This is a genomic window from Deltaproteobacteria bacterium, from assembly GCA_017302835.1.
Taxonomy (GTDB): Bacteria; Bdellovibrionota; Bdellovibrionia; order Bdellovibrionales; family Bdellovibrionaceae; genus UBA2316.
Genome location: JAFLCC010000008.1, coordinates 57,672 through 115,342, shown reverse-complemented (window position 1 = coordinate 115,342; position 57,671 = coordinate 57,672). Strand labels below are relative to the sequence as shown.

Genomic DNA, 57,671 nt, shown 5'->3' with positions numbered 1-57,671 from the left:
CCACCAAAATTGCAACTATGGCCTCATAAATTTTAGGCTCTTTGAATTGACTATAAAATATTTTTTCATAATCATTAAACAGGTACCCTTCCTTTTGCAAAAAAATCTTTTCCATATTCTGTTCATAGGATTTATTGGCTGCAATTAAAGTCCAATATTTGGGCACCCCACCAAAAGTTAAATAATACTTTAGGATTTCTTCTTTACTTCTTTTTGGCAAAAAAAGCGCACACTCCTTTAAACTTAGTGGACCCAAATTTATTTCCAAATCAATTCGTCCGTATAACGCTTTAGATTTAATTACTTTTTTAACCATGTACGACGAGATGGAACCACATAAAACAAAAATAACTTTACACTTTGACCACTCTTGGTCCCAATATTTTTTAAATAAAGAAACAAGAATAGTTTTCTGTGCTGCTAACCACTGGAACTCATCTATCAGGATTACTGTCTTCTTTTTTCTATTCTTTAAGACTTCTGTCAATTTATCAAAAATATCAACCCATTCTATATTTTTAACTTTTCCCAAGAGAACATCACCTGTTTGATTTGCTAAATCTTTGGTGAACTGTCGAATTTGAATATCAGTTTGTTCGCGTTCTAATCCTTCGAATTTCAGAAAATTTTCACCTTTAAAAGCGTTCTCAATTAAAAAACTTTTTCCAATTCGTCGACGCCCATAAACACAAACAATTTTTGCTTTTTCAGTAATTAATAAATCCCTTAAAATATTTAATTCTTTTTTTCGACCAACAATCTGAGAATCCATTTCGCCTCTTTATCCGCCATTTGAGTCAGTTTAACTCAAATGGCGGATAATTGTCAATTTATATTGATTATCCGCTATTTGAGTTTGATATCTCGTAATGGCTGATAATGGCGGATTCTTCTTTTAAGAAAGAGATACAAACTCAATGAGGAAATGATGATTCCTAAACTTAACCACCCTGAAATTGAAAGTATATAAATAGGACCTCTAAAATCATCCCGGTAAAATTCCAAAATAAATCTTCCTAGACCATGTCCCAAAAGCCAGACACAAAAGAGCAGGCCTGCGAATTTCTTTTCAGGCTTCATCATATTATTTTCAATCTTGATCAATATAATAAATAAAATAAAATCCCAAAAAAAGGCATATAGCTGGGTTGGATGCCTTCCATCAACCGCCCAAGGAAAGGGACATGTTTTCCCATAGCAACAACCAGCCAAAAAACACCCAATTCTTCCTATGGAATAGTTGAACGCTAAAATAGGAGAATAGAAATCTAGAAGTCGAGGTAGAAGTTCCTTCTTTTTACATAACAAAGTATACAAAATTCCTGAAATGAGAGCTCCTATAAATCCACCAAGAAATACAAATCCACCATTCCAAAATTGAAACATTTCAACGGGTCTAGAAAAATAAAATTGTCTATTCTCAAATAAAATATGAAAAAGTCTTGCAGATAAAAATCCAGAAATGATCAGGATAAAGGTTAGATCTAGGACAAAGTTCCTAGGTAAATTGCTTTTAATACTTTTTTTAAAAACCCAAAAAAGCGTTACGGTTATTAAGATCACAAGAATCAAAAAATATGATTGCAGCTTCACTAGGCCCAAATTTAAATAAGGATACATGCTTATAACTAATCATGTTTTTCGATAAATTAATATCTGAACTAGACTTTTGCCTTCATTTTCATGATTTTTGGAAAAGAGCTCGATCAATGAGGCTTATTGAATACATAATTAATATTATGAAATTGCATCCTGTTGATATTTCAAAAGAGTTAAGAGGTTTCTCTTTTTTTTCCTCATTTAATGACGAAATGTTGCTGCAAATTTCAACAATGACAATGGAAGAAAACTTTCAAGCTGGGAACTACATACTTCGCGAAGGCGAGATCAACTCAAAACTCTACTTTTTAAGGAGCGGAGCTGCTGAAATCATTCTTGCCAATGAGGTCGTCGCCATTTTACAGACTCCCGGAGATGTTATGGGAGAGATGAGTGTTGTTTTAAAAATTCCTGTAACTTCCTCCATCCGTGCTAAGAATAATATTAGCTGTTTCGTCATCGATTCTCACTATTTTAATCATGTTCCTCAAAAAGATTTTGAAAAATTCAATGCCCTTCTTTATCGCGTCTATTCGACGGTTTTAGCCGATAGGTTGATGAAAACAAACGAAAAAGCCAGATTATTTGAGGTTGCCAACCGAGAGCTTTTTCAGGCGCAGGCAAATCTGGAGAAGACCACTGGGAAAAATGTATTATTAGTAGATCAAGACCGAAAGCAACTGGTCCTTGCAAAAATGGCCGTGGGCAGCTCTGGTGTTAAGATGGATGTCACTTCTGATCTTGAGACCGCCAAGAATCTTATCAAAATGAACAAGTATGATGCCATCATTTTTGACGAAAGCTGCAAGGACATAATCAGCGACCTGGAAAAATTAAAGAATCGCTCTAAGTTAGTTTTAATACTTTCAAAAAAAGTAGAAGACAATATACCTACACTTAAAAGTTTATCACAGATTGACAATGTGATTACGAGGGACCCTGAAGATAAGCAATTGACAATTAAAACTCTTTTAACAACTCTGAGTAAATTATTGAATGATGATATTTTTGGGATTGAAAAATATTTATCTTGGGGTGTTGACATTCAATCTAAGAAGATTGCAACAAGTTCCGAACGGCTCAACCTAAAAAATGAGATGACAGAATATTTTAAGCATTTAGGTATTCGCACTACCATTCTAGAAAAATTATTTTTAGTTACCGAAGAGCTTCTTATGAATGCCATATATGATGCTCCTGCAGATAAAAATGGCAAATCTCTATTCAATCACTTATCACGCAAGGTAGAGGTCGTTTTAGATAGTCATCAACAGTCTCAGCTTTCCTACGCCTGTGATGGAATCTATTTAGCTGTTGCGGTGACAGACCCTTTTGGAAGCTTAACCAAAAAAATTATCACTGACTATTTAGATAGTTGTTATAATGGTCAGGCTGGAACTTTAAATGAAGGTAAAGGCGGCGCCGGAAGAGGGCTACACCAAATTATTCAAAATTCAGATTTGACAATATTTAACGTAAAGCCAGGGAAGAAAACAGAAGTTATTTCACTCTTTTTTACTGAATTAAATAAAAAAGAATCCACACCCTCTTTTCATTATTTCTTTGGAAAATAGATTTTTACGGCACCGATACTAACCCGCTATTTCAATTTCTGAAGGCGGGCTTGATTTCTTTTTCTCTAAGGTCATCACCAATATTAATATACCAACACCGCAAACAATAGCCGAATCAGCTATATTAAAAGCTGGGTAAGAATATTTGTTAAAAATATGGAAATCTAAAAAATCAATAACATACCTATACTTTAACCTATCGATATAATTGCCAAGGGCGCCTCCGCAAATTAAAGATAAAGCTGAAATCTGTAAAAAATCATTGTCTTTAACTGATCTTAAAATAGTCATGATAATAATGATGGCAATCGGAGGCATCGAAAGAAAAAAGATTTCTCTAAAGGTAGGATGAGACTCAGCTAGAAAACCAAAAGCAGCACCATAGTTTCTTACATAAGTAAGATTAAAAAAATCTTTGATGACAATAACTGATTCGCTTAACTGAAATCGAGAATGAATATAAATCTTGGTGACTTGATCTAAGACAATGATAATGCAAGAAATAAGTAATAGTAGTATGTATTTTTTTTTCATATTAAAGCCTCTGTGCATTTAGGACAAATTCCAGGATACTGGTTGTTTTGACCAATTTGAGTACTATAAGTCCAACATCTAACACATTTCTCACCATCTGCTTTTGAAGCAGATACTTGAAACGTATCTTTCATTAAAATTACCTCTGAAACAATTAAAAATTCTCGCAAACCAGAAAAATCTTTTAAAATCTCAAACAAAGGTCCTTCCGATTTGATGCTAACTTTAGCTTCTAAAGAAGATCCAATAATTTTTTGAGCTCGAAGCCCCTCTAAAACTTTCTGCACTTCGATTCTCACTTCTATCAGATTTTTGAATTTGTCTTTAATGGCTTCATTTTTCCATTCAGAATTCTTTTCGGGTAAATTTTTAAGAAAAATACTCTCGGTATTTTTAAACGCATAATGAGAATAAGCTTCCTCCGCTAAAAAAGATAAAATAGGCGCCATTAAAGACATTAAGTTTTCACATACATAAAATAAAACTGTTTGTGAAGATCTTCTGGGAACTCCATTTTCTTTCCAAGTATAAAGTCGATCTTTTAACACATCCAAATATATTGAAGAAAGGGTGACCGTACAAAAAGTATTTAACGCATGATAAATCTTATAAAAATCATAATTATCATAGGCATTTTCAATTTTTTCTATCAGCTCATAAAGCTCATTTAAAGCCCAGAGGTCAATCTCTGTCATTTTATCCAAGGAAACTTTATCTTTTGCCGGATTAAAATCTGAGATCGATCCGAGTAAATACCTCATGGTATTTCGAATACGACGATAGGTTTCTGTCACCCGTGTGAGTTCATCCTTTCCACAGGATAGATCTTGTCCATAGTCCTCATAAGAAGACCACAGACGAATGATTTCGGCTCCACTTTTACTTGCAACTTCATTGGGATCGACAACATTTCCAAGAGACTTACTCATTTTTCGGCCTTGGGAATCCATCACAAAACCATGGGTTAATAATGTCTTAAATGGTGGCTCACCTTGAGTGGCCATAGAAGATAACATCGAGGTATTAAACCAGCCACGGTGTTGATCACTGCCCTCTAGGTAAATATCTGCAGGAAAGCTCATTCCAGGTCTCTTTTTTTGAACGGCGGCATGACAAATTCCTGAATCAAACCACACATCCAAAATATCTTTTCCATGCTTAAACCCTTGGCTCCCATAAGCGGCCTTTATTTTTTCATTTGTTGATTCGCATGGAAATTTTTTATTACCAAGAAACTCAATCGCTGGAGTTGAATTAAATCCTTCTATTCCTTTTTTTTCTATGACATCGGCGACTTTCATCATGACTTCAAAATCAGCCAATGGCTCGCCCGTAGCGACACAATAAAAAATAGGAATTGGAACTCCCCAAATTCGTTGCCGACTTAAACACCAATCAGGACGACTTTCCATCATGGCGCTAAATCTTGCTTGCCCCCAAGCAGGAACAAATTTAATGGTTTTCATTTTCTCTAATGTTTTTTTCCTAATCTCACTTCCCTCGATATCAATACCTAAAAACCATTGGGGAGTTGTTCGAAAAATCAAGGGTGTTTTTGATCTCCAGCAATGAGGATAAGAATGCTCAATCTCTTGAAGTTTAATTAAATGACCAGATTGTTTTAATTTTTCAACAATCAAAGGATTGGCTTTAAAAATATTCATGCCCTTCCACTCTGGCACTTCTTCTGTGAAACAACCAGCATCGTCAACAGGACATAAGACGGGCAACTGGTATTTTGCATTCACCTTAAAATCATCCGCGCCATGTCCTGGAGCCGTGTGAACACATCCTGTTCCCGCATCTAAGCTAACGTGAAGACCCAACATCACTTGGGATTTTCTTAAGATCCAAGGATGATCTGCATTTATATACTCTAACTCCGAGCCTTTATGCACCGAAGTTTCTGTAAGAAGGATCGAAGTTTCTTTTTCAAAAAATTCCTTTAATCCTTTGGCTATAACGAAATTTTCTTCACCTGACGAATTAACATCATAAGAATTAATACCTGCAGAGTAGACCCCATATTCAAAATCAGGATGCAAGCAAATACCCACATTCGCAGGAAGAGTCCAAGGAGTTGTTGTCCAGATAACAAAATAAGTATTTCCCTTAGGCGAGCCCAGTTTTTTTAAAGACTCCACATCTGTCACCTGAAATTTAACATAAATGGAAGGAGATTTATGTTGGTGGTATTCCACTTCCGCATCGGCAAGAGCCGTCTTTAGTGTCCAATTCCAATAAACGGGTTTTGATCCTCGATAAATAACTCCTTTTTTAAATGCTCGTGCAAATTCACGAATTTCTTCGGCCTCATAATCATGATCCATGGTTAAATAAGGATTTTCCCAATCAGCAAGCACACCTAATCTTTTAAACTGATCTCTTTGGTGCTTTACCCACTTAGAGGCTTCGGCTCGACAAAGCTCAAGAATTTCATGATCATTTTTTATTTGTTTTTTTTCATTTAACTCTTTCATGACTTTATGTTCGATAGGAAGCCCATGACAATCCCAACCAGGAATAAATGGAGCTCGAAAACCTTTTAATGATTTATATTTAATAATGATATCTTTTAAAGTTTTATTTAAAGCATGACCGATATGAATAGACCCATTGGCATAGGGCGGCCCATCAGGAAGAATAAAGGGAGTGTTGTTTTTATTTTTCTCTTGAATCTTTTGATAAATTTTCTTCTCTTCCCAGTCTTTAATTATCGCTGGCTCTTTAAGGTGTAAATCACCCTTCATTGGAAAAGTTGTTTGCGGTAATTTAATGGTTGATTTATAGTCAGGTATATTTTGTGTCATACTTCTTAAAGTATTTAACTTTTGTCTTTTTATCAAACAGACCACAAGCTTAGCGCAATCCGTCACTAAGAACCTTTTTCAAATAGGCTCCTAAAATAATTTTTTAGTTTTATTATAGCCCGCTTGAATTAAAAGCTTTAAGGATTCCAAATCAGAACTAAGATTTAACTGAGTTTTAACTTCTGAAATTAACATCAAAGACTTTGCATCTAAATTTTCAAGCAAAGAACAATCCCCTTTTTTTAAAACTTCATGATGAGTTTTAGATAGCTTCTCTGGATTGTTTTCTGCAGAATTACTTTCTTGAGAACGATTTTCTATGGGTCGATTTTCTAGAGAACGACTATCCAATGAATTTCCGTTCAAAGGCAGAGTGAAATCAAAATTTGTTGAAAGCCCCGCCAATTTATCTCCACCTAAAGTATTACCACCTAACTTATCACTTTCAAGAGATGGGCTTTTAAGTTTGTCATTAAATATATTTTGCTTCTGGAGATTTTGGTTCTGGATTTTTTCTTCAATGACCTCTTTATCAAACTCGCCCATCATACCAGCCAATTGTTTGAGCTCATGCTTAAAGTTTTGAATAGACGGACGTTCCAGAACACTGTCCCCATCCCGAGTGGCCTTTAAAAACAAACTTACTAAAATATCAGGCGTTGTAGCCATTTCCTTGATTGAAGATTCTTGATTTTGCAACCAAGAATATGCCTTCAAAAGAGAGTCTTTTGTGTAAGCCTGTGGGGGTAGCGGATTCATTGCCATGGGATTTAGAAACTAAGAACCAAAAGACTTTCAGTCAATAAAACTTATTAGACTTTTTAAATTAATATTGGCATTAATCATCAATAATTATTTTTTTTAAACTAATTTAAGAATTTTTCAATAAATTTCCCTTGTCTAATGACTCAAGAAATAAATTTGTCATTGACATTAGAAAATTTTGATATTTCCAGTGTTATTCCCGTTCTTTATTGGTCAAAATAGTCCTTTGCATTGATACCATATTTTTCAATTTTTCTGAGAAGAGTTTTTTTAGGTATATTCGCATGCAGGGCCGTTTGATTTATTCTGCCTTTAAAAGTTTTGAGAGCCTTAATGATAAATTCCTTTTCAAAGGCTTCTTTTTGAACATTAAAATCCAAGTCTCCGTTAAAAGTAACCTTCATACCTGAATCATCAAATTCAGAATCTCCATCAGTATCTAAATCAGAATTCGCATCCTCAGTTTCTATATCACTTCCTGAATCAATAAATACAGGACCAAGTTGTGAAGACTGGCTTAGCGTATCTAGGTCAAATAGATTCACTCCCACTGCGGCCAATAAGCTTTCAGGTAAAGAAGACATTGAAATGATCGTTCCAGTCTCTAATACAAAAGAATGTTCGATTACATTCTCAAGTTCGCGGATATTTCCAGGCCAAGAGTAACGCTTTAATATATTCATGGCATCGGCAGTCACACCGGTTATTTTCTTTTTATGGACCTCATTGAATTTTTTTACAAAAATTTGAATCAACCTTTCGATATCGGCTTTGCGATCACATAATGCTGGTAAAAATATAGGAACCACATTCAGCCTGTAAAATAAATCTTCTCTGAAAGAGCCTATCTTAATCATTTCCTCAAGTGGCCGATTTGTAGCCGCAATAATTCTGACATTGGATTGAATTTCTCGATTAGAACCCACTGGTGTAAATAATTTTTCCTGCAAAACTCGTAGTATTTTTACCTGCATCAGTTGAGGCATATCTCCAATCTCATCTAAAAATAAAGTTCCACCATCTGCATATTGAAATTTCCCAATTTTTCTTTCACTAGCTCCTGTAAAAGATCCTTTTTCATGTCCAAAAAGTTCTGATTCAAATAAGTTTTCAGGTATAGCTGAGCAATTTATAGCAACAAATTTCTCATCTTTTCTCACAGAATTAAAGTGAATGGCCTTCGCTACTAATTCTTTGCCTGTACCACTAGCTCCCCTAATTAAAACCGGAGTATCCACTTTGGCCAACTTGTGTATAATATTAAACACTTTTTGCATTTGCGTGGTATTACCAATTATTTTTCTCCCAGCTTCGACCAACACGGGTGAGCTAGCTGCAATATTTGATATCATAGAGTGTGCTTGCATCGCTTTTTCAATTAAAGCTAATATTTCTTCACTAGAGACCGGTTTAGAGAGGTAGTTATAAGCGCCATCTTTAACTGCGTTAACAGCGTCATGCAATGTCGCATGGGCTGTTAACATGAGCACTATAATCCCTGGATCAAACTCTTTTATCTGCTTCAGTGTTTCAAGACCATTGAGCCGAGGCATATCTACGTCCAAAATCACGATGTCGAATTTGGATCCTGGAGATTTAATTTTTTCCATGGCATTGATACCATCGAAAGCTTCATAAACATCAAATTTTTCATAACCAGAAAAGGCAGATTTGATTGATAGTCTTAATCCCGCGTCATCATCAACGACTAAAATCTTAAACATTGTAGACTCCTTTTCAGCTCCATTTTAAATTTGAGGTAATTCTACTATAAAATCTGTTCCTTTACCATAGGTAGATTCAACAAAAATTTTACCATTATGCAGTTCTGTAAAATATTTAGCCAGATACAAGCCCAATCCTGACCCTTTTACTGGCGAACTCTTGGCATTAGCACTTCTATAAAACTTCATAAACAAGTTAGGCAAATCTTGGACCGCGATACCACCCCCTTGATCTGAAATCTTTACGACCACATATCCAGAATTTTCTGAAGTGCTAATAGTAATCGTCGTCTCATCAGGTGAGTACTTAATGGCATTCTCTATTAAATTGGAAAACACTTGTTTGATAAGTTCGGGATCGATTTTTATAGGAAATAAAGGCTCCAGCTCTGTCAGTATACGAATTTTTTTTACTTTAGCTAAAAACTCGTGTTTTTTTATGACCTCTGAGATCAGCGCATTGGGATCTTTAGATTGCAAATGAAGGTCGACCCCTTGGGATTCAATCTTCGCATAATTTAAGATAGAATTTATAAACCTCAATAAATCATCGCTGGAAGTCCTGATCGTATCCAAGGCGTCTCTTTGATTATTTGTCACAGCATGAGCATCGTTTAAAATAACATCCGTCATTCCCTTAATGCGGGCAATTGGCGTTTTTAAATCATGGGACATCATCGAAATAAAATTAGTCTTTAACTCTTCCACTTGATGTAATAGTTTATTTTTTTGGTAATATTCCCAGCTACGCCTATTTTCAATAATCAAACGGTAAGGAATAAAGAAATAATAGCAAAGAAAAATGGCCAACAATTGGTGCGCCATAGAAATCCAATACCCAAAAGGCCAAAACAGAAAATAGGCAAATATTAAATAGAATCCAAACAATAAGACGATGATAAACAAACCCATAGCTGGACTTACCGTAAACACTATATAAACGGTGATTATCGAAATTAAAATTGTCGAAAAGATATTAATATATTGAGGTGCCTTGGTAATCGCATTATTCAATATTAAGGTGTCTATCATGTTTGCGTGCATTTCCGTTGTGGTCATGGCAATTGTCGATCTTGAATAGGGAGTCATTAAGTAATCTTTTTCAGATAGTTCCAAATTATGACCAATCAACACTATCTTGTCTTTAAAAACGGAAGGCGACACTAAACTTTTAGCCACCTCATGAAAGGAGATTTTTGGATAGGTTCCCGTAGGTCGGAAACGGATATACACCTGATCTGTTTCCAAAAAAGAAAACAATCCTTTTATTTTATTTTTATCAGAAACATCTGGATTGATTTGACTGGCAAGAAAAGGATGTATCATCATTTGATCTTGATAGTTAATCATCATCCGACGAGTCACCCCATCTTTTGCAAAATTAGCCGTATCAGAGCTTTTCGGACCTGAAAAAAGTTTTATTTTTTCATAAGGTTCAGCAAGTTTTAATTTCCCTTCTTCCCCGCGCATCTCAAGAAAATTTGTGATCACAAAAAATTGATTAAATTTTTCTAAAGATTTCGCAAAACTTTTTTTACTTTGATCTGAACCCAAGATTTCATCAATACCGATGTCATAGACTACCGCTTTGGGTTTGTATTCGTAAAGCAAGTCCATGACCTTCTTATGATGTTCTGCTTTTGGAATTCCTTTAAAATACTCGACGCTTTCAGGCGTCACTTCAACGATTTGAATAGCGCCAGTAGGATTGCTGGACGGACTCCATCGAACTCTCATGTCATACAAATAAGATTCAAAAAAATCTAACTTAATTTGCACTATAAAAAGGGCCAGACCTGTAGCTAAAGCCACCCTAAACAAGATCACTGATAAAAACTTAATTTTTTCCCATTGTGATTCTCTTGGAATTGGAGATGGTGGTAAAGCCATCTGAACCTATCTTATTGGCAAACAACCCTCGCCGCCCTTAACATTTAAAGTTTTGGACTTTGAGTGTCTCTGATCTTTAAGAGGTTTAACCTGATGGATATGTCTAACAGATATAACATCAGATAAAACATCAGAATTTAAGCTCTTCTCTTTTTGTTTTGATTCTGGTTCTGCTAATTGTTCCATTATTCGTTCTATCATAGATTTTCCCTGCTTTTCAGAAAGATTTCTATCTTTGTCTCTTTCTCGGTCTCTACATAGCGATTCCTACAAAGTGATCCTAGCATTATTCCACCTTCAAGTCATTAAATCTCTGCTCTTTGAAAAATAATATATAGCTAATGCTGAAACATACCTTGTTCTTTCACAAAAAAGATCATTTTTTACGACTTCTTTGTCAGAATACGTAGATTTGTGAATGTAAGAACACCCTCCACCGCAAAGATATTTTGCCCAGCACTGATGGCACTGGTTCCGGTCTATCAAGCTATTTGAATAGTTTTCAATTAACTTTTCTTGATTGATTTGCAAATCTTGCCCTATCTGATCTTGTTTTTGACCTATCGTCCAAGGACAGTTGTATATTCTATTTCTGGCGTCGATCACTGCAAGTGTTTTTCCTAAACCACAATGATTTTCTAATCTTTTTTGATTATCTAAAAGATCAAAATAATGATCAAAAATATAAATTTTTCTAAGTTCTTTTTCAGATCCCTTTTCCCAAGCTAACTCTGCCACTTGCTCCATTTGTTCCATGTATTCATGATTGCTAGTTGGATTGTTTTCAGAAACCGAAAACATAAAATCATAAAAATCAAAAGGAAACTCTGAAAAATATTTATAGGCCTTCACAACTTCAAGATTTTTTTCAGAAAAAACCGCATGAACTCCTAAAACACCCAATTCTGACTTTATCATAAATAATCTATCCAAATTTGAAACCATTTGCATTGATGTCGAATGAGAGTTTTTTTGAGGCCGCAATTTATCATTTATTTCTGGGGGCCCATCCATACTTATCACTAGAGTGGGTTTATGCTTCTTTAAAAGGGACACTATGGATTCATTTAAAAGCGTTCCATTTGTCGTTATTTTCATCGTTAAATTTAGCGCTTTGGCTTCGGCGTATTGACTTGCATACTCCGCAATAAGTGAAATCCCTTCAGGATAAAGCAATGGTTCTCCACCTAAAAAACTAATATGAAAACGCTCCCCCTTTTCTAATTTGTCTAAAAAAAATTTCAACTGAGGCAGCGTTTTTTCGATGCTTATATTTTTAACTGGATCACCATAAGATCCATCTCCACCAGCGGCACAATAGAGACAGTGCAAATTACATATCTGGGTGACATTGATATTCACGCTTTTAATTTTATTATTCTTGGGGTGAGCTGGTAAAACCTCTTTACGGCGACTCCAAGCAACAAGCTCATCGTAGTTTTTTTTCTCTAACTCAGAGAACAGCTCATCAGAAATCTGAGCGACTTCCAAATTATCCTCGTGAAAAGCAAGAGCCGTATCAGCCTTCCCTTTCATTTTAAAAGCAACAATATTGTTATACCTTTTAAGCTCTAGTTTCATAATAAACGGTGCCCAAACGAACCAGGCCTCTCTTTCGCAAAGTTTTGCTGCAATTTCTGATCCATCAGATTGGGCCAAACGGACTCCAAAACATGAATATTATTAGCTAGTTAGTCAAAGGCCGAGAATATCATTTTGGATATTTTGACTCCAATGACAATTTTTACAAAATCGGACTTATAATGTGGAATCATTTTACCGATAAGAAATCACAAATGAGGCGACATTCCATCAAACTTTCATTAATTCATATTTCTATTTTTTTGTGCATGATTTCTTGCCAAAAAAATTTAGTTTTAGGTCCTGAATCTAAAACAGATCTCGCCACTCAAGCTCAAGAAGGTTGCGGCTATATTCAAAATGAATTTGGTGAACGGGTTTCTTGGAAATCCAATTTGCCAATAAAACTCTTCCTTGATTCCTCTATTCCGGGGGACATGATACCCATTATTTCCTCCGCCAGTGAAAAATGGGAAAAGGCATCTGGAAAAAAACTTTTTGAATTTCAACAATCAAATCAATCCACTTCTTTAAAACCCAGCAGTGATAAAGTAAACTCTGTTTACTGGTCAAAAGACTGGAGCGAGAATCATAAATCTCAACAAGCACTCACTATTTTGACCTATTTGGGACCTCTTATTACCGAAGCAGATATCAAAATAAATGCAAAAGATTATGAGTTTTATACCACAACTCCACAAAACTCAGTCCAAGTAAATTTTGAAAGCCTAATAATTCACGAACTGGGGCACGTCTTAGGTCTTAAACACATGAGCATCAAACCTACCGTCATGTGGCCAACCCTGGCGGCTGCCTTTTTAAGATTAGAAATTTCACCAATAGATTTAAAATCTTTGAAATGTGAGTACTAAATGAAGCTCAGAAAAAAAATCCTTATTGCCATCCTTCTGTTTACTTTTAATGTTTTATTTTATTACCTCCACAAATACAGCCAACGGCACCCCGCAGCCATCACCACAAGTCTTCAAGAAAATGAGTCTTATCCCTATTACAGCCCTGAAGATATGATAAACAACGCAAAGAAAATAAAAAGAAATCTCTTATCTGAATTTAATTGGAGAAATGAAAATCAAACTCTCTCTTTTGAATTTCCAAATTTGATTTTTAGACAAATCGACGGAAATAACATGACCCTCTGCCAAACTTTTCCTTATGCTGAAATTCAATTACAAGCCATCAAAATAGCCCTCAGCGGTGAACCGCCAATAATCCTGGCCCAAACAACCTGTGATAATTTGACCCTGAATTTAAATCAAATTTTTGAAAAATCCCCCACCGATAAAAATTTTATCGATCAAAACACACGCTATGAACTCAGAAATTTTGACGATTTCTGGCCACAACACTGGATCATAAAATCCATCAAATTTTACAACAAATCCCTAGACGGAATCAACCTCAACAACTACGAATTTTACTCTTATTTAGGCTACAATTTAGAATTCTCTAAAACAAACTAGAGGTTAATTTATCAGGTAAGGTACTAACGGCTATTTAGTCATTTGTGGTGGCGGGCTAGGACCACCACCAGAACTGTTTTCACCTCGGGGATTTGCTATTACATTAATTGCATCTACTTTTTCCTTTAAATTTGATATTTGTGGGCAACTTGAAACCTTCTGACAAATTGAATCCTTATTTTCACCGATATTCTTTTTTATGAATTCCTTTAACCTCCTAATTTCTTTTTCTAACGCCGCGACTCTTTGCTCTAAAGTCGATTGTGAATTTGCGCCTGAATCCGAATTTACTGCAGGTTGATTTACTGAATTTGGGTTGGCATAATATTTCATAGCGTCGGTAGTATCTACTATCTCTATTGGCACGTAGTTGCCTTCTCTAGACCCTGTATTTTCTGTTACAAACTTATCATATTTAAATTTTATATTTGATTGAGATTTAACTGCAAAATTCAGTAATTGTTTTTGCTCATTCGTATATTGTTCAGTTGATTTTCCGCCGCAAGCAGTAAACTGAAGATCAAGACTTTTATTTCTCGAGGCCTCACATTTTTTAATTTTAGTGAAAAACGAATTGATTTGTTTATTTTTAGTATTCAATTCTTCCGCTAAATTATTATATTCTTCTTGCTTTTTTTTATTCTCGGTCTCCAATTTCTCAGACGCCACCTTTTGTTCCTCTATTTTTTGCCGCTCCTCTCTCTGTCTTCTTGCATTTTCGCCCGTTCCAATGTAATTTGAAATTGAGTTTTTAGGTCCGGTATTCTGAGCTAATGAAGGTTTTGAAAAAACGATAACGAATAAAATAAGTACTAGCACCTTCAACATAACTCCCCTTTTCTAACATTTTTCTACATTTAATTTAATATTTTTTTAAATCAATTTACAAAAACACCATCAAACCTTTTTTCATTTTATATGAATTTCGTTCCAGTTTAAAATTTAATTTCTATTCAGTTTTTACATCTAGCCATTGGGTTGAATTAAATTTCGCTCCCCCAAGTCCTTGGTCTAAGAATTTTATCTGATTTAATTTGTTTATCTAGTTTGGAAAATAATTGTTGCTGTTGATAATTTGTCATGGAATCCTGTCTGGGATGTCATTAAGTGTTAAGTTTTGGGGAGTTAGAGGATCTTTACCATCTTCCTTGTCACCGCAAGGATGGTCGAACCATATTGAAAAAGTGGTGAAAGAGCTTGCGCCTGGTGCAAAAAATGATCTAACCAAATTGAATCAACTGATTTCTTCTTCTGATATTCCCAATGTGGGTGGTTATGGAACGGGCACTACGTGCGTTGAGGTTAGCTCCTTAAAAACTCAATTAATTATTGATGGTGGAACGGGAATCAGAACCTTAAGTGAGAAAATAATGAGTGGAACCTATGTTCCTGTGAAAGGTCCCTTTCACATTTATATGACTCACTTCCATTGGGACCATGTTATGGGCCTACCTTTTTTTACTCCTCATTTCGTTTCTGGGACGCAAATTCATTATTATGGTGTCCAAAAAGATATTGAGGCTTTGATTCGCGGTGTTTTTAAAAAACCTTATTTTCCGGTTCCCTTTGAGCAACTTGTTTCTAAAATTCATTTCCATATCTTAGAACCAAGAAAGCCCTTTAAAATAAATGATATGACAATCACACCCTATTTATTAGATCATCCCGATGCCTGTTGGGGGTTAAGAGTCGAAAGCCAGGGGAAAGTCTATTCGCATTGTGTAGATACCGAAGGAACTCGGGTCAGTCGCGAAGATTTGGGCGATGATTTACCTCTTTATCAAAAGTCTGACTTAATGTATTTTGATGCTCAATACACTTTTCCTGAATTAGCAGAAAAAGCAAACTGGGGTCACAGTGCCGCCCAAATTGGTATCGATATCGCTTTTAGAGAAGATATTAAGAAAGTACTGTTTGCCCATCATGATCCGGGAGCAACCATCCAACAGGTACAGGATATAAAAAGACAGACAAGCGAGTATTATCAGTGGCGAATTGATCATGCGAGGGAATGTAATGACACCATTCCAGAGTTCTTTTGGGATTTTGCCTATGAAGGTCAAGAAATTAAAATTTAATGATGCTTTTTCTTAAATGGCTCCTGTTTATATTTCTAACAAACACTTACTGCTTTTCATCAGCCGTGCTGAATTTAGATTATATTTTACTCACGGATAAGAATACCGTTGAAACAACCACGTCCTCTGCATCTACAAAATCACTTTATAGTTTTAATCTGGGATTTAGTATCGATAATAAAAAATCACTTTATTTTGGCTGGGGATTGTATAACGTTCTTACCAAAAGTGAGCTGAGCCAACAAGAAGCTAACTATACAACTCAAGATATGGGTCCCTATTTTAGATATGAATTTGGGAAATCCCAACTTGTTTATGCGGCTCTGACTTATGGGATTCAAACAAAAACTGCATTCAATACGGGAAGCGCGGATGAAGATTGGCTGGGCACCAATTACTTGTTACAATTGGGAGTAAAACCAGAAATTTCCGACAGCTTTACTGCAAACTTCAGTTTAAATTACTTTACTGCGGCGGCCAAAAAAAAAGTAGTTTCATCTATTCAAACCGATGTTTCCTACACGAAAACCCTTATGTGTCCCAGCATTGGTCTTACCTATAAATGGTAAGACCTTGTGTTTAACTAAATTAGACAGTTTCCGTCACTGTCTTAAGAAAGAACAGGCCAAATCCTACTGGAATAGATCTAACTGGCATATTTCATGAACATCCTTCTATTTGAAAGTCCTTCTTAAACCAGAAGAACGCGAGGTGAGTTATGAAACAAATAGTATTATCTCTAATAGGTTTAGTTATTGCCACCGTGTATCTTGTATCTTGTGGCAATAATAAATCCAGCAATGATCCAACACCGTATTACAATCCAGGTGCAGCTGTTTATGCTAACAACAATGGCTGTCCCACAGGCACTTATTTTTCAGGTGGATTTTGTTACAATAATAGCGGACAACAGTGGAATGGCTACGGAGTAGGATTTGCTTCAAGTATTAACTTTGTCTCTGACAACTTTAGTTATAGAAATGTAAATATCACAAACACAACTGTATTTAAGTCATTTATTAAGAAATCTATGGGAACTTGTGACCGGGCGGAAAATAGCGGAGGTATTTACTCTTGTGATAGCTGGGTTAAAGGGCAATTTCAATTAAATATTCAAATTGATAAAACCCAATCACAAAGGCTTAAAGCAACTTTTTCGGCTTATCCTTCAACAAATAACTATTATTGGTATGGATATTCTTTGCCTTCTTCAACTGACTTTTTTTATGGCTTATTTGGATTCCCTGTTGGTTATGATGTTGGCGTTGTGAGAAATCCACTTCCTTTAGATATGGTCGTCTCGGTTATTAATGACAGTAAAGGTTTTGAAGCAAGAGCCTATGGGGATCAATGGACACAAGCTAATAGGAGTTTAATTCAGCTGCAAGTTGCAAATGGCAAGCTGGAAGATGCTGCTTTTGATTACCAACTTGGCTTTGAAGGACAGATTTTTGCCACAGGAAGACTCGTAAAGTATTAATTATTAATTTTTTGGTTTCTTATAGAAAAAGTCATTGCTTCAAATTAAAAATTTATATTAATTTAAAAAAATGATGACTGACAAAGAAGTATTGTGTCCTCGATGCAAAAAGAAAACAAAGTATTCGACAGAAAACATCTATCGTCCCTTCTGCTCTGAAAGGTGCAAGGTTATTGACTTAGGTGACTGGGCAAGTGAAAACTTTCGCATCCCTGTTTCTAAAAATTCTGAAGACCAAATGAATGAAACTGAAGATACTTCTGACTTTCAAGAAGAGTGATTTATGAAGTTTCCAACTTATTTTTAGACAGATCCTTAGGGTTCATTTCAAAACTAATTGAAAATAATTTAAAAAATATTACTTATTTCTATTGACGTACTCTAAATTTTGATTTGAGATTGTGAATATGAATCGCGTATTTCACGCGAAAAATAACAAATCATAAGGAGAATGTGATATGAATAAAGCGCAATTAATCGAAAAGATTGCTGAAGAAACTAAAACTTCAAAAGCTCAAACTGAAAATATGTTAGATGCAGCTATTGAAACAATTAAAAAAGCTGTTAAAAAAGGTGACGATGTAAAATTAGTTGGTTTTGGTACTTTTACTAAAGCTAAAAGAAAAGCTAGAGTTGGAAGAAATCCTCAAACTGGTAAAGCCATTAAAATCCCAGCTTCTAACGCTCCAAAATTCCGTCCTGGTGCTGAATTTAAAGCTCTTGTAAAGTAATCTATTTTAGTTTTGCAAAAAAAACCGGCGCCATGCCGGTTTTTTTTTGACCAAACCTCATCCTTTATAATACTCTGCTCTAAATGTTCATTTCTTAAGTGTTTAATTTAAGCAAATGAACTCAAAACCTTATTTAAAAAGAAGTATTATGGCAAATCATCAAAATACAATGAAAAGAATTGGTGTCTATACGAGTGGTGGGGATGCTCCTGGAATGAACGCAGGAACCAGGGCTGTTGTGCGGGTCGCCGCCTCTATGGGAATTGAAACCTATGCGATTTATCAAGGCTATATTGGTATGCTTGATAAAACAATAAAACCCATACAGGTAAGAGACGTTGCAAATATTATTCAACGTGGCGGTACTATTTTAAAAACGGGAAGATGTACTGACTTCCATAAACCAGAAATAAGAAAACAAGCTGCAGAGAATGTTAAAGCCTTTAATTTAGATGGAATTGTTTGCATTGGTGGAGACGGTTCCTTTCGCGGCGCCCATGCCCTTTGGGAAGAACACAAAATTCCCATCGTAGGAATTCCAGGTACAATTGATAATGATATTTATGGAACAGATCTTACGATTGGCTTCGATACTGCGGTAAACACAGCACTTTCTTGTATAGATAAAATCAGAGACACCGCCGATAGCCATAACAGATTGTTTATTATTGAAGTCATGGGCAGAAATACGGGATTTATTGCTTGTCATGTGGGACTTGCCGGTGGCGCTGAAGATATTTTTACCCCTGATATTAATTCAACAACGGAGAAAGCCGTTGAAAGAATTTTAGACTCCATTAAAAAAGGGAAAAGAAGCAGCATTTTAATAACAGCTGAAGGTCAAAAACCGGGAAGAGCTTATGATTTAGCTGATTCCATCAGAAAAAAATCAGGCATTGATGCTAAAGTTTGTATTTTGGGTCATATTCAAAGGGGTGGGTCTCCAACTTCCGTGGACAGGGTATTAGCCTCCAGATTAGGAGCTGCGGCTGTTGATACTTTATGCAAAGGTATTTGTGATGTGATGATTGGAACGGATGGTCCCAACTTAGTTCAAATTCCTTTAGAAGTCGCGACAACTAAAGAAAAGAAAAGCCCTGCTGAATTAGTTCAGTTAAGTCAAATCCTCGCCATTTAAAGGAGCCTTTATGTTTAAGTTTATCTTCTTGGTTTTGTTTGTTTCTGTTTTTTCCTTTGCAAAATCAAGAGTCGGCGAGTGGGCTGCCTATAGTTTTATTGAAAAAACGCAGACTTCTGAAATCAATGGTGAGTTCATTAAAGAAGTTGTTGAGTCCATTGACCAAAAGTCTCCAACAGGTGAAGTGATCACGATGCTAAAAGTAAGTGAAAAGAAAATCGCTCGTGGTAAAAATGTGGAAGAAAAGTTTTATTGGAGTGAAAGCACCAACTACTTTAATAAAATTGAGCTTAATCTTTATGTGCAGTTATGCCGCTTTAAAGCAAGCCTTGGAAATTATGAAAAAATAAAAATAAAAGCAGGTACTTTTTCTTCTTGCAAGATCAAAGACCAAAACAACTGGATCGGCACTGTTCCCTTTAGTACTCTTCTTTATATGACCCAAGATGAAACAACCTTTAGAAGATTTGAGCTCATTGATTACGGTTGGAAGAAGAAAAAATAAAGATGGTTACTTTAACTATTCAATATAGTGGAAATAAAAATTGCATCCTAACTCACGAGCCCTCATTGGCAACTTTGGAAACAGATGCGCCTAAGGATAATCATGGTAAAGGTGAAAGCTTTTCGCCAACAGATCTTGTCGCGGCATCACTTATTTCATGCATGCTAACAACAATGGCTATCAAAGGTGAGCCCTTAGGTTATCACTTTAATGGCTGCTATGGAAAAGTGACAAAAGAAATGAATGCAGATCCTCGAAGAATTAAAAAATTATCAACAGAGTTACATTTAAAAAAGGATTTTGATTCTGAACAAAAGAATTTTTTAGAAAATGTAGCCATGGGATGCCCAGTAAAATTATCTCTTCATCCAGAGGTTATTGTCTCGGCCACATTTATTTATGATTTAGAGTAAACACATCATTTCAAACATCACATCGACAGCCACAAGAGACGTGATCTCTGAAGGATCTGATGCAGGTAAAACTTCTACGATGTCCCCACCGACTAAGTTTTTAATCTTTAAATGTCTTAATATTCTCTGGACTTCATAGCTTGTAAGTCCTCCGGGCACGGGCGTTCCCGTTCCTGGAGCATAAGAGGGGTCTAAACAATCAATATCAAAACTTATATACACAGGTATATCTGAATTAAAAACTGGAAGCTCCGTCAGAAAATCATTAAGCTTTTTATCCCTGATATCATCAATGGTTTTGACATTGATTTGATGTTTTTTGATAAAGTCCAAGTCTGTTGAATCCGCTAAAGGTCCCCGAATACCCAGTTGAATCATATTTTTTGAATCAACCAATCCTTCCTCAATAGCGTGTCTGGCAAAAGAACCATGATGATACTCACAACCCCAAGCAGCAGGATAGGTATCTAAATGGGCATCAAAATGAATCAGTGCTAACTTACTTTGATAATGCTTTTTCAAAGCACGCAATATGGGCAAGGTAATTGAGTGATCTCCACCAACAGCAATAAATTTTTTATGATTTGAAACTAATTGGGCGATAAATTTTTCAATTTTTTCGTAGGTTTGTTCAAGTGAAATGGGTACCGTTGAACAATCTCCAATATCAGCAAAATTTTTATTTTTAAAAATGTGAAGGCCCCTGGACCAATGATACCCTCGCCCTAAACTTGACACTTCTCGAATTTGAGACGGAGCAAATCTTGCCCCTGGACGATAGGAAACGCCACCATCAAATGGAATTCCAAAAAGAGCGACATCAAAATCTGAATTCAATTCAACATGAGGTAATCGAAAAAATGTTTTAATAGCAGAATACCTTGGAAATTCCCGACCACTCAAAGGAAGAAACTTATTTGAAACCATTGCCTCATCATATAAGCAGAAAGCCAATTGTCAATACAGGCATTATTTTTTTATTGAAACACTCAATCCATCTGAAGAATCAATGATGAAACTATCATAAACCTTTGGATCAAAAATTCTTTGATTAAACGCTTTCATGACCTCAATTTGTTTTTTCGAAAATTTAGGATTCTCTTCACCCCATACGCTTCCATTTAAAAAAACATTATCGGCGATGACTAAGCCTCCAGGAATCAATAAATTCTCTGCTATTTGTAAATAATCTAAGTATGCTGATTTATTGGCATCTATAAAAAAACCATCTATTTTATGGTTTAGTGAAAGTAATTTTAGATTTTCTAAGGCATCACCCGGAAAAATTTTAAATGTCTTCTGGGAATTTGACTTTAGTTTCAAAAGTAATGATAAGTTTTGTTCCAAAAAAAGTTTCCACTTTGGATTCTTTTCGAAACAATAAAGTTTCCCCCCAGAAAGTAGAGCATTAAGGATAAAAATAGCAGAAAATCCTGTTAAACTTCCAATCTCAACAAAATTTTTGCACTTAAATTGTTTTATGATTTGATGAACACAATTAGCTTCGAAAAAACTTAAAGATATAAGTTCCTTTCCTATTTCTTTAGATTCGAGTCTTGCTTTATTGGCAATCTGTAAAAATTCAGGTTCAGCCGTTGCCCCAATTAACGAACTTAAATAATCTTGTTTGATACTGGAATTTATATTGTCCCTCATCAAAACTAATCTACTCCCATTTCAACTTTAGTCTAGCAGTACGTTCGATATTTTCAATATGCAAACCCTTGTTTAGGGCACTTAATAGCCTTAGTCGATTTTTTTCTCAATTTTAAAATATTTTTGCCGAGCAATTTACTATGAAGCAAGCAGGAAATATTTGGGTATTTTATGATGGAAATACCAAAACGCAAAGTAAACCACTAAGCTTAACGCAAGCTCAAGCCTTGATACTAAACCTCCTAAAGCTGAAGAGTAAAAATATTTTTGTTTGGACTCCCGGCAAAACCGAATGGACCGAACTAAATCAGTTTTTAAAATCCAAGCAAAAATTTTTTGCCCTACCTCCTACATTTAATTCGGAGGATTTAGTCGTCACTGATGTGGAAAAAACTGTTGTCGATGCGGTGACATCCGTTGATGATAAAACTATTGTTATTACCAATCAGCCAAATTTAGATGATACCGCCATTGCTTTTCAAGAAGCCAAGAACACTTTCACTGAGGCCCACATAGATGACACGCAAAAAAAAGTGGATTATGGCTATTTCTTTCCAGATTTCAAAGCTGAGCAAATAGATCTACGAGTAAACCATTTAGTAAAAATTATTTCTCCAGGACCATCATCAAAAAATTCAAATGTCGCTTCCGTTGAAAGCGACAGACGAGACCGAATGAGATTTAATTTCAAACTGGAAGTTCATCTTATTTCTAAAACAGGAAAAACATTTAAAAGCGAATCAGATAATATTTCCTTGGGTGGGATTAAGCTTATGGATAAAATTCCTAAAGAATATATCTCTATGGATTTTAGCCTCATCATTATTAACAAACTAGAAAAGGATAGCAAAAAAGCAAGAATCCATTTCAAAACAAAGTGTGTTGGTGATATCTTAGATCCCTGCCGCCTGGTGTTTGTTAACCCAGATAAAAAGAACAAAGAACTGTTAGAAAATATGATTGATAGTTATATCAAACAATCTAAAATTGCCTAGATAAGCTTCAGGCTCATTTGCAAATTAATTCTTCTAAAGGGTCACCTAGCTGGTTCACTCTTCCGTGATTTTTAGTAAAGTCTTGACCGTTTTCTTTAATTTATCAATCTCAAAAGGTTTTTTAATATAATCATGAGCACCTACTTGAAATGCCTTTTTCATATCCTCCTGAGAAGACTGACCCGATACAAAAACTAAGGGAATTTTTTTTAAATCTTTATGCTCTTTAAGAAGCTCTGCCAGCTCAAATCCGTTAATCCACGGCAAACCAATATCCAATAAAATTAGATCAACAGCCGAATCATCCAGAACCTCTGATAACTCGTTAGCATGAGCCGCCATTTTAACAATATAGCCCTCTGGTTCCAAAATTCTTTTCATTGAGGCTCGCATCGTTTCATCATCTTCAATAACGAGAATAATTTTTGGATCTGTTTTTTTCTTAGTCTCTCTAAATTGATCCAATGAAACAACTTCTTGAGAAGCAATCCTCGTTTTGGTAATTTTCTCAATCTTTTCAATTAAATCTTTAGTATTTATTTTCTTAGTCATTTTCACTCCTGACTTTCGAGCCATCGTTCAGAATCAATAGCCGCCATGCAACCTGATCCAGCGGCGGTAATGGCCTGACGGTACACGTGATCTTGCACATCGCCAGCAGCAAAAATACCTGGAATATTGGTATAGCTAGAACCATTTTGAGTTTTTAAATACCCTGTTTCGTTCATATCTAAAATATTTTTAAATAAATCGGTATTAGGCTTGTGCCCGATAGCTATAAATAATCCTTCAACGCTTAATTCATTTTTAGTATGAGACTTCAAATTATTAAGTATCAACTTAGTCACTTTTTTACCGTCGCCAACCACTTCAGTGACTTCAGAATCCCAAATAACTTTAATTTTAGGATTTTTTAAAGCCCTATCTACCATTATTTTTGAAGCTCTGAAGGAGTTCTTCCTATGGATTATAAAAACTTGTGAAGCAAATCGTGTTAAAAAGTTTGCTTCCTCCATGGCCGTGTCTCCACCACCCACAACTGCCACGGGGACATTTCTAAAAAAAGCCCCATCACAAGTCGCGCAGGCAGAAACTCCCTTAGAAAGATATTGTTTTTCAGAAGCTAGTCCCAAATATTTCGCACTTGCACCTGTTGAAATAATAATTGATTTAGATTCATAAACTTCGTCCCGAATCCAAACTTTAAAAGGTCGTTGACTAAAATCGACTTTAGTTACGTTTTTAGTAATAAATCTAGTGCCAAATCGAGAGGCTTGCTTTCTCATCACTTCAATCAGTTCAGGTCCTGTCACGCCATGCTCAAAGCCAGGATAATTTTCTACCTCTGTGGTGATCATGAGCTGACCACCCGACTCTTCGCCTTCAATCATTAATGGTTTGAGGTTAGCTCTTGCAGAATAAATTGCTGAGGTTAATCCTGCGGGACCTGATCCGATGATAATAATATTTTCTATTGCCATGGAAACAACCATATTTTATTTCAGAATTAGACGCAAATGAGATTTAACAATTCTTGAGCCACTTGACTAGGCTCGCTAATATTTTCTGTTTTTCTGGGCCAAGCTTTTTTAGGCAACATATTTGTGTTCATGTAACCTGGACTAAATAAAAGAATCTCAAACGGAGGGTTTTCTAAATTAACCGAAGTGATCAACCCTTTGAGGGCATGCTTGGCTGCAGCATACATGGAAGCCTGGGGATCTGGTTTGTTTTCAGCAACAGATGACCCAATAAAAACAAGTTGTTTTATTCCATGATGATTTTTTAAAAAATAATTTAATAAAAAGGCAGGAAAAGAAAATGTTACATTCAAAGTCCATAAATGATCTTTCCAATCAAATTTGGCATAGGGACCATAGGTTCCACCAGCTGCAAAATAAAAAATACGCTGAGGTTTAGTTGCTAATATTTCCTCACAATAGCACTCGAAAAGATCTGTGTTAGAAAAATCAAAGTTATTGATTGTCCTTGAAGCTAAGAATAAATGAACCCCTTTGTGAGTCGCAGCAACTTGTTTTGAAAATTCAAAACCAAGACCTCGACTGGCACCCAAGACACTCCAATTTTCTTCTTCGATTATCACCAAAATCTCCCCATGGTCTTGATAAATTAAGACTCTTAAAACGCGAATTTAAAAGGATCATATAATTGCTGCTTTTTCAAAAAATAAAATATATTTTGTCTTATGGCAAAAATATTTTTTAATCCTAGCAAAACTGATCTTTGTAAAAAAACATTAAGTCTCTCTGTCGATGATAGTTTAATGAAGGTCCTATTGCTAGCAGGGATTCCTGTTGCCTCTTCTTGTCATGGAGAGGGCATCTGCGGCAAATGTAAAATAACCATTACCAAAGGGATTCATCATATTTTACCCGAATCAGAGCTGGAAATTAATCTAAAGAAAAAGAATTTCTTAAATGAAAATGAACGCTTCGCCTGTTTGATAAAAATTACCGACGATGTTGAAATCGATACTTCCTATTGGTAATTTTTTTTTTAAAGCTTTCCCGCTAGAATAAAAATGTCGTCAGGCAGATGATATTCTACGTGGTACAGACAACAATTAGGAATAGCAATCGACTCCTTAGGTGCATTGATACAAGAATGGACCAGACGAACCACGCTGCCCCCGTGAGTTGAAACTGCAATTTTATGATACTGACTATTTTCTTTTATAAAATCTTTAAGGTGAGTTTGAATTCGAATCAAATGCTCCTGTTTGGTTTCTCCATTGGGGAAAGACATGGATAAATCTTTTCCTTCAACTGAACGCCATTGATCTAGCATCTCTGATCCAAATTTTTCAATGATATCCTGTTGAGACAGCCCTTCCACATCGCCAAGATGTGTTTCCCTTAATTTCTCGCTGTAGAGGTAAGTCAAAGAATGCCCATCCAATCCAATTTTTGCTGTTTCAACAGCCCTCTGAAGATCAGAAGACAAACAAACCTCTGGCTGCAAAAATTGAAATTTTTCAAATAGTTCTTGTGCCTGGTCCTTTCCCTTCTGGTTTAGTGGGATATCCGTGTGGCCCTGAAATTTCTTCTGTGCATTCCAATCCGTTTCACCATGACGGAATACATACAAATCAATTTTTTTTTTCATTTTAGCCCTTTTTTTAAAAGAACATAATTAATTTTAATCCCCTGTTTCAAAAAAATAGATTCAAAACCAGTGATAAAGTTTTCCTTTGCTTTTTCGCTTTGATGCAAATCATAGGTAGAAAATTCAATTTCATATTTTGATTTTTTTATTTCTTCCATAGCCCATTGAAAATAGATCAAGGAATCCGTTTTAAACTCAAGTGAAGAGCCTGGTTTTTGCAGATTGAATATCTTATCCAAGAAGTCCTTTTGAATGATTCTATTTTTTGGTTTTTTGGGAGTCACCCAGGGATCTGGAAAATGAATAAAAACATTATCTAATTCATTCTCAACAAAAAGTTCTTCGATATTAAATCCATGGAATCGACAGATGGCTACATTCACGCATCCAGACCGTCTGGCTCTGCGAATAGTTTGAATCAATGGTTTATATTTCAGTTCCATTCCCAGCAACAGTCGATTGGGATTTTTGACCGCCTGTTGATCGAAAAAAAAACCCGTACCTGTTCCTATCTCTAAATCTAAAGGCGTCTTTTCATCCGAATGAAAAACCTGACCTCTCCATTTTCCTTTATTTAACGGCGCCCTTTCTTCATTAAAAGCAACCTCCTTAAATTCATTGTCCAAAGCCAAAGTGTACTGATTTTGAAGGGGCAGGTTTCTAGTTAAATTGAGAATGGGGCGGGCTAATGGCATAGAATTAATTCACCCCTTTTATCATTTCTTTCGCAGAGAAATCAGACAGGCTTTGAAAGTCACTTACTCTGATGGGGCACATTTCAATATTACAAAATCTACAGTAATCGGCCTTACATGGATCTAAATGAAACGCAAATTCTCCGTCATAGGGATAATCCATAACCACATTCTTTTCAAATTCATGGGTGATTTTGTGAGTCAGAGCCACATTCCAAAATTCAGGAACAATGAGATGAGCATCAATGTGATGAAAGTTTCCTGATCGAATCGATCTTAAGTTGTGTATATTGATAATTCCTGGTTGTAAGTTTTTTTGAATCGCATAGGAAAGCTCATTTAAAGAATGATCATCCAATTCGTCTGTTAAGCCCGAAATAGATCTTCTGATAATTTTTATTCCTTCAACCACTAAATGAAAAGAAATAATAAAAGAAAGTAACGGATCTAACCAAAATAATTCAGTAACTTTAACCAAAATAAGTCCTACCACAACACCAGAAGTGGTGATCACATCACTCATGATGTGAGACGAACTCGCCAGCAGTGTTTCTGATTTTTCATTTTTCCCAATTTTTCTTAAATACAAAGACACCGCTAAATTGACCAAACTAGCAATCACAACAAAAAATATACCTTGATTTAAATCCGTAATCTTGGACTCAGCAACGAAGGATCGGTAGCTCTCTATCATGATTGTTATGGCAGCAAATAAAATCAATCCCCCTTCGAAGGCCGCCGAAAAAAACTCGGCTTTGCCATGACCATAGGGATGATTTTCATCTTTTGGTTGCGCCACATACTTAATAACCCAAAGAGCTGTCGCCGCCGTTAAAATATTAATTAAGGTCTCAAGGGCATCCGAAAATATAGCCGTTGATCCTGAAACTTTGTAACCCGTAATTTTTAAAGCAATCACTAAAAAACTTGCAAACAAACTTATTTTGGCAGCTTTTATTTTTAACTGGTTTGATCTCATGACTTCAGGATTTATTTGCATTGGCTATTCTTAAATTTGATTAAGATTATTAGCAACTAAAAATTAAGGTTCACTATCCTGCTTTTCGCTTTTTTTTGCCGGCTCTAGCCATTTTTTTATTCTCTGGCAAGGCTGGATATAAAGAAGATTCTTTCGAAAATTCGGTGACTCCAGGGATGTGAAAATAACATACCTTGTTTCTTCCTGTTTCCTTTGCTTCGTACAATGCATGATCAGCACGTCTGACTAACTCAATGGGAGTTATGTTTTCTTTGGGATCAGTCATTCCGAAACCAACAGATATTGTTAACTGAATGCTGTCCTCACCACTCCTAAAAACGGTGCCTTCAACGGATTTACGTAGCCTATCACAAAAGAAATAAGCACCTTCAAAGGTCACTTCAGTTAAGACAATCAGAAATTCGTCCCCACCATACCTTGCCGGAATATCAATATTTCTGGTATTTGCCCGTACAATTTTTCCCACCTCAGTGATCACAAAACTGCCGAACAAATGATCATGCCCATCATTCACTTCTTTAAAATTATCCAAGTCTAACATAATCACACAAACTTGTCTTTCAAATCGCCGGGCTCTTTGCATTTCAAAATCCAACTTGTGATACAAAGATCTCATATTAAACAATCCAGTAAGATCATCGGTATCTGCAAGTTCTTTCAATTTGGCATTAGCAATAAGAAGCTGTTCCTGCAAATCCCTTATCCTCAAATGGGTTCTGATCCTTGCCAGCAGCTCCAGTGGAACAAAAGGCTTAACAATATAATCATCCCCCCCGCTATCTAGTCCCAGAATGATGGCTTCCGTTGTGGCTTCATCGCTTAAAATTAATAAAGACGCTAGTGGCTGAATCTCCCTAATTTTACTTAGGGACTTATATCTCATATCCTTTTCTTTGAAATCCAAAATGATGATGATGGGCATCCAAGAATCAATTACCTTGAGTCCTTCCTCTAAATTAAAAACACCGATAGCATTATAACCTTCCCACTTGAGAGGCTCTAAAATAATATCAATACTTTGAGGATCATCATCTATAACAAGTATTCTTCTTGATTTAGAAGATTTAATTTCTTCAACGGACATGCCTCCATTATATTATTTTAACACAAAGAATAAAGATCCAGCCGTTGGATTCTTACAGATTCTATGCTTCTGTCGAGCCCCTGCCTAGACACAAACCGTGGGCTTAGGACACGTGCAAAATTAAACTTGATAGCGGCATGGTTTTAAAATATGTCTAGTTTACATTTTTCATGGGAGAATCAATGCAAAACTGGACAGCGGAAAAAAGTGCTGAACTTTATGGGATTAACAACTGGGGCGGAGGTTATTTTCGCGTCAATCAAAGTGGGAATGTCATTGTCACTCCCGCTGGGAACGAAAGCTCATCTGTGGATCTTCAAGAACTCACCCAAGATTTGCTCGACCGTGGGATCCGTGTTCCCATCATGATTCGCTTTCCTGATATCATTAAATCTCGAGTTCACTTACTTCATAATTGCTTTAAAACAGCAATTACCGACCATGGCTACCAAGCTGAATACCGAGGAGTCTATCCCATAAAAGTAAATCAACAAAGGCACCTGGTTCAAGAGCTAGTTCATTTTGGAAAGAATGTGGGGCTTGGATTAGAGTGTGGATCTAAACCTGAATTACTAGTTGTTTTATCCATGATGATTGATCCAAACGCCTTGATTATTTGCAATGGTTTTAAGGATGTGGAGTATATTGAAACCGCTATTCTGTCGCAAAAATTAGGAAAAAACACGATCATCGTCGTAGATAGAAAAGAAGAACTTCAGCTTATCGTCAACGTCGCCAAAAAATTTAATGCTCGTCCAAAAATTGGTTTTAGAGCCAAACTAAATACTCAAGGTGCAGGGAAATGGGTTGATTCCTCGGGCGCCAGATCCAAGTTTGGGTTAACTTCCATGGAAATGGTGGATGGCGTAGAACTTCTCAAAAAAGAAAACATGGTAGATTGTTTAGAATTACTTCACTACCATATTGGCTCCCAAGTCCCATCCATTCAAAGCATTAAATCTTCACTCAAGGAAGGGGCACGATTTTTTACCGAGCTCTATTCTTTTGGAGCTCCCGGATTAAAATACATCGACGTGGGCGGAGGTCTAGGCGTGGATTACGATGGGACAGGGCATTCTGACTCTTCGATAAATTACTCCGAACAAGAATATGCTAATGATGTGGTTTCAACGCTGCAAGCACTTTGTGATGAGAAAAATATTCCTCACCCACACATTGTCACGGAATCAGGACGGGCTCTCGTGGCCCATCACTCTGTCTTAATTTTCAACATTCTGGGAGTTAATCATTTGCATCGGGATGCCCCGCCAAGATTGGTGATTAAAAAAGATCCAACGATCATGCACGATTTACAATACATTTATGAAAAGGTAAACAAAGACAACATCAATGAATGCTTCAATGACTTGACCCAGGCCAAACAAGAAACCCTGCAATTATTTACCTATGGCGTTTTGAACTTAGAACAACGAGCTTGGTGTGAATCCATGTATTTCTCGATTGCAACGAAAATGCTTCATATCGCGAAGAACAATACCGATTTAGATGATATTCAAAGTACCTTGCGACAAGAACTTTGTGATACCTACTATTGTAATTTTTCGGTGTTTCAATCCGTTCCCGACTCTTGGGCTGTTGGTCAGTTATTTCCAGTAATGCCCATTCACCGACTTAATGAAGAACCCCTACATGAAGCCACACTGGCTGACTTAACTTGTGACTCGGATGGAAAAATTGAAAAATTCATCGACTCCAAAACTGGTGAATATAAAAAGACCCTACAAATTCATGAGTTCAAAGAAAATGAACAATATTACTTAGGCGTTTTCCTTACCGGAGCCTACCAAGAAATTCTTGGTGATTTGCATAATCTTTTTGGCGATACCGACGCTGTCCATGTTTCCATTAGCGAAGCTGGCTATACCATAGACCACTATGTTCCCGGTGATTCCGTTACTGAAGTGCTGTCTTATGTTCAATATGATCGAAATAAAATGATTGATAACGTCAGGCAAGCTTCTGAAGAGTTTATCCAAAAAGGTAATATCACCAAACAAGAGGCCAAGCTCTTAATCAAACATTACGAAGAAGGTCTTTCTGGATATACGTACCTTGAGGATCCTGAATGAAGATGGCAATACGGATCAGTATTAAAGATTACTGAAATTTTTCATAAAGATTATTGAAAACAGCAAGAACATCAGCCTGATATGATTCCTTGTTGTTTTTCAATTCTCTATTAACAATACTATTAGAAAGTTTAATTAATTTTTGACCCATAATTGAATTTCCATTATGCACAGTTTTCGCTAAAACGTCGTAACAAATTAAAAGTTCATGCTTAAAAAAACCAGTCCACTTTTTTCCTGAAATACTATTAATACTTCTGGTATATTCATTTTTTGGATTGTTCTCTCCCCAATTAATATTTTTTGGAATTGACTCTAAAATTAATAAAGCTTCATCAAGCTTTATTTCCGAAGCAGATCCTACAAGATTATAAATTGCGTCTAACTTTGCCTTATCATTTGCGGTAGAACTTATGATATTTGTAATTTTATTAATTAAATTTCTTTCATGTTTTAAATCCAATTCAATATTAGATTTCTCTTCAACAGTTTTTCTTATTGCTTCTGGAGCCCCTTTAGCTATCAAGTCATTGATTCTTTCTTTCATTTCAGGTATGTCAGTTCTAATTTTAATAAGTGCCAAAGTGAGCGATTTTGATTCCATGGTAAGAATTGAATTTGTATTAGATATTATTTGATCTAATTGCCTTATATAGGTGTTTAGTAGAAGGGTAGAATCTGAATTCGACGGATCATATATTTCAAGATTTTCGCCAATATGATTATTCAATTCTATGAGTTCAGCACGCTTGTTTTTTAAGGTAACAAGTAATTTTGTTAAAGTTTCAATATTTTGACTTGATTCTCTTACTGCGGACTCTAAATTGACCGAGCACTTTTCAAACTTTGTGCGACATTGCGCAACTTCTTCTGCCGCTCTATTTAGTTTTTCTAATCTTGCATTTTGTCTCGTAAATAATCTGGAAATCATTGAGGGGGCAAGTAACTGTTCAATAATTTTTATCTTTGTCTCTAAAGTAGAAAAATGAGTTTCAAACAATCTACTTTGCGACTTAAAAGCAGAATCAGTTCCTTTTTGATTCATGACCTCTAATTGGAGATCATAAGATTTCATTGATGAATCTAACTCTTGTTTCATAAAATCATCTATTAGAATTGCAAAAAAACCACCCGTGCGCGTATTCAAAAAACTTTTGAACCTGACGACGATACTTTCTTTTTGTACAGTTTGCACACCCAAATAAGCAGGTTGTAAGCTAAGATTAGAATTGTTTTCATAACTTTTAAGACATTCGAATGTGGTATAGCTATTAATTGAGGCATATCCATTTAACGTTATAAAAGTAACTAGCATTAAAATATATTGAAAGATCTGATAAAACGAAAGCACCATAATGACTCCAAATTCAATGATTACTTGCCCTAGGAAGCTTACATTATCGGGTATTTAAATTTTTTCCACTGTAGATATTTAAACAAAGTGACCAAAAACAGCTTTGCATGGTGATGTCTTTTAGCCGTAATTCAATACGATGATATTACGGGAAATTTTCAATCGCTAAAGTGGAATCACTTCGATATCTTGGTTTAAATGGTCTTTTAGTATTCCTTCAATTGCCAATAGGGTTCCTGTTGTTGAACTTGGACAAGTGCCACAGGCTCCTTCGTAGTGAACATAGAGTTTGTTGTTTTCAAAATTGACTACTGTTAGGTCTCCCCCATCACCCTGCAAACCTGGTCTGATGGTTTCATCTAAAATTTCTTCAATTCTTTTTAACTCTGGAGAAAGATTTTCCCTGGACATTTTTTTTTCGTCTTTAATAGTCTGATTTGGGTTGTGAACTGGCATCCTTGTTTGGATCACACTGGAAATAGCGGGTTGAATTTCCTGAAAATCAGCATCGAAGGTTAATGTAATTGTAATAACGTTTTGAAAAAAATGAACTTGCTTTACATTTTCGATCTCAAATAAACTTTTAGCTAGAAGGTTATTTTCAGCCTCGTTCATGCTAGAATAGGTAGCCTTACCATCGGTTAATACGGCTTTATCAAGAATAAATTTCCATGCATTTGGATTAGGAGTTTCCTGAATTCGAATTAAAACTTCTGAAGAGCTCATAATAATAGTTCCTTTGACTTTTTGATTCCAGCTATAAGTTTCATGACGTCTTCTTCATCATTGTAGATTGAAAAAGAGGCTCGAACTGTACCTTGTAAATTTAAATATTTCATCAATGGCTGGGTACAATGATGACCCGCCCTGACAGCAATAGCTTGTTGATCCAATATTTGAGCTACATCCGAATGGTGGGCCCCTTTGATATTGAAGGAGACTATGGCTCCTTTATTTAAAGAATCTCCATAAACAATGACCTCCGGAATTTTTTTAACTTCACTCATAAACAGCTTTAACAATAGATCTTCATGAGTTTCGATTTCTTGAAAGGGGATATTTTTTAAAAAATGGATGGCCTCACTTAATCCAAGGACTCCTTCAATGTGAGGTGTGCCCGCTTCAAATTTAAAAGGAAGTTGATTAAATAATGTCCTCTCTTCACTGACATCTGAAATCATCGCCCCACCGCCTTGATAAGGAGGCATCTCATTTAGAATTTCTTTTTTGCCAAATAAAACCCCAATACCTGTTGGCGCAAATAATTTATGACCAGAGAAAACGAAGAAATCACAATTAAGTTTTTGCACATTGACTTTTTTTTGAGAAACTAGTTGAGCCCCATCCACAAGAGTTTTGCTTCCATTCAAACGAGCTAATGTGACATACGTTTCGAGGTCTGGAAAAAGACCCAGAGTATTTGAACAGGCAGTCAGTGAAACTAACTTCACTCTGGGGTTTAATAACTTCTTATACTCTTCCAGATTTAAATTACCCTGGTCGTCCAAGTGAATAAATCTGAGCGTTACCTTTTTCTTAGTCTTTAACATATGCCAAGGGACAATATTGGCATGGTGTTCAAGTATGGAGATAATAATTTCATCCCCCTCGTTCAAACTTTCCCCAAAAGAAGTCGCCACTAAATTAATAGCTTCTGTAGTTCCCCGAACAAAAATAATTTCTTCTGTACTTTTTGCATTTAAAAATTGAGCTACATTTTCTCTGGCAGCTTCGAATTGATCGGTAGCCTTTTGACTTAAATAATGTGCCCCACGATGAACATTGGAATTTTCGAGAGAATAATAATTTCTCACTTTTTCAATGACTGAAATTGGTTTTAATGTCGTGGCCGCACTATCTAAATAAACTAGGGGTTTATCATAAATTTTTTGTTTCAATGCTGGAAATAAATTTTTTATCTCTGAAATATTCATATGTTATTGCAAATTCCTTAAAATAGGTCGTCGAGACGTCCTCATGTATTTTTCTTGAAGTGACTTTTTTAAATACATTTTGAGTTGACCCTGTTCGATTTCCTCGATTACTTCCAATAAAAAACCGATACTTAATAGCTCTTTTGCTTTTTCTGTTGAAATCGATCGGCTCTGTAAATAAAATAATTCTTCCTTGTTTAGTTGACCCACCGTTGATCCATGGGAAGCTTTCACATCATCTGAATAAATCATCAAAATGGGTTTACTATTTGATTCGGCTTTATCGGATAACAGTACATTATGATTTAGTTGTGATGAAGTAATTCCTTCAATATCTGAATCAATATAAACAGTTCCACTAAAAACAGAATGAGCTGAATCGTCAATAATACTCTTATATAATTGAACGGCAGAAGAATGGCTGGCTTGAAAATGAATCTGTGTTTGATGGTCACAGTGTTCTGTTTTTTGAAGAAGAGAAACTCCCAGAACTTTGGCATCTGAATTTTGAGCATTTAAATTGACTTTCAATTCGTGCCTAGAAAGAAGGGAACTTAAATTAATATCCAAATAAACCAGCATAGCATCTTGGGCTAAATCAATGGATACCTGATCCATATGATAAGATTGAAAGCTCTGCTTGGTTTCGTTGATCAATTCCAATTGAGCCTTTGCAGCTAATTTGACAGAAAGTTGGCCATTAGAAAAATATTTCACATTGGATGGCCCTTGATGGGTGTACAAAATACTCGCCTTTGATTGTTCCTGTATAATAATTTCCAACTGCGGGTTGCTGTTTAAACTCAATTCATCTTTTGAAAAAGTATAATTGATAATTTGAACTGGCTCCTCTAATTTTTGATTATTTTTTATAATAATTTTACTTTGCTGAACCAAGAAAAGCTGACGGATATTTTTTAAAGATTCTGAAAAAGTAAAACTCGACTGAGCCGGTTCTACTTTTTCTTTTAAATTTATATTTTCAGTTTCTTTAATAGGATCATTAAAACCAAAGGGAGAAATGCTCTCAACTTGCATTTTATTTTCATCAAAATGACTGAGTGACTTAAGAAAAATACCGTTTACAAAAACAAGGCTCTGAACATTTGGCAATTGAATTGCTTTAATCTCTGAACTTAATTTTTCGCTCAATTCATCTTCTTTTGGTAATTCAAATTGAAAAAATAAGTCATTTAAGAACTTAAGAGAGGTGTATTTCCAGGTTTCTTCGGTTCTTTTCGGCAAGCCTTTCGATAGAATTGTTTCTCTGATTTTGATTTTTTCACTTATAAAAGTATTCCATTTTTCATCATTTGCGAGCTCACCACCTGATAATTTATCAGAACTTAATTGTTCTGATAAATTAACTTTCATTTTTTCAATATATCGATCAAAGGAATTTAAAATATTCATGAATTTATTCCTTCGATTCCATCATAGCCATTTTCCTCTAACTCTAGGGCTAACTCGGGGCCTCCTGTTTTGATGATTTTACCCTGTGAAAGGACATGAACAAAGTCTGGTTTTATATACTCGAGCAACCTTTGATAATGAGTGATCAAAATAATGGCGTTATTTTTAGATCTCAGTTTATTGACTCCATCAGCAACCACTTTGAGGGCATCAATATCTAGGCCTGAATCCGTTTCATCTAGAATTGCGAGCCTTGGAGCCAAAACGGCCATTTGCAGGATTTCATTTTTTTTCTTTTCCCCTCCAGAGAAACCAGAATTGACACCTCTTTCAAGGAAACCCTTTTTAAGAAAATCTTCTTTTAACCCTACAAGTTCCATTTTTTTATCTAAATACTTTTTAAACTCGGCCTCATTTAATGGCAATGAACCTTGATGTTCTAATATAGAATTAAATGAATTCATCAAAAACGTTAAATTATTAACTCCAGGTATCTCTACGGGGTATTGAAAAGCCAAAAAAATGCCTTCCTTAGCTCTTTCATCAGGTTCCATTTCAATAATATTTTTCTGTTTAAAATTAATTTCAAAGAAAACGTCCCCGCCAGTTACTAGGTAACTTGGATGACCTGCAAGAATTTTAGAAAGCGTACTTTTTCCTGATCCGTTAGGTCCCATAATGGCATGAACCTCTCCCGCATTTATTGTTAAGTTTAGCCCCTTAAGTACTTCTTTCCCGTCCACTTGTGATTTTAAATGTCTAATTTCTAACATACCCAATCCTTATTATTTAAATATGAGTTTTTTAATTAATTTCATTTTCCTATCCGACTGAATTTTCAAGTTTCATTTCAATCAGCTTTACTGCCTCTACAGAGAACTCTAAGGGCAATTGCTTAAAAACATCCTTGCAAAAACCATTAACCAACATGGATATGGTTTTTTCCATATCCATGCCTCTTGATTGCAAATAGAAAATCTGATCTTCGCTAATCCTTGATGTCGTTGCCTCATGTTCAATCTGAGCCGTTTTATTTTTAACATCGATATAAGGAAAGGTATGAGCTGAAGATTTTTTACCTACCAACATCGAATCACATTGCGAATAATTTCTGGCATTTTCTGCTGAAGGCATTATCTTCACCAACCCTCGGTAAGCATTTGAAGACTGATCCGTAGAAATTCCCTTGGAAATTATGGTGCTCTTGGTGTTTCTTCCAATGTGAATCATCTTAGTTCCCGTATCTGCCTGCATGTGATCATGGGTTAGGGCAACGGAATAGAAAAATCCTTCAGAGCTATCCCCTTGCAAAATAACCGAAGGGTATTTCCAAGTAATTGCCGATCCCGATTCCACCTGAGTCCAAGAAATTTTGGAATGACTTCCAACGCATTTCCCCCGCTTCGTCACAAAGTTATAAATTCCACCCTTACCTTCTTTATCACCTGCATACCAATTCTGTACCGTTGAGTATTTTATTTCTGCATCTTGCATCGCAATCAATTCAACGACGGCTGCATGCAATTGGTTTTCATCACGCTGAGGTGCCGTACACCCTTCTAGATAATTGACATAAGAACCTTCTTCTGCGATCAAAAGTGTTCTCTCGAACTGACCTGTATCTTTAGCGTTGATTCGAAAATAAGTTGAAAGATCGATGGGACAACGAACCCCCTTAGGAATATAACAAAAAGAACCGTCGGTAAAAACGGCGGCATTTAAAGCGGCATAAAAATTATCAGAATAGGGCACGATACTTCCTAAATATTTTTTTACCAATTCAGGATATTTCTTAATGGCTTCACTGATTGAACAAAAGATAACTCCCACTTTTTCAAGCTCTTCCTGATGTGTGGTGCCAACGGAAACGGAATCAAAAACCACATCCACAGCGACTCCAGATATTCTTTTTTGTTCCGATAAAGGTATTCCTAGTTTTTCAAAGGTTTTAATTAACTCCGGATCTAATTCCTCTAAGGATTTAGGATTTTCCTTGTTTTTTTTTGGTGCCGAATAATAACAAATATCTTGGAAATCAATCTTTGGATAGTGGACATGAGCCCATTCTGGCTCACTCAGCTTTTGCCAATATTCGAAAGCCTTTAATCGATAATCCAACATCCATGAAGGTTCTTCCTTTTTCGATGAAATTAATTTAATAATTTCAACTGATATTCCTTTTTTTACGGCGTCAGTTTCAAGAAGTGTTTCAAAACCATATTTATATTCATAATCCTCTTTTGCAGAACGATGATTTTTATTTTCCATGAATCACCTCATTGAAGCTTGACGGAGAAAGCAAAAGATCTTTTAACTTAAGCCCCGAATAAAACTCATTAAGCTTATTGTTGAGCGTATGAATCGGAGAAATGATATTGCAATGGGGCTGAACATCGCAGGTTTCCTCTTTCTGAAAACATTTCACCAAAGAAGAGGGACCCTCTACCATAGTTAATAAATCATGAAATGAAATACGGCTCAGGTCCTTGGAAATCGTATAACCCCCCATAGGCCCATGTTCAGATCTTAATAACCCTTTTGAAGCCATTGATTGCATCACCCTTGCGGTGACATCAAATGGAGTACAAAATTTTTCTGCAACCTCTTTTGCTGAAGTGAGCTCACCAGGAATTTTACCCGTCATGTATTTCAAAGCTACCAGGGCATATTCGATTTTACGATTGAGTCGAACCAAAGAATTTCCTTTGTTAATAAACTAGTTTTTTGTTAGAACCTCAAAAACAAAGTAATTGAAAACGAATTGATATTCAAGATAAATACGTCTATTTTGCACTTATATTATCTTTATTTTGCTCTTTAACAAGTTTAACGATTATCAATAAAATTCAATAAGATAAAAACCATTGGAGACCACATGAGGTTGATTTTAATTAGTATTGGAACACTAGTTTGCGTTGTACTAGTACTTATAACGATTCGATTTTGGGGTCTTTCTTTGCCTACTTACAAATTTGAGCACGATTTTTATAATTTTAATGAGTCGTCCCCTCAAGAAATCAGGGTTTTTCATTCCGTTAAAACGGCCAATGAATTGCTAGCCAATCATTCAAATACAATTTTTTGGATTGAAACCTATATGTCATCTGATTCTGTTTTTGTTATAGATTCTCGTTCGAATTTAAATAACTTAATTTTTGATTTGAAGAAAAATTCTATCTCAAATATTAAATTTAAAGGTCGATATTTGCAGAATTATTCTTTTGAAGAACTGAGAAGCCTCGATCTCGAACTATTAAAACTTGAAGATGTTTTATCTCTATATTCCAAAAACAAATTTATTATTAGCATAAAAAACAATGCCGAAAAGATTCATACTCAATTTATTTCTTTAATTGAAAAACTAAAAATAGAAAAACAAATTCTTATTCATTCCGATTATGATATTGTGATTAAAAGCATAAAAGAGGAACGACCTCTTTACACCTTTGGCACTACGCTATCTGAAATCATGCGCCTTAAAACATTCTCTACAGTTTTTTTAACTCCAGCAATTTCTATTAAAGGGGATGCTCTTATTTCAAAACTAACCTATAAAAATCGAATTTTAGTTACTGAGAACCTAATTAAGGAAATCAGACGAAGACAGAAATATGTTTTCCTTGGCCCCTTAAATACTAAAGAAGAAATCTCTGACGCCAAAAAACTTCACCCAGATGGCTTGATAATTAATTAATCGTAATCAACAACGACTGTCCTATTATTTTAGTGATTTCATTGCGATCAATAATAAAATCTTTCTGTGGTGAGGACATTCTGACTCCGATCAGATTCCAAATTGTTGGCCAGGCATCTGGTAAATTTAAAAATTTAAGACTCATCGAGCTTTTATTTTTATAGTTGAAATCCCCATCCATAGGTCTCTCCGTCATTATTTGTTTCATGGGAATCATAAAGGCGTTGATCCTTACAAGGTCTTCTGAACTTTCACACGGCCCCTCCACTTCCATCAGCGGCTTGTCCATTCCGCCAACGATGGCCCCTTCCCCTTCAAAAATTAACACCACCTTACTAAAATACTGACAACCAAAAAAGGTGTCTCCTGTATTATTTTTGAAGGCAAAATTCCCTAAACTTAAACCAAATCCTTCTTCATTTTTTACTATTTCAATTTGACTAATAATTCTCTCACGCATGGCTACTTCCAAAGCCGTGCCTTTTAAATGAGTAAAATCATAGTGCTGACGTATAGCCGATGGATTACGATGAACTAGGTATTTATCATTTGTTAAAGAAATGAAAACGTAACCTGCACTAAAAGCGATCATTAAAAGGAAAAATATTCTCAAAGCTCCCCCCCGCCCCAAAAAAGAACAAAGACCCACGAGAATATTTTATCGTAACATTTTCTATTTGGATACTCTACCTTAAGCCAGATTTGATTAATTTATGCTGGCTTCCCTGAGTAACTGACCTTCTTGGATTTTCTTTTCCTCATTAAGATATCTTTTAAAACCATTGGAGTTGCTCTGAACATTTTGATTAAGGCCAGTTTGTTTTTTGTATTGCTTCATTTTTTCTTTAAGGGCTGATACTTGTCCCTGCTCATCCCTTATTGTAATTTCAAACATGAATGCATCGGCATAGGATCTATCCATAACGTAAAATCCTTTTTGCCCAGCCTCTTCACCCCAACTATTTTGTATTATAAAACCAATGATCTCTCCTTTTAGACCATGATTTTTAAAATATTCAGGAACTTTTTCACGAATGATTCCTACAATTTGAACGGCATGACCTCCGTTAACTATACCCTTTTTTTCAAATCGCACATATCTTGATAAATAGCCAGATTGCGGTGTCCAAGAGAAAGCTCGAAGGGACATCAAACCTAAATTGTCTTCTCCAAGTTTATTCGCCACAAAAGGATCATTATGATCATAACCAACCCAAACACCATTATTCTTATCCACTTCTTCAGAAATGAGTTCATAAAGCACTGATCTGGACGCATTCATATAGATATGATTATTTACGAAATCTGGTTTTGCTTTGAAACCTACTTTTGTGCCATAACGTATTTGTGATTCATCCACACTTACAGAAATAGTGGCTTGATCTATTTCTGGGAACAATGATCTTGCTAAAAATACATTTTTCTTAAGATCCATTACCTCTGATGGAACATCATTTTTTCCAAAAAAGAACTGTGAAAAAAGTTCAGTGACTTCTTTTTTAATATCATTTCTAACATTTATTTTTATTTTTTCGATTTCTGACGCTGAAAACGTCGCAATTTGAAGCCGACCAGATGCCAAATCTCTAATTACGTTAACTTGATCTTTAGTTAAAGTGGTCTTTTTAGCCTCAAATGCTGCTTCTTTTTCCTTAACGAAAGCATTAAACTCATCCTTTCTTCGATAATTTTCACCCTCAAAAAGCTGTTGCATGTAATTTCTTTTTACAATTTTAAGTCTGCTTGCAGGACTAAATTTAGAAGGAATGCCTTTAGACAACTCTTCCATCTCTTTATCTGAGAATTCATCTTTAAAAAGATCATCAATCAAATTTTGTTGGTCATGCATTTTAGAAATGGTACTGGTTAAAATACTTGATTCCAAAAAATAGGTTAATTTTTCTTCAACATTGGTTTTTCCACCCAATCGAAGATAATCATCCATTTTCATTGATCCAATTTTTTTGAATAGATCTATATCATAGATATACCAACCACCTTCCTGTGGCTTTAAAGGCGAACTCGGATCTAAAGCAGTATTGATAGCTCTTCCTAACCAGTGGTGGAATGCCATATAGTGGATTGAAACATTTGGGTCTTTTCCATTATTTCTTTGTCTAAATTCCCTAGTCTTTTCTTCAAAAAATGAATATAGATGGCAAAAACCCCAATTTTTTTGGTTTAGAACTGGTCCCAGATCAGTGACCCATTTAACATCGAAATGCTTATCGACTTCTGTGAGCAAAAATTTACTTGAATACTTTGTATCTATGATTCGCGAAACTCCTCCTAATACCTCAGGGCTTATTTTCTTTGAATTGTAGGTCTGCAGGCACTTGTTTTCACCGAGAGAAACGGAGGCGATAAACACAGTAAAAAGATTCAAAGCAATCAATAAGTTTCTTTTATTAATGATCATACAGCTATCCTTTTATATAAAGTTATATAAAGCGCAGCTAATTTTAAATAATTAACTGAAGGTGCACTATAATCGATGAAAAATTAATTATCCACTGTAGAAAAGTAGACAGTTCAAACGTATAAAAATACGACATTAAAGACTATCGAATAAACTTTAGACATTTTTGAAACTCGACCGTTCAGATCCTAACGCCAAGTTCTTTAGCTTCCATAGTGATAGCCAAAGCTCCTAATTTTGAGGTCCAACCATAAACATTTTCCATGGGACAACCATCTGGACGGATCTCTAAATCGCTCACGCAGAGTCGTTTATAAACAGCGCCAGGGCTATTAAGACTTTCCGTTGATGACTTTTCACTATGCGTCCTCAAAAAACCACCGGCCAGACTTGAACCAATCATATAGATTACTGGCTCTGCGACGACTCCTTCTTTTTCAACAATAGAAGGAATCCCTTCTTGTATGATCACCTCTTCAACGTCTCGGCCACCTTTGGCGGCTTTCATTTTTTTTCGAGACTTGTAAGACCATTCTAAAACGTCGCTTCCACTTTCAACCTTTATCACGGCCAAACCATAGGTTCCCGCATTGTTTTTTACAAAAACGAAGGGCTTTTGCAGCCAGCCCCTTTTTTCATATTCATTCTTCAAATTCAAAATAGTTTGATCCACAATTTCAGCCAATTTCTTTTTGCTTGCCTCTTCATTGATATCAAAATTTTGGAAATATTCGGTCTTCACAGAAAACAACATGGGATCAACCCCGGCAACATCCGCAAACTCAGAGACCAACTGGTTATAGTATTTAAAATAATTACTCTTTTTTCTTTGATACCATCCTAATTCACGCGGAGGATTTTGTGGCACAACTATCGTTTTTACCCATTCTTCATGGGCATTAGAAAAATCATTGTTATTAATTATCAAATCCGGTTTGAACTCAGAAAAAACAGGATCAGAGCCTAAACCAGATTCTACGATGATTTCAAAACCATTAGCACTTTTTAAAAAAAGATTTTCTGTTAACTGCTTAGGAAAGGCTACCCGAATTTCTTTTCCTGTTGATTCAAGAAGATGCTTAATCGTGTAGACATTGTCCCAATAATAGGGATTATTCGTATGTTCTTCGGTGACCAAGACAATTTTTTTTAGCCGATCACCATAGTTTGCTTTTAAGTAAATATTCATTATTTCAATGGCAGACTCTTTATCTGTTGGGCATATGTTATTAAAGCCAGCCGGGAAAATATTGGCATCGACATTAGAAACCTTATAACCAGCGTCCCTAATGTCATAACTAGAATATATGGGAAATCTTAAGTTCAGAGATTTTTGTTTGAACCAATGGCAAATTGGCTCCATTTGGTTTAATATTTTTTTATGTAATTCATTTCGAGTGTAATGATTCATGAGATCCTCTATTGCTTTTTATTTTCAATATGCTCGATACTTTCGGGAGCTTCTATTTTTTCAGTCTTTAAATTTCCTCTAAAGATGCCATGTCCAAAAGACTCCTCCGTTGGTGGAGTGAGTTTATACTGAGCATAGATTTCATTAAATGTTTTGTTTTGAATTTCATCTATAAATAAAAAAAACTCTTTTTGATTAGTACTCACTTGCCTATCTTCCAAAGGCTCAAATAATTTAATCGAATTTAATATCCTGCTAAAATCAGTCAGTTTTTTAAATCTTAACCGATCATCTGCGATTTTATCACCCGTAGCGATAGCCACGCCGTCGTGGGTTTGGTTCCAAAGCGAATTTATCTGCAAGATCAACTGCTGTTTTGATTTTTCAGAATAAGGAGTCTCATTGAAGTGCAAACAATATATTAAATATTTATATATTAAGGAGAATTTCTTGGCATCTGTATAGTAATCAGCGAGCGCTGGTGACGGAACCCCGGCTCCAATCTCAAAATAAATTTCAGATAAGGTTTTTTTAGAATGATTTTCTTTAGATAGGTATTCTTTTAATCCACTTTCTGTTTTATTAATGTAATTAAGACTCATTTCATTTTGGTTAAGTCGAGCATAGGCAATTGAAAGCTTTAGAGGAAGCTCAAACAACCTAACTCTATCGCTCAAAAATAAACCATTCTTTTCAGCTTCAACTAAAACAGCTAGTGAGTTATCTAACTTTCCCAAACTTTCATAAATATCAGAACTATAGAATAAAGTTTCATAATAAATTTTATTATTTACATTATATGCCGATTTTTGAATTGACTGATTCATCTCTAATGCTTGAGAAAATTGATTATCTTGAAATAATAACCGACTGGTTAAGAGCTCAATAAACAACTTATAATTCGAGTTGGGAAAATCTTTTGTGAATTTCTCTTTTGCTGTTGAAAAGGCACTGCGATCATTTAAATAATAACTTTTTTCTAATTTACTTATTTCGATTTCTTCTTCTGTCGGTCCAGATGAGAACACTTCATTTTTGTTTTTAATAAATGAAGAACACGCTATTAAGATTAAGACTATTAAGGAAGTGCTCGTAACTAAAAAAAATTTCATATTTTTTCACCAAATTGAATTTTTAATCCTATTTCTCTTGATACCTCATCTAAGCTTTCAATATCAGAGATAGACTTATTATATTCAGTAAGCGATAAGACTTGAACCGTTTTCTGTAATTCCTCAAGAAATTTTTGATGAGTCATGGACTTATGATGAAATACAGACTTTAATAAGTTGAAAAGTCTGACAAGCTCTTGATTTTTTTCAACACTTAGGTCAGGAAGAGAGACAAATTCTTTAGTTATATCCCAAGAAGGAATCGATCTATTCATGATCACTTTAGTCAAAGAGTAACCTTGTTTCCTGATTTCTTTTAATAATAAGGTAGCTTCTTTTAATTTAGATGGATCAATGCTTGTGACTAAATAAAATTCTGTTAATGGATTGACAAGAAGCTCATGAGCTTTAAGAGTTCTGTCGTGAAGTTGGTCTTGCCAATCATTTATATAGTAAAAAAATAGACTTAATTCTTTAACAAATTCTGAACCTGTTAAGACTTCTAAAATCTTGAGCACTTGTCTTGTTCCTGATGAAATCATGGCGGCAAGCCAATTTCCTCCATGCTGAGTGTCCTTAAACCACTTAGTGATGTTTTCACTAAACAAGCTGGCTAACTTCTCTGGCGCGCTTAGAAAATCAATGGCATGTTTTGCAGGCGGCGTGTCTAAAACAATGTAGTCGAATTCTTTAGAGATGAAACAGGAGTACAGTTTTTCTAGAGCTGTAAATTCTTGAGAACCGCTCAAGCTCGTTGAGAGTTGTTGATACAATTTATTGTTTAGAATTTTTTCAATATGACCTCCTTTTCTAGAGGAGCGAAGAATAAAATCATTGAACACGGATTGATGATCAACAATTGAGGCGTACAATTCACCTTTAAAGCTGTCTGCAAAACGACCAAGTTTGACTTTCACTATGCCTTTCTCTTCCCCAATTCCCAAAGTGGTCGCTAGGCGTTTTGAAGGGTCAATGGTTAAAACTAAAACTTTATTTCCCAAACTGGCTAAATAAAGCCCAAGACCTGCAGATACTGTTGTTTTTCCGACTCCACCCGTCCCAATGGATACTATGACCCCCGTATTTTTCAAAGATTCACCTCTTGAGCTAGACTTTTTATAAACTCAAAGGGGTTAGATTGAAATATCAGAGGTAAAATGACAAATTCTATTTTTTGCAGATTCGTCTGAGTAAAATAATTTTCCTGATTTTGAAGTATTGATTTAATATATCTATGAAAATCATTTAACTTAAATTCTTCTAAGAAATCCTTTTCCTTTAAGTTTGTTTCAATAACTCTATTAAAAATAAGTTTCGGTTTCATTTTTGTTAATTTTTCAATTTCTTCATACAATTCCATACCTTCTAAATAGGGCAGCTCCTCCGCCAAGGTAACAATGTGGTATTGACATATTTCTGGATTCAAAAGGGAGTTAAAAATACTTCGACTTTGTTCGCCCATGGGTCCAAATCTTATAATTTCTGAAAGCCCCTTTGGAGCCTTCAGTAAAGCCAAAAAATGCCCCGTTGAGTAGCTATCAACAACAATCACTTCATGTGATGTTGGTGGCCCATGATTTCGTGGACCTGCCGTAATTTTTCCGAGTATAGCCAATTCTGAGAGTCCGGGAGCAATTTGAATAAGAGTTCTAGAGATCTTGTTTTCAAAAAATAATTTATACAGCATTTCTGATTTTAACAAATAGAGCGCATATTCCTTTAAACAGTCTTTTCCTGACCACAAGGAAATATCCAAGTTATGAGAAAGTTGTAAGGGGGTATATTCTACCTTTTCCAATGAAAAAAATTCTTTATAGAAACTTTGGTCACCCAGCTCGACAAGTAAGGTCTTTTTCCCCTGGATTGCATATTTTTGCGCAAGAACTGCAGCATAGGATGACTTCCCCACGCCCCCTTTGCCTGTAACAAATATAATTTTTTGCATTTGCAATCCTTTTCACTTTAAATGCTTGATTTTCCGAGGTCTCTCTCCTAGTATTCACGAACTTAAAAGCAACCTTATTTCTAGGAGTCCTAAGTGATGAAATCTAATGTCGAAAAACTATCCCCTCTGCAAAGAAAATTAACTATTGAAGTACCTCTCGCAACAGTCCAAACAAGTTTTGATCGTATTTTTAATGATATTCAAAAAGAAGTCACTCTTAAAGGTTTCAGAAAAGGCAAAGCCCCCTTAAGCTCTATTAAAAGTATGTATAACAGCAAGGTGAAACAGGATGTAATGCAAGACCTCATTCAAAAACACTATTCGAAAGCTCTCATTGAACATAAGCTAGAGCCTATCTCCTATCCTGAATTTGAATTTGATGACCTTCATGAAGAAAAGGAATTTAATTTTTCAGCCATTTTCGATATTCGTCCTGAAGTTAATTTGAAAAAATACGAAAATTTAGAAGTCGAAAAAGAAATTTATACTTTTGATGAAAAACAAATTGATACCACGCTTGAAAAAATGAGAAAAGCGAAAGCCATCCTACAAGATATCACTGATAGCAGACCTGCCCAGCTAGGAGACACCGCTGTTATCAATTACAATGGATTTGTTGATGACAAACCTTTAGATGGAGGTGCTGGTGAAGGGCATTTGCTGGAACTTGGTTCTCATCAATTTATTGAAGGTTTCGAGGAAGGCATTGTGGGAATGAATATCCTCGATGAAAAAAGTTTAACTCTTCGGTTTCCAACTCCCTATCATTCTAAAGATTTGGAAGGAAAAGAAGTTATTTTCAAAGTTAAACTACTTGGATTAAAATCAAAAGTCCTTCCAGAAATTAACGATGAATTTATTAAAGCTTCTGGCACTGGGGTCAATTCAGTTGAAGAGTTTCGGAAAGTTGTTAGGTCCGATCTAGAAGCTTCTGAAAAAAAACAAGTTGAAGATGCCTTTAAAAACAGACTTCTGAAAACTCTGGTAAAGGAAAATCCAGTGGAAGTTCCAAGTTCTTTATTAAAAGAACAAAAAAATTCTTTAATTGAGGATTTTAAAAAAAGAATGGAACAACAGGGAATGGCACCCGATTCAATGGGTGAATATATTCAAAAATGGGACAAAGATTTTGAAAAGACAGCCGCCGAAATGATTCAATCAAGTTTTCTCGTTGATGCGATAGGAAGAAAATATGAACTTCTTTGCACTCAAGCTGATATAAACAAGAAATTTGCAGAATATGCAGCTCAAACTGGAATTGATGAATCGAGAATAAAAGAATTTTATTCCAAAGAGGAAACAATGAGCCGTTTAACTTATCAAATCACTGAAGAAAAAGTTTTAGGTAAGTTAATGGAAACTGTAAAAGTTAAAGAAATGACTAAAGAGCAACTCAAGGAAGAAGAAAACTAAATTACTTCTCATAATTTGTATATCTCTCATCAGCAATCTGTTAAAATCCAGCACAAGTAATTCAAGTCCTTGCTTTACTTGTGCCAGTAACGGAGAACAATCTTATCAGTTATGGGTTAACCGATAAGTTTAAGAGCTAATGAATTTACTTGATTTGCTTGAGACAAGGTGGCGGTACCTGCCTGCAATAGAATATTATTTCGAACCATTTCCGATGACGCCATTGCCACATCTGTATCTCTGATTCGACTATTTGCTGAAAGAATATTTTCTTCCTGAACAGATAAGTTATCAGAAGTGGAGTTCAATCTGTTTTGCAAAGCTCCAAGATTTGATCTCATGCCATTTACTTTGGTTAGGGCATTATCTAAATTTTCAAGACCATCCTGTGCTCCTCGTTTTGATGAGAAATCAATGCCCTCAATATCTAAACCATCTAAAGTAGCCACATTGTCCGAAGCGACAAAAGAAATAATACTGTTCTGTGGGTCCTGATAAAGCCCGACTTGATAATCAAAAGTCTGAGTCGACCCATCTAACAATTTAGTTTTACCCCAGGTTGTCACATTGGCCAATCTTTGAACTTCACTTTTTAACTGAGTGACTTCTTTGTTTAAAAATCCTCTTTCCGTGTCAGAAACAGTATCAGAGGCTGATTGCATTCCTAACTCTCTCAATCTGACAACAATATTTGAAATTTCATTCAAACCGCCTTCCGCTGTCTGAATCATTGAAATTCCATCATTCGCATTTCTTCTTGCTTGCCCCGCTGATCTTGCTTGGGCCTTTAAGCCCTCTGATATGGCTAGTCCAGCTGCATCGTCAGCAGCGATATTTATTCGGCTTCCAGAAGCCAACTGCTGCATCGATTTTTGAATTGTTTTTTGACTGGTAACTAAATTTCTTTGTGCGTTAACAGCCGCGATGTTTGTCGAGATTCTCATTCCCATTTGTTTACCCTCCGTTAAGGTATTGTTATTGTTTTAGCACCTTGGTCTTTTCCCTATCGTTTGGATCGGACCTTGTGTGCGTCTGTGCACCTTTATACGGGGTATTTTGATCGAGAATTAACGGGACATGAGTATAGTTTTTGAAATAAAATGGAATTTTTTTCCTAAGCCATCGTCACAGACAAATTTTTCCTAGACAAAAGATGAACTTTCTCAAGACTTTCATATTGATGATTTTCTATAGAAGAATGAACAGTCGCAGGGAGCGCTGGACTAAAGGGCTCATCAAAAAATAGATTTATTTATTTAGCAAGCAAAGCCAAGTCGCAGGGAGTCCGACCGACGAGAACGAAGAGTTGAGTTATATACGTAATCCCTGATTATTTATTTAAAAGTTTTAAGGTCTTCCAGGTTTTAATGTAATTATAGGCCTGATAGATTTGATAATCACTTTTTAAAAGTTTTTGTTTTGGAGAAAGAGTTTCTTCTTTTGATGAAGCGACATTGTTCCACCAAGCTAAGGGACTTGCTGAGCCTTCTTCAGAATCACTCTTGGATTTAGATTCAGAATCTGTTTTCTCTCGATCGCCTTTTAAATGACCTTGAATATCTTTTTCTCTTGAAATTTTTTGTTTAACCAAGGCTTTAGTAAACTGTTCGACTTCTACATCTTCTATTTCAATGTCAGGTTTAATTCCTTCTGCTTGTATAGAGATACCACTCGGCGTGTAATACCTTGCTACCGTTAATTTTAACCCGCTTCCATCTGGCAGCTTCACAATGGATTGTACAGAACCTTTACCAAAAGTTCTTTCGCCAACGATAAGCGCTCTTTTGTTATCTTGAAGGGCCCCTGATACAATTTCGCTTGCACTGGCCGAGTATTCATTAACTAAAATGATGAGTGGAAAATCAGTATATTTTCCTTTCTTGCTGGCATAAGAGACTTCTTTTTCACTTTTGTTACGTCCAATCGTGCTAACAATGACTCCCTCTTTTAAAAACATATCGCTAATTTTTATGGCTTGTTCTAATAAACCACCAGGATTTCTTCTGAGATCGATGATAATTCCTTCTATTTTTTTATTTTTTTCGAGATGTTTATCTATGGCTTTCTCAAGATCCTTAGCTGAGTTTTCTATAAAACTTGTAATTCTAATATAGCCAAATCCGTCTTCTAAATTCGTGTATTTTATCGATTTGATTTTAATTTGAGCTCGAGTGATAGAGATATCTATCGGTTCAGGAGTTTTATCTCTCACTACTTTTAAAATGACCTTGCTGCCATTTTTCCCTTTTATCAGCTGAGAAGCTTCTACAAGGGAAAGTCCTTTCGTCGAATTTCCATCGATGGCAATGACCTTATCCCCAGCCTTCACTCCCGCATTCCAAGCGGGAGTGTCTTCGATCGGCGAAATAATTGTCAAGATTCCATTTTGTATGGTCATTTCAACACCCAAACCAGCAAACTCACCTGAAGTCTCTGATTCAAATTCTTTAAATACATCCGCAGCCATGAAACTTGTATGAGGATCTAACTCCTTTAGCATTCCTTTGATTGCTCCCTGAATTAGTTTTTTAGTGTTCACTTCTTCCACATAGTATTGTTGGATTAAATTTAGTACCTTGCTAAAGTTTTGCAATTCCGTATATCTTTCTTGAGCTTGGCTCGCTAAAAATAAAAAGACCAAACTTGTTATGCCTATCATCCACCATTTTTTATTACCGACTTCTTGTTTGAACTTCTTCATTCCATCCCCCGATCCAGTTTTGTGGATTTAATACTTTCGAATAATGTCTTAACTCAAAATACAATCCAAGTTGATTATCGATATACTGATGATCAATACTGGCCAGTATCTGACCTGTTTTTAATCTATCACCTTTTTTAATGCTTAATTTTTTAATATTGCCATAGACCGAATAGTAATTGTCACCATGATCAATGATAATAAAATTTCCCAACCCATTTACGAAGCCTTCCTCAATAACAAGACCCTGATAGATGGATCTAACCGGCTGATTTTCGCTTGCTGAAACAAATACGCCTGAATTATTTAAATAGGCGTTTGTTTCCTTTTCTTGATAGCCATAGGTTTCAATGATTCGACCCTCTATGGGACTTAGGATCTTTCCCTTTTTTTCTGCTAAAGACTCACTCGTTAAAAAATCCAACACACCCGAATCATTCAAATTGGAATCCTTCTTGTTTTTTTTAAATTTTTCTAAGCGAGAAAGACTAAATAATGTTGATTTTTTAATTTTTTCTAGAAAACTAGTTTTGCTTTTATATTCAGACTCCAAATTTAATTTTTTTTGTTCTATGTCTTTAGTTATCGTATTTAAATCGACAATTTTTTTTTTTGAGAAGAGGATTTTTTCTTTCAACTTTGCTTTTCCCTCAAAGTATTCTTGTATTGAAATAATATCATTTGCAGCAATTAACCCCATCATTTTTGCATTTTTCTCTATCTGAGATAATTTAGGAAACATCAGCGCCGTTTTCAAAATATCTTCGCCCTTAAACCTGTTTAACATTTTAAATTTATTAACAAATTCTTTTCTTGTTTCTGACATTTTAGCCGAAATTTCTTTGATCTCTTGAATGTTTTTCTCTAAACCTATTTCCAATAACTCTTTTTCTTTCGCTAATTTATCTATTTCATAAGTCATTTTTTTTGTTTTAATGTTAATTTTAATGAGTGCATTCACAATTTGATCTTGTTTTCTATCAAGTTCTTCAATTTTACTTTTAGTTGAGTTATATAATTGATTTACTCTTTCTTCTCCTTGAGACGTAAATGAATAAAAAAGATAAAATATGGTCCATTTTATCATCTTTCAGAGTTCCATCTGAAACGAATCAAATTTAGATAGGAAGCACCAAGTCCTATTCCCATGGAAATGATCATAAAAACACTAACCTCTTTAAAGGTAATAAATTTAAAAACTGGCTCCATTTTAAAAAAACTAATCTGTGAAGCGAATTTAATGTTAATAAAATAAATCACCAATCCTATGATCATCACCGCCAGAGATCCGGCGATAGAACTCATTAAAACTCCTTCAATTAAAAATGGTTTTCGAATGAAGGATTTGGTTGCTCCAATCATTTCAAGAACTTCAATCTCTTTAGCTCTCTGAAATAAATTTGTTTTTATTAAATTTGAAATTACAAAGTAAGTCGTGCACATCAATATGAATCCAATAAATCCCGCCATGCTTGATAGGTACTCAATAATTTTTGCATATTTTTCTATCCAAATAGAGCCGTAAAAAACTTCTTCCACAAAATCTAATGCCTCGATTTTTTTTGATAATTTATTTATTTTTTGAATCGTTTCCTCAAGAGATTCGCCAGATTTTATCGTGACTTCCAGATAACTGGGAATAATTTGAACCAGATCTATATCTTTTTTGATATCTTTAATATAACCACCCATTTGCGCTTTGAACTCTTGAATAGCAGCTTCTTTGGTAATTAAGTTAACACTCAGAACATCTTTCATTGCTTCTATTTTTTGTTTACCATTTTCTATATTTTGGCTCGATGCTTCTGAATCAAAATAGACCGTAACTTTTTCAGCTTCACCCCAGGTAACAATAATATTATTTATATTTTTAAATACTATATAAAAACTCAAAACCAAAGATAGACCAGCTGTGGAAATTAATACGGTGGTCAATCTTAAAAACGTTTTTTGCGTCTTATAGTTCATAGACAACCATCTTTAATTTGCAAAACCCTTTTATTTCTTTTTTTTACCATTTCTAGATCGTGAGTCGCAATAAATACAGTTGTTCCTTGAGCACATACTTTTTCAAAGACATCAATAATATGCTGACTCATTTCTGGGTCTAAATTTCCCGTTGGTTCATCAGCGATTAAAACTCCTGGTTGATGTACGATGGCCCTAGCGATGGCCGTGCGTTGCTGTTCTCCTCCAGAAAGATATTCTGGATATTGTTCCTTTTTATGAGAAAGCCCCACCAAATCTAAAACATCATGAACTCTTTTTCTTACATAGGAGTCAGAATATTTTTGAACGATCAAAGGCAGAGAAATATTTTGCATTACCGTTTTATCATATAAAAGTTTAAAATCCTGAAAAACGATTCCCAATTTTCGTCGAAAATAGGGGATATCTTTTTCGCCTAACTTAGCCACATCGTAGTTAGCCACATTTACATTTCCAGAAGTAGGTGCTTCATATCCATTTATCATTTTGAAGAGGGTTGATTTTCCAGAACCACTAGGGCCAGTTAAAAAAACAAACTCACCAGAACTTATATTAAATGAAATATTTTTCAATGCGTGAACTTGATGATGATAGGTTTTGTATAAATGAGAAAATTCAATCATCTTGTTATTCTAAGTCTCAAACTGAAATTAATAAAATTAGATCTGTTAAAAATACATCTTCTGAATTTTAGTCTAGATTTTCTCACATGATCAAGCCATAACCCCGGGTTACGGCTAGAGGGCGCCCCCCATGGGTTCAAATGTACTATTTGCAGAGTTATATTTAAAGGTGTAAAGTCTTGGAACCATTTCTGAATTGAATACAGGTACTAGAATTTCCATAAACGAATCATTATCAACGTCAGCAAATCCTAAATTCGTCACCTCACCCCTATTGCTTAAAGAACCTTCATTGTTTTCTGGAATAGAAATTTTTTGTAAAAAATTTAAATTTTCTGATTTTTCTTCCTCTTTATAAATCTCAATAAATATTTGATCTTTTTGTTTGATCTTTATAATTACAAATTTTTCACCCCCAGGGGTCACTTCACCTTGAACTTTTCCCAAAATAACTCTTTTTTGATCTAGAAAGAAACTTTTTGCTGACCTTTTTAAATTTGGAACAGAAACGATGACTACCATACTTAATGAGATTAAAAATAGAATAATTATTAATTTTTGAAATTTCATTATTCCCTAGACTATGTCATAATAGGCAGCAAACGACAATAGGCTCTTTTCTCTAAGGGTCTTTACTGTATTAAACTAGACAAGATGCTAGCATCGGAAAAAGGATCACTTTTTGGACAAAGAAATATTTTATGCCTTCATTGAATCTAGAAAGTCGATCAGAAAATTCACCAAGGATTCCATTGATAAGAAGATCATTGAAAGAATTTTGCTTGCCGGTTGTCACGCCCCTTCCGGAAAGAACAGACAAAATTGGCGCTTTTTTGTCGTTCAAGGAGATAAAAGAAATGAATATTTAAAATTGTCACAAAAAACATGGTTAGCAATTAAAGATATTTTAAAAGTAAAATTGAAGCCCTCTTTATATGATTTTACAGAACGATTCTTTTTTACTCTAGGGGGGGCTCCCGTTTTGATTTTTTGTTATTCCCATAATTCTCCTGATGAGAAATATCTCACCAGTATTGGCAGTGTTTATATGGCAGTTGAAAATATTAATTTAGCCTGCCTCGCCGAAGGGCTTGGCTGTTGCACTATGGGCGCCCCCTTGGAAATAAAGGCAGAGGTGGATAAGTTTTTAGGAATAGAGAACTTACCAGAGTACAAATCGGGAGAACTCGAACTCTTATGTGGAATTGCGGTAGGTGTACCCGATCATCAGCCTCCAAAAGCTCCAAGGCAAATGGAAGGAAGAATTACATGGCTGTAGACTGCCCCCTCATTTCTCAACTAAAATCAAATCCATTTGTTCTTGCTCCTATGGCTGGAATTACAGATCATCCCTTCAGAACTTTAATGAAAACTCTGGGTAGCAGTGTTGTTGTTTCTGAACTAATCAGTGCCAATGGAATTGAGTATGAAAATGCAAAAACGTTAGCAATGATGGGTTTTGATGAAATTCAACGACCCGTGGCTATTCAATTATTTGGTGATGAACCTGAAGTATTGGCGAGTGCCGCTCAGGTCGTTGAATTAAAAAATGTAGATTTTATTGATATCAATTTTGGATGTCCTGTTCCCAAAGTGACCAAAAAAGGTGGGGGATCCGCCGTCCTCAAAGATCTTACAAAATTGACTCAGCTGGTGCGTGCTGTTGTTAAGGCTGTCAAGATCCCTGTTACTATCAAAATTCGAACGGGTTGGGACCATCTATCAAGAAATTCTGTGGAAGTGTGCCATATAGCTTATAACGAAGGTGTTACCTGGGTTGCCATTCATGGCCGCACCCGTGCTCAAAATTATGAAGGTATTGCTGATTGGGACTATATTGCTGATGTTAAAAGTAAAGTGAAAATCCCCATTCTGGGTAACGGTGACATTCATTCTGCCAAAGAGGCTAATTTTAGACTAACAACTTCTGGTTGTGATGGCGTTTTAATTGGTCGAGGCGCCCTAAAAAATCCCTTTATTTTTAAAGAATCTCTAGAAATACGGAGATCTAGTGAAAAACACTTATCAACATTATCAGCCTCTCTATCCACATTCACACCCTCATCCCCACCTCCATTTGCAAGGGACTTTTCTCATGTTCTGAATGAACTCAATCGTTTATACTCTTTGCATAGCTCGGATCAAATCAGAGGGATTCAATTAAAGAAGTTTGCAGCTTGGTTTTCTTCAGGTTTTCCTGAATCTGCTAAATTTAGAAAAAAAATTTTTGAGCTCACCAGCAATGAACTTATATTAGAAGCCGCTTTGCTTTATTTCTCTGATCATAAACACTTCATTCCTGAGGACACCAACAACGATAAATTTCTCATGGGCGGGCATGGTTAGACTTTAACTAGACAAAGTACAAAAAATAGAGGATCATCAGCAAGCTAATTTCACAAAAAATAAGGAAAATTATGATTGATAACAAACACATCAGGAATATTGCTATTATTGCACACGTTGACCATGGAAAAACAACCCTTGTTGACCATTTAATTAAACAAGCAGGTACATTTAGGGATAACCAACATGTTGCAGAAAGACTGATGGATTCAATGGATCTCGAAAAAGAGCGCGGGATCACTATTGCTGCAAAAAATGCTTCTTTTCAATATAAAGATTTCAAAATTAACATCGTCGATACACCCGGGCACTCGGATTTTGGTGGTGAAGTCGAACGTATTTTAAATATGGTCGAAGGGGCTATTCTTTTGGTGGATGCGTCTGAAGGTCCTTTGCCTCAAACCCGCTTTGTGCTTAAGAAGGCCCTAGAGCAAAATATCAAAGTCATTGTTTGCATCAACAAAATTGACCGATCAGATGCTCGTATTCAAGAAGTTCATAACGAGGTTTTCGATTTATTTATCGATTTGGATGCCACCGAGGAACAGTGTGATTTTCACACTGTTTATGCCATTGCCCGTGAAGGCATGGCTACCCTAGACCCCAAGGTAAAAACGGATAATTTAGAATGCCTTTATGAGGCTATAATTAACCTCGTTCCTCCACCTAAGGTGAGCGAAGGAAACTCATTGCAAATTATGGTTTCAAATATTTCTTACAATGATTATGTCGGCAGACTTGCTATTGGTCGAGTTCGTGCGGGAGTGATCAAAGTAAATGACGATGTCTTAGTTGTTCAGGAAAAAGGATCTAAAAAACTAAAGGTCAGCGCCTTGTTTCAATATCATGTGAATAACCAAATTCCCGTTCAAGAAATTGGCGCCGGCGATATTGCCATCGTTGCTGGACTAGAGGATTTCACCATTGGAGATACTATCACATCTGTTAATGAGCCCATGCCCTTAAAAAGAATTGCCGTTGAAGAGCCTACAGTTGGAATGATTTTTTCTGTTAACAATGGTCCTTTCGCTGGTCGGGATGGCAAGAATGTCACTTCTCGAAAAATTCTAGAAAGACTCGAAAAGGAATTACTTCATAATGTCGCTATCCGTGTTGAAAAAACAGATAGCACCGATGCCTTCAAGGTTATCGGTCGTGGTGAGTTGCAATTGGGAGTCTTAATTGAACAAATGAGAAGAGAAAATTTTGAGCTTTGTGTCTCAAAACCTCAAGTTATTTTTAAAAATGAAAACGGTCGTAAATTAGAACCAATGGAGATCGCCGTTATCGATGTCGAAGATGCTTTTGTGGGTGTTGTTACAGAAAAAATGGGCACACGAAAAGGGGTCATGAGTAATATGGTTCAAAAGGGTTCTGGAAGAACTCGCTTAGAATTTAGAATACCATCCAGAGGCTTAATTGGATATAGATCCGAATTCTTAACTGACACTCGAGGAACAGGATTACTCAACACTCAATTTGATGGTTGGGATGATTATAAAGGGGATATTTGGGCGAGGATGAATGGCTCTATGATTTCTGACAGAAATGGAGTCACGACGGCCTATGCTATTTGGAACTTACAGGAAAGAGGCGTGATGCTGGTCACTCCACAAACTGATGTTTATGATGGAATGATTGTTGGAGAACATGCCAAGGAAAATAATCTGGAAGTCAACGTGACCAGAGAAAAAAAACTAACGAATGTGAGAGCCAGTGGCTCTGATGAAGCCATCCGCTTGGTTCCCGTAAAACCAATGAGTCTAGAAAAAGCGATTGAGTGGATTAACGATGATGAGTTAATTGAAGTAACACCTAAGCATATTCGTATTCGTTGCCGTGAATTAGATCCACACAAGAGATCTAGATCTTCAAAAGAGTAGTCAATGGGACTAGATACAGCTATAGAAGCAAAACATCTTACAAAGAGATATGAAGATTTTATAGCTGTAAATGGCATTGATCTCGAAGTGACTAAAGGCGAGTGTTTTGGATTGTTGGGGCCGAACGGAGCCGGCAAAACTTCTTTAATGAAAATGATGTATTGTCATGCCATGATCACGGAAGGAGAGTTATTTGTTCTTGGTCTCAATGCCAAAAAAAACTTTCGTGAGATAAAATCAAAAATTGGAGTTGTTCCTCAAGAAAATTTGTTAGATTCAGACTTTAACCTTATCGACAACCTAAAACTATTTTCTAAATACCATCAAATCGATCCTGAAGCAGCCCTAGAAAAAATACGCTCTCTTTTGAGGTTATTAAAACTAGAGGAGTTTGCAAATCATCATATAGAAAATCTAAGTGGTGGAACGCAACGGCGATTAGCCATTGCCAGAGCCCTGTTAAACAGTCCCGAAATTATTTTTTT

Annotated in this window: 57 protein-coding genes and 1 pseudogene (2 of these 58 cut by a window edge); 20 read left to right on the top strand and 38 right to left on the bottom strand. The window is 35.5% G+C overall.

Annotated features, from left to right (window positions below; translation table 11 throughout):
- Positions 1 to 772, bottom strand: the 5' portion of a protein-coding gene (locus tag J0M15_10740; GenBank protein MBN8537518.1) for an AAA family ATPase. It extends 656 nt beyond the left edge of the window; the window shows 772 of its 1,428 coding nt (coding positions 1-772); its start codon is at positions 770 to 772; the stop codon falls past the left edge of the window.
- 74 nt (positions 773 to 846) lie between these two features.
- Positions 847 to 1,593, bottom strand: a complete 747-nt coding sequence (lgt, locus tag J0M15_10735) for a prolipoprotein diacylglyceryl transferase (GenBank protein MBN8537517.1) — start codon at positions 1,591 to 1,593, stop codon at positions 847 to 849.
- A gap of 146 nt (positions 1,594 to 1,739) precedes the next feature.
- Between lgt and J0M15_10730 the strand changes: the two genes are divergently transcribed.
- Positions 1,740 to 3,173, top strand: a complete 1,434-nt coding sequence (locus tag J0M15_10730) for a cyclic nucleotide-binding domain-containing protein (protein ID MBN8537516.1) — start codon at positions 1,740 to 1,742, stop codon at positions 3,171 to 3,173.
- Between the two features lie 18 nt (positions 3,174 to 3,191).
- Here the strand turns inward: J0M15_10730 and lspA are convergent, their stop codons facing one another.
- From lspA to J0M15_10695, 7 genes and pseudogenes are all read right to left on the bottom strand, one after another.
- Positions 3,192 to 3,707, bottom strand: a complete 516-nt coding sequence (gene lspA / locus J0M15_10725) for a signal peptidase II (protein ID MBN8537515.1) — start codon at positions 3,705 to 3,707, stop codon at positions 3,192 to 3,194.
- Positions 3,704 to 6,517 carry an isoleucine--tRNA ligase gene (gene ileS, locus J0M15_10720; protein MBN8537514.1) on the bottom strand — a complete coding sequence of 938 codons (2,814 nt, stop codon included), beginning with the start codon at positions 6,515 to 6,517 and terminating at the stop codon, positions 3,704 to 3,706. The genes lspA and ileS overlap by 4 nt, the downstream gene beginning before the upstream one ends.
- Before the next feature lie 528 nt (positions 6,518 to 7,045).
- Positions 7,046 to 7,282 (bottom strand): annotated as a pseudogene (locus J0M15_10715) (hypothetical protein).
- Positions 7,283 to 7,488: 206 nt separating this feature from the next.
- Complete coding sequence (locus J0M15_10710) at positions 7,489 to 9,006, bottom strand: sigma-54-dependent Fis family transcriptional regulator (GenBank protein ID MBN8537513.1); 1,518 nt, start codon at positions 9,004 to 9,006, stop codon at positions 7,489 to 7,491.
- Between the two features lie 24 nt (positions 9,007 to 9,030).
- Entirely contained in the window at positions 9,031 to 10,818 is a 1,788-nt protein-coding gene (locus J0M15_10705) for a CHASE2 domain-containing protein (protein MBN8537512.1), read from the bottom strand.
- Positions 10,819 to 10,902: 84 nt separating this feature from the next.
- Positions 10,903 to 11,097 (bottom strand): hypothetical protein, encoded by a 195-nt coding sequence (locus J0M15_10700; protein ID MBN8537511.1) that lies wholly within the window; start codon positions 11,095 to 11,097, stop codon positions 10,903 to 10,905.
- Between the two features lie 96 nt (positions 11,098 to 11,193).
- A complete protein-coding gene (locus tag J0M15_10695; protein ID MBN8537510.1) occupies positions 11,194 to 12,555 on the bottom strand; it encodes a radical SAM protein in 1,362 nt (453 codons plus the stop codon).
- Positions 12,556 to 12,659: 104 nt separating this feature from the next.
- Here J0M15_10695 and J0M15_10690 point away from each other — a divergent pair, with 104 nt between their 5' ends.
- Complete coding sequence (locus J0M15_10690; GenBank protein MBN8537509.1) at positions 12,660 to 13,349, top strand: matrixin family metalloprotease; 690 nt, start codon at positions 12,660 to 12,662, stop codon at positions 13,347 to 13,349.
- A complete protein-coding gene (locus J0M15_10685; protein MBN8537508.1) occupies positions 13,350 to 13,958 on the top strand; it encodes a hypothetical protein in 609 nt (202 codons plus the stop codon).
- A gap of 30 nt (positions 13,959 to 13,988) precedes the next feature.
- On the opposite strand, the gene J0M15_10680 is transcribed toward J0M15_10685, so the two are convergent.
- A complete protein-coding gene (locus J0M15_10680; protein MBN8537507.1) occupies positions 13,989 to 14,786 on the bottom strand; it encodes a hypothetical protein in 798 nt (265 codons plus the stop codon).
- Between the two features lie 269 nt (positions 14,787 to 15,055).
- Between J0M15_10680 and J0M15_10675 the strand changes: the two genes are divergently transcribed.
- The 8 genes from J0M15_10675 to J0M15_10640 all read left to right on the top strand — a co-directional run bounded on the left by J0M15_10675 (position 15,056) and on the right by J0M15_10640 (position 20,303).
- Positions 15,056 to 16,036 (top strand): MBL fold metallo-hydrolase, encoded by a 981-nt coding sequence (locus tag J0M15_10675; protein ID MBN8537506.1) that lies wholly within the window; start codon positions 15,056 to 15,058, stop codon positions 16,034 to 16,036.
- Complete coding sequence (locus J0M15_10670; GenBank protein ID MBN8537505.1) at positions 16,036 to 16,605, top strand: hypothetical protein; 570 nt, start codon at positions 16,036 to 16,038, stop codon at positions 16,603 to 16,605. The genes J0M15_10675 and J0M15_10670 overlap by 1 nt, the downstream gene beginning before the upstream one ends.
- 149 nt (positions 16,606 to 16,754) lie before the next feature.
- Positions 16,755 to 17,516 (top strand): hypothetical protein, encoded by a 762-nt coding sequence (locus J0M15_10665; protein MBN8537504.1) that lies wholly within the window; start codon positions 16,755 to 16,757, stop codon positions 17,514 to 17,516.
- Positions 17,517 to 17,589: 73 nt separating this feature from the next.
- Complete coding sequence (locus J0M15_10660) at positions 17,590 to 17,796, top strand: DNA gyrase inhibitor YacG (protein ID MBN8537503.1); 207 nt, start codon at positions 17,590 to 17,592, stop codon at positions 17,794 to 17,796.
- A gap of 178 nt (positions 17,797 to 17,974) precedes the next feature.
- Positions 17,975 to 18,247 (top strand): HU family DNA-binding protein, encoded by a 273-nt coding sequence (locus J0M15_10655; GenBank protein MBN8537502.1) that lies wholly within the window; start codon positions 17,975 to 17,977, stop codon positions 18,245 to 18,247.
- 169 nt (positions 18,248 to 18,416) lie between these two features.
- Positions 18,417 to 19,385 carry a 6-phosphofructokinase gene (gene pfkA / locus J0M15_10650; GenBank protein MBN8537501.1) on the top strand — a complete coding sequence of 323 codons (969 nt, stop codon included), beginning with the start codon at positions 18,417 to 18,419 and terminating at the stop codon, positions 19,383 to 19,385.
- Positions 19,386 to 19,395: 10 nt separating this feature from the next.
- A complete protein-coding gene (locus J0M15_10645) occupies positions 19,396 to 19,890 on the top strand; it encodes a hypothetical protein (GenBank protein ID MBN8537500.1) in 495 nt (164 codons plus the stop codon).
- Positions 19,891 to 19,892: 2 nt separating this feature from the next.
- Positions 19,893 to 20,303 carry an OsmC family protein gene (locus J0M15_10640; GenBank protein MBN8537499.1) on the top strand — a complete coding sequence of 137 codons (411 nt, stop codon included), beginning with the start codon at positions 19,893 to 19,895 and terminating at the stop codon, positions 20,301 to 20,303.
- Here J0M15_10640 and speB read toward each other — a convergent pair.
- Both speB and J0M15_10630 read right to left on the bottom strand, forming a co-directional pair.
- On the bottom strand, positions 20,295 to 21,230 hold the full coding sequence (gene speB / locus J0M15_10635) for an agmatinase (protein ID MBN8537498.1): 936 nt from the start codon (positions 21,228 to 21,230) through the stop codon (positions 20,295 to 20,297). The two genes, J0M15_10640 and speB, sit on opposite strands and share 9 nt — an antisense overlap.
- 42 nt (positions 21,231 to 21,272) lie before the next feature.
- Positions 21,273 to 21,959: a class I SAM-dependent methyltransferase gene (locus tag J0M15_10630; protein MBN8537497.1), complete on the bottom strand. Its 687-nt coding sequence runs from the start codon at positions 21,957 to 21,959 to the stop codon at positions 21,273 to 21,275.
- Between the two features lie 140 nt (positions 21,960 to 22,099).
- On the opposite strand from J0M15_10630, the gene J0M15_10625 reads away from it, so the two are divergent.
- Positions 22,100 to 22,954 (top strand): PilZ domain-containing protein, encoded by an 855-nt coding sequence (locus J0M15_10625; GenBank protein MBN8537496.1) that lies wholly within the window; start codon positions 22,100 to 22,102, stop codon positions 22,952 to 22,954.
- Between the two features lie 54 nt (positions 22,955 to 23,008).
- Here the strand turns inward: J0M15_10625 and J0M15_10620 are convergent, their stop codons facing one another.
- The 3 genes from J0M15_10620 to J0M15_10610 are packed head-to-tail and all read right to left on the bottom strand — an operon-like array spanning position 23,009 to position 25,058.
- Positions 23,009 to 23,506, bottom strand: coding sequence for a response regulator (locus J0M15_10620; protein ID MBN8537495.1), 498 nt, complete (start codon positions 23,504 to 23,506; stop codon positions 23,009 to 23,011).
- 2 nt (positions 23,507 to 23,508) lie between these two features.
- Positions 23,509 to 24,435 (bottom strand): thioredoxin-disulfide reductase, encoded by a 927-nt coding sequence (trxB, locus tag J0M15_10615; GenBank protein MBN8537494.1) that lies wholly within the window; start codon positions 24,433 to 24,435, stop codon positions 23,509 to 23,511.
- 26 nt (positions 24,436 to 24,461) lie between these two features.
- Positions 24,462 to 25,058, bottom strand: a complete 597-nt coding sequence (locus tag J0M15_10610; GenBank protein ID MBN8537493.1) for an SDR family NAD(P)-dependent oxidoreductase — start codon at positions 25,056 to 25,058, stop codon at positions 24,462 to 24,464.
- A 102-nt stretch (positions 25,059 to 25,160) separates the two neighbouring features.
- Here J0M15_10610 and J0M15_10605 point away from each other — a divergent pair, with 102 nt between their 5' ends.
- The gene (locus J0M15_10605) at positions 25,161 to 25,463 is read left to right on the top strand and encodes a (2Fe-2S)-binding protein (GenBank protein MBN8537492.1); all 303 of its coding nucleotides are present in this window, start codon (positions 25,161 to 25,163) and stop codon (positions 25,461 to 25,463) included.
- Positions 25,464 to 25,471: 8 nt separating this feature from the next.
- Here the strand turns inward: J0M15_10605 and J0M15_10600 are convergent, their stop codons facing one another.
- The 4 genes from J0M15_10600 to J0M15_10585 all read right to left on the bottom strand — a co-directional run bounded on the left by J0M15_10600 (position 25,472) and on the right by J0M15_10585 (position 28,859).
- Positions 25,472 to 26,080 (bottom strand): histidine phosphatase family protein, encoded by a 609-nt coding sequence (locus J0M15_10600; GenBank protein ID MBN8537491.1) that lies wholly within the window; start codon positions 26,078 to 26,080, stop codon positions 25,472 to 25,474.
- Positions 26,077 to 26,712 (bottom strand): tRNA (guanosine(46)-N7)-methyltransferase TrmB, encoded by a 636-nt coding sequence (gene trmB, locus J0M15_10595; protein ID MBN8537490.1) that lies wholly within the window; start codon positions 26,710 to 26,712, stop codon positions 26,077 to 26,079. The genes J0M15_10600 and trmB overlap by 4 nt, the downstream gene beginning before the upstream one ends.
- 67 nt (positions 26,713 to 26,779) lie before the next feature.
- A complete protein-coding gene (locus J0M15_10590) occupies positions 26,780 to 27,775 on the bottom strand; it encodes a cation transporter (GenBank protein MBN8537489.1) in 996 nt (331 codons plus the stop codon).
- A 52-nt stretch (positions 27,776 to 27,827) separates the two neighbouring features.
- Positions 27,828 to 28,859, bottom strand: coding sequence for a diguanylate cyclase (locus J0M15_10585; GenBank protein ID MBN8537488.1), 1,032 nt, complete (start codon positions 28,857 to 28,859; stop codon positions 27,828 to 27,830).
- A 182-nt stretch (positions 28,860 to 29,041) separates the two neighbouring features.
- On the opposite strand from J0M15_10585, the gene speA reads away from it, so the two are divergent.
- Positions 29,042 to 30,949: a biosynthetic arginine decarboxylase gene (speA, locus tag J0M15_10580; protein ID MBN8537487.1), complete on the top strand. Its 1,908-nt coding sequence runs from the start codon at positions 29,042 to 29,044 to the stop codon at positions 30,947 to 30,949.
- A gap of 28 nt (positions 30,950 to 30,977) precedes the next feature.
- Here speA and J0M15_10575 read toward each other — a convergent pair whose 3' ends face one another.
- The 7 genes from J0M15_10575 to J0M15_10545 all read right to left on the bottom strand — a co-directional run bounded on the left by J0M15_10575 (position 30,978) and on the right by J0M15_10545 (position 38,345).
- Positions 30,978 to 31,994 (bottom strand): hypothetical protein, encoded by a 1,017-nt coding sequence (locus J0M15_10575; GenBank protein ID MBN8537486.1) that lies wholly within the window; start codon positions 31,992 to 31,994, stop codon positions 30,978 to 30,980.
- 474 nt (positions 31,995 to 32,468) lie between these two features.
- Positions 32,469 to 33,029, bottom strand: coding sequence for a NifU family protein (locus tag J0M15_10570; GenBank protein ID MBN8537485.1), 561 nt, complete (start codon positions 33,027 to 33,029; stop codon positions 32,469 to 32,471).
- Positions 33,026 to 34,237 carry a cysteine desulfurase gene (locus J0M15_10565; GenBank protein MBN8537484.1) on the bottom strand — a complete coding sequence of 404 codons (1,212 nt, stop codon included), beginning with the start codon at positions 34,235 to 34,237 and terminating at the stop codon, positions 33,026 to 33,028. Before J0M15_10565 ends, J0M15_10570 begins: the two co-directional genes overlap by 4 nt.
- Positions 34,238 to 34,240: 3 nt before the next feature.
- Positions 34,241 to 35,650: a Fe-S cluster assembly protein SufD gene (gene sufD / locus J0M15_10560; protein MBN8537483.1), complete on the bottom strand. Its 1,410-nt coding sequence runs from the start codon at positions 35,648 to 35,650 to the stop codon at positions 34,241 to 34,243.
- On the bottom strand, positions 35,647 to 36,423 hold the full coding sequence (sufC, locus tag J0M15_10555) for a Fe-S cluster assembly ATPase SufC (protein ID MBN8537482.1): 777 nt from the start codon (positions 36,421 to 36,423) through the stop codon (positions 35,647 to 35,649). The genes sufD and sufC overlap by 4 nt, the downstream gene beginning before the upstream one ends.
- A gap of 49 nt (positions 36,424 to 36,472) precedes the next feature.
- On the bottom strand, positions 36,473 to 37,918 hold the full coding sequence (gene sufB, locus J0M15_10550; GenBank protein ID MBN8537481.1) for a Fe-S cluster assembly protein SufB: 1,446 nt from the start codon (positions 37,916 to 37,918) through the stop codon (positions 36,473 to 36,475).
- Positions 37,908 to 38,345, bottom strand: a complete 438-nt coding sequence (locus J0M15_10545) for an Rrf2 family transcriptional regulator (protein MBN8537480.1) — start codon at positions 38,343 to 38,345, stop codon at positions 37,908 to 37,910. Before J0M15_10545 ends, sufB begins: the two co-directional genes overlap by 11 nt.
- Before the next feature lie 180 nt (positions 38,346 to 38,525).
- Between J0M15_10545 and J0M15_10540 the strand changes: the two genes are divergently transcribed.
- Positions 38,526 to 39,344, top strand: coding sequence for a hypothetical protein (locus J0M15_10540; protein MBN8537479.1), 819 nt, complete (start codon positions 38,526 to 38,528; stop codon positions 39,342 to 39,344).
- Here the strand turns inward: J0M15_10540 and J0M15_10535 are convergent.
- From J0M15_10535 to J0M15_10510, 6 genes are all read right to left on the bottom strand, one after another.
- On the bottom strand, positions 39,337 to 39,957 hold the full coding sequence (locus J0M15_10535; protein ID MBN8537478.1) for a hypothetical protein: 621 nt from the start codon (positions 39,955 to 39,957) through the stop codon (positions 39,337 to 39,339). The genes J0M15_10540 and J0M15_10535 overlap by 8 nt on opposite strands.
- Positions 39,958 to 40,050: 93 nt before the next feature.
- On the bottom strand, positions 40,051 to 41,763 hold the full coding sequence (locus J0M15_10530) for a hypothetical protein (GenBank protein ID MBN8537477.1): 1,713 nt from the start codon (positions 41,761 to 41,763) through the stop codon (positions 40,051 to 40,053).
- Positions 41,764 to 41,944: 181 nt separating this feature from the next.
- The gene (gshA, locus tag J0M15_10525) at positions 41,945 to 43,174 is read right to left on the bottom strand and encodes a glutamate--cysteine ligase (GenBank protein ID MBN8537476.1); all 1,230 of its coding nucleotides are present in this window, start codon (positions 43,172 to 43,174) and stop codon (positions 41,945 to 41,947) included.
- An 8-nt stretch (positions 43,175 to 43,182) separates the two neighbouring features.
- Positions 43,183 to 44,286, bottom strand: coding sequence for a hypothetical protein (locus tag J0M15_10520; GenBank protein MBN8537475.1), 1,104 nt, complete (start codon positions 44,284 to 44,286; stop codon positions 43,183 to 43,185).
- On the bottom strand, positions 44,283 to 45,377 hold the full coding sequence (locus J0M15_10515; GenBank protein ID MBN8537474.1) for an AAA family ATPase: 1,095 nt from the start codon (positions 45,375 to 45,377) through the stop codon (positions 44,283 to 44,285). Before J0M15_10515 ends, J0M15_10520 begins: the two co-directional genes overlap by 4 nt.
- Complete coding sequence (locus J0M15_10510) at positions 45,374 to 46,231, bottom strand: arsenical pump-driving ATPase (protein MBN8537473.1); 858 nt, start codon at positions 46,229 to 46,231, stop codon at positions 45,374 to 45,376. The genes J0M15_10515 and J0M15_10510 overlap by 4 nt, the downstream gene beginning before the upstream one ends.
- 96 nt (positions 46,232 to 46,327) lie before the next feature.
- Between J0M15_10510 and tig the strand changes: the two genes are divergently transcribed.
- Positions 46,328 to 47,644 (top strand): trigger factor, encoded by a 1,317-nt coding sequence (gene tig / locus J0M15_10505; GenBank protein MBN8537472.1) that lies wholly within the window; start codon positions 46,328 to 46,330, stop codon positions 47,642 to 47,644.
- A 116-nt stretch (positions 47,645 to 47,760) separates the two neighbouring features.
- Here the strand turns inward: tig and J0M15_10500 are convergent, their stop codons facing one another.
- From J0M15_10500 to J0M15_10475, 6 genes are all read right to left on the bottom strand, one after another.
- A complete protein-coding gene (locus tag J0M15_10500) occupies positions 47,761 to 48,594 on the bottom strand; it encodes a flagellin FliC (GenBank protein MBN8537471.1) in 834 nt (277 codons plus the stop codon).
- 380 nt (positions 48,595 to 48,974) lie between these two features.
- Positions 48,975 to 50,345 carry a S41 family peptidase gene (locus tag J0M15_10495; GenBank protein ID MBN8537470.1) on the bottom strand — a complete coding sequence of 457 codons (1,371 nt, stop codon included), beginning with the start codon at positions 50,343 to 50,345 and terminating at the stop codon, positions 48,975 to 48,977.
- Entirely contained in the window at positions 50,317 to 51,432 is a 1,116-nt protein-coding gene (locus J0M15_10490; protein MBN8537469.1) for a peptidoglycan DD-metalloendopeptidase family protein, read from the bottom strand. The genes J0M15_10495 and J0M15_10490 overlap by 29 nt, the downstream gene beginning before the upstream one ends.
- The gene (locus tag J0M15_10485) at positions 51,429 to 52,313 is read right to left on the bottom strand and encodes a hypothetical protein (GenBank protein MBN8537468.1); all 885 of its coding nucleotides are present in this window, start codon (positions 52,311 to 52,313) and stop codon (positions 51,429 to 51,431) included. The genes J0M15_10490 and J0M15_10485 overlap by 4 nt, the downstream gene beginning before the upstream one ends.
- The gene (gene ftsE / locus J0M15_10480; protein ID MBN8537467.1) at positions 52,310 to 52,957 is read right to left on the bottom strand and encodes a cell division ATP-binding protein FtsE; all 648 of its coding nucleotides are present in this window, start codon (positions 52,955 to 52,957) and stop codon (positions 52,310 to 52,312) included. The genes J0M15_10485 and ftsE overlap by 4 nt, the downstream gene beginning before the upstream one ends.
- A gap of 114 nt (positions 52,958 to 53,071) precedes the next feature.
- Positions 53,072 to 53,527 (bottom strand): hypothetical protein, encoded by a 456-nt coding sequence (locus J0M15_10475; protein ID MBN8537466.1) that lies wholly within the window; start codon positions 53,525 to 53,527, stop codon positions 53,072 to 53,074.
- 112 nt (positions 53,528 to 53,639) lie between these two features.
- Here J0M15_10475 and J0M15_10470 point away from each other — a divergent pair, with 112 nt between their 5' ends.
- The 4 genes from J0M15_10470 to J0M15_10455 all read left to right on the top strand — a co-directional run.
- On the top strand, positions 53,640 to 54,236 hold the full coding sequence (locus J0M15_10470) for a nitroreductase family protein (GenBank protein MBN8537465.1): 597 nt from the start codon (positions 53,640 to 53,642) through the stop codon (positions 54,234 to 54,236).
- Complete coding sequence (dusB, locus tag J0M15_10465; protein MBN8537464.1) at positions 54,227 to 55,303, top strand: tRNA dihydrouridine synthase DusB; 1,077 nt, start codon at positions 54,227 to 54,229, stop codon at positions 55,301 to 55,303. The genes J0M15_10470 and dusB overlap by 10 nt, the downstream gene beginning before the upstream one ends.
- Positions 55,304 to 55,374: 71 nt before the next feature.
- The gene (typA, locus tag J0M15_10460) at positions 55,375 to 57,186 is read left to right on the top strand and encodes a translational GTPase TypA (GenBank protein ID MBN8537463.1); all 1,812 of its coding nucleotides are present in this window, start codon (positions 55,375 to 55,377) and stop codon (positions 57,184 to 57,186) included.
- A gap of 3 nt (positions 57,187 to 57,189) precedes the next feature.
- Positions 57,190 to 57,671 carry the 5' portion of an ABC transporter ATP-binding protein gene (locus J0M15_10455; GenBank protein ID MBN8537462.1) on the top strand. The gene runs 445 nt beyond the window's last position, so 482 of the gene's 927 nt are visible here — the first part of the coding sequence; it begins with the start codon at positions 57,190 to 57,192; its stop codon lies beyond the right edge, outside the window.

Coding starts and splice junctions, on each gene's coding strand:
- J0M15_10730 (MBN8537516.1), top strand. CDS start 1,740: ATGAAATTGCATCCTGTTGATATTTCAAAAGAGTTAAGAGGTTTCTCT.
- lspA (MBN8537515.1), bottom strand. CDS start 3,707: ATGAAAAAAAAATACATACTACTATTACTTATTTCTTGCATTATCATT.
- ileS (MBN8537514.1), bottom strand. CDS start 6,517: ATGACACAAAATATACCTGACTATAAATCAACCATTAAATTACCGCAA.
- J0M15_10710 (MBN8537513.1), bottom strand. CDS start 9,006: ATGTTTAAGATTTTAGTCGTTGATGATGACGCGGGATTAAGACTATCA.
- J0M15_10700 (MBN8537511.1), bottom strand. CDS start 11,097: ATGATAGAACGAATAATGGAACAATTAGCAGAACCAGAATCAAAACAA.
- J0M15_10690 (MBN8537509.1), top strand. CDS start 12,660: ATGTGGAATCATTTTACCGATAAGAAATCACAAATGAGGCGACATTCC.
- J0M15_10685 (MBN8537508.1), top strand. CDS start 13,350: ATGAAGCTCAGAAAAAAAATCCTTATTGCCATCCTTCTGTTTACTTTT.
- J0M15_10680 (MBN8537507.1), bottom strand. CDS start 14,786: ATGTTGAAGGTGCTAGTACTTATTTTATTCGTTATCGTTTTTTCAAAA.
- J0M15_10675 (MBN8537506.1), top strand. CDS start 15,056: ATGTCATTAAGTGTTAAGTTTTGGGGAGTTAGAGGATCTTTACCATCT.
- J0M15_10670 (MBN8537505.1), top strand. CDS start 16,036: ATGATGCTTTTTCTTAAATGGCTCCTGTTTATATTTCTAACAAACACT.
- J0M15_10665 (MBN8537504.1), top strand. CDS start 16,755: ATGAAACAAATAGTATTATCTCTAATAGGTTTAGTTATTGCCACCGTG.
- J0M15_10660 (MBN8537503.1), top strand. CDS start 17,590: ATGACTGACAAAGAAGTATTGTGTCCTCGATGCAAAAAGAAAACAAAG.
- J0M15_10655 (MBN8537502.1), top strand. CDS start 17,975: ATGAATAAAGCGCAATTAATCGAAAAGATTGCTGAAGAAACTAAAACT.
- pfkA (MBN8537501.1), top strand. CDS start 18,417: ATGAAAAGAATTGGTGTCTATACGAGTGGTGGGGATGCTCCTGGAATG.
- J0M15_10645 (MBN8537500.1), top strand. CDS start 19,396: ATGTTTAAGTTTATCTTCTTGGTTTTGTTTGTTTCTGTTTTTTCCTTT.
- J0M15_10640 (MBN8537499.1), top strand. CDS start 19,893: ATGGTTACTTTAACTATTCAATATAGTGGAAATAAAAATTGCATCCTA.
- speB (MBN8537498.1), bottom strand. CDS start 21,230: ATGGTTTCAAATAAGTTTCTTCCTTTGAGTGGTCGGGAATTTCCAAGG.
- J0M15_10630 (MBN8537497.1), bottom strand. CDS start 21,959: ATGAGGGACAATATAAATTCCAGTATCAAACAAGATTATTTAAGTTCG.
- J0M15_10625 (MBN8537496.1), top strand. CDS start 22,100: ATGAAGCAAGCAGGAAATATTTGGGTATTTTATGATGGAAATACCAAA.
- J0M15_10620 (MBN8537495.1), bottom strand. CDS start 23,506: ATGACTAAGAAAATAAATACTAAAGATTTAATTGAAAAGATTGAGAAA.
- trxB (MBN8537494.1), bottom strand. CDS start 24,435: ATGGCAATAGAAAATATTATTATCATCGGATCAGGTCCCGCAGGATTA.
- J0M15_10605 (MBN8537492.1), top strand. CDS start 25,161: ATGGCAAAAATATTTTTTAATCCTAGCAAAACTGATCTTTGTAAAAAA.
- J0M15_10600 (MBN8537491.1), bottom strand. CDS start 26,080: ATGAAAAAAAAAATTGATTTGTATGTATTCCGTCATGGTGAAACGGAT.
- J0M15_10590 (MBN8537489.1), bottom strand. CDS start 27,775: ATGCAAATAAATCCTGAAGTCATGAGATCAAACCAGTTAAAAATAAAA.
- J0M15_10585 (MBN8537488.1), bottom strand. CDS start 28,859: ATGTCCGTTGAAGAAATTAAATCTTCTAAATCAAGAAGAATACTTGTT.
- speA (MBN8537487.1), top strand. CDS start 29,042: ATGCAAAACTGGACAGCGGAAAAAAGTGCTGAACTTTATGGGATTAAC.
- J0M15_10575 (MBN8537486.1), bottom strand. CDS start 31,994: ATGAATCAAAAAGGAACTGATTCTGCTTTTAAGTCGCAAAGTAGATTG.
- J0M15_10570 (MBN8537485.1), bottom strand. CDS start 33,029: ATGAGCTCTTCAGAAGTTTTAATTCGAATTCAGGAAACTCCTAATCCA.
- J0M15_10565 (MBN8537484.1), bottom strand. CDS start 34,237: ATGAATATTTCAGAGATAAAAAATTTATTTCCAGCATTGAAACAAAAA.
- sufD (MBN8537483.1), bottom strand. CDS start 35,650: ATGAATATTTTAAATTCCTTTGATCGATATATTGAAAAAATGAAAGTT.
- sufC (MBN8537482.1), bottom strand. CDS start 36,423: ATGTTAGAAATTAGACATTTAAAATCACAAGTGGACGGGAAAGAAGTA.
- sufB (MBN8537481.1), bottom strand. CDS start 37,918: ATGGAAAATAAAAATCATCGTTCTGCAAAAGAGGATTATGAATATAAA.
- J0M15_10540 (MBN8537479.1), top strand. CDS start 38,526: ATGAGGTTGATTTTAATTAGTATTGGAACACTAGTTTGCGTTGTACTA.
- J0M15_10530 (MBN8537477.1), bottom strand. CDS start 41,763: ATGATCATTAATAAAAGAAACTTATTGATTGCTTTGAATCTTTTTACT.
- gshA (MBN8537476.1), bottom strand. CDS start 43,174: ATGAATCATTACACTCGAAATGAATTACATAAAAAAATATTAAACCAA.
- J0M15_10520 (MBN8537475.1), bottom strand. CDS start 44,286: ATGAAATTTTTTTTAGTTACGAGCACTTCCTTAATAGTCTTAATCTTA.
- J0M15_10510 (MBN8537473.1), bottom strand. CDS start 46,231: ATGCAAAAAATTATATTTGTTACAGGCAAAGGGGGCGTGGGGAAGTCA.
- tig (MBN8537472.1), top strand. CDS start 46,328: ATGAAATCTAATGTCGAAAAACTATCCCCTCTGCAAAGAAAATTAACT.
- J0M15_10500 (MBN8537471.1), bottom strand. CDS start 48,594: ATGGGAATGAGAATCTCGACAAACATCGCGGCTGTTAACGCACAAAGA.
- J0M15_10495 (MBN8537470.1), bottom strand. CDS start 50,345: ATGAAGAAGTTCAAACAAGAAGTCGGTAATAAAAAATGGTGGATGATA.
- J0M15_10490 (MBN8537469.1), bottom strand. CDS start 51,432: ATGATAAAATGGACCATATTTTATCTTTTTTATTCATTTACGTCTCAA.
- J0M15_10485 (MBN8537468.1), bottom strand. CDS start 52,313: ATGAACTATAAGACGCAAAAAACGTTTTTAAGATTGACCACCGTATTA.
- ftsE (MBN8537467.1), bottom strand. CDS start 52,957: ATGATTGAATTTTCTCATTTATACAAAACCTATCATCATCAAGTTCAC.
- J0M15_10475 (MBN8537466.1), bottom strand. CDS start 53,527: ATGAAATTTCAAAAATTAATAATTATTCTATTTTTAATCTCATTAAGT.
- dusB (MBN8537464.1), top strand. CDS start 54,227: ATGGCTGTAGACTGCCCCCTCATTTCTCAACTAAAATCAAATCCATTT.
- typA (MBN8537463.1), top strand. CDS start 55,375: ATGATTGATAACAAACACATCAGGAATATTGCTATTATTGCACACGTT.